The sequence below is a fragment of the Vibrio sp. QJM3NY_15 genome (genome assembly GCF_057785995.1).
Map to the genome: position 1 here is coordinate 1,383,796 of NZ_CM173518.1, position 57,671 is coordinate 1,441,466.

General features: G+C 43.8%; 36 protein-coding genes, 2 tRNA genes and 4 pseudogenes (2 of these 42 only partly in view). 29 read left to right on the top strand and 13 right to left on the bottom strand.

Annotated features, from left to right (window positions below):
• From AC3CKG_RS22440 to AC3CKG_RS22475, 8 genes are all read left to right on the top strand, one after another.
• Positions 1 to 952 carry the 3' portion of an efflux RND transporter permease subunit gene (locus AC3CKG_RS22440; RefSeq protein ID WP_102544336.1) on the top strand. The gene continues 2,090 nt to the left of window position 1, outside the view, so the window shows 952 of its 3,042 coding nt (coding positions 2,091-3,042); the start codon falls outside the window, past its left edge; its stop codon occupies positions 950 to 952.
• A 259-nt stretch (positions 953 to 1,211) separates the two neighbouring features.
• The gene (locus AC3CKG_RS22445) at positions 1,212 to 1,892 is read left to right on the top strand and encodes a DUF3313 family protein (protein ID WP_065104681.1); all 681 of its coding nucleotides are present in this window, start codon (positions 1,212 to 1,214) and stop codon (positions 1,890 to 1,892) included.
• A gap of 390 nt (positions 1,893 to 2,282) precedes the next feature.
• Positions 2,283 to 2,918 carry an SDR family NAD(P)-dependent oxidoreductase gene (locus tag AC3CKG_RS22450; protein WP_488529399.1) on the top strand — a complete coding sequence of 212 codons (636 nt, stop codon included), beginning with the start codon at positions 2,283 to 2,285 and terminating at the stop codon, positions 2,916 to 2,918.
• A gap of 260 nt (positions 2,919 to 3,178) precedes the next feature.
• Positions 3,179 to 4,291 (top strand): NADH:flavin oxidoreductase, encoded by a 1,113-nt coding sequence (locus tag AC3CKG_RS22455; protein WP_488529400.1) that lies wholly within the window; start codon positions 3,179 to 3,181, stop codon positions 4,289 to 4,291.
• Between the two features lie 409 nt (positions 4,292 to 4,700).
• Positions 4,701 to 5,336: a CatB-related O-acetyltransferase gene (locus AC3CKG_RS22460; protein ID WP_488529401.1), complete on the top strand. Its 636-nt coding sequence runs from the start codon at positions 4,701 to 4,703 to the stop codon at positions 5,334 to 5,336.
• A 277-nt stretch (positions 5,337 to 5,613) separates the two neighbouring features.
• On the top strand, positions 5,614 to 7,224 hold the full coding sequence (locus tag AC3CKG_RS22465) for an ABC transporter transmembrane domain-containing protein (protein ID WP_488529402.1): 1,611 nt from the start codon (positions 5,614 to 5,616) through the stop codon (positions 7,222 to 7,224).
• A complete protein-coding gene (locus AC3CKG_RS22470) occupies positions 7,221 to 9,266 on the top strand; it encodes an ABC transporter transmembrane domain-containing protein (RefSeq protein ID WP_488529403.1) in 2,046 nt (681 codons plus the stop codon). Before AC3CKG_RS22465 ends, AC3CKG_RS22470 begins: the two co-directional genes overlap by 4 nt.
• Positions 9,259 to 10,572, top strand: a complete 1,314-nt coding sequence (locus tag AC3CKG_RS22475; RefSeq protein ID WP_488529404.1) for an HlyD family type I secretion periplasmic adaptor subunit — start codon at positions 9,259 to 9,261, stop codon at positions 10,570 to 10,572. Before AC3CKG_RS22470 ends, AC3CKG_RS22475 begins: the two co-directional genes overlap by 8 nt.
• Positions 10,573 to 10,668: 96 nt before the next feature.
• Here the strand turns inward: AC3CKG_RS22475 and AC3CKG_RS22480 are convergent, their stop codons facing one another.
• Positions 10,669 to 23,562 carry a VCBS domain-containing protein gene (locus AC3CKG_RS22480; protein WP_488529405.1) on the bottom strand — a complete coding sequence of 4,298 codons (12,894 nt, stop codon included), beginning with the start codon at positions 23,560 to 23,562 and terminating at the stop codon, positions 10,669 to 10,671.
• A gap of 231 nt (positions 23,563 to 23,793) precedes the next feature.
• Between AC3CKG_RS22480 and AC3CKG_RS22485 the strand changes: the two genes are divergently transcribed.
• The 5 genes from AC3CKG_RS22485 (at position 23,794) to copI (ending at position 31,451) form a co-directional block, all read left to right on the top strand.
• On the top strand, positions 23,794 to 24,345 hold the full coding sequence (locus tag AC3CKG_RS22485; protein WP_488529406.1) for a hypothetical protein: 552 nt from the start codon (positions 23,794 to 23,796) through the stop codon (positions 24,343 to 24,345).
• 99 nt (positions 24,346 to 24,444) lie between these two features.
• A complete protein-coding gene (locus AC3CKG_RS22490) occupies positions 24,445 to 25,851 on the top strand; it encodes a TolC family protein (RefSeq protein WP_488529970.1) in 1,407 nt (468 codons plus the stop codon).
• 11 nt (positions 25,852 to 25,862) lie between these two features.
• Positions 25,863 to 27,602 (top strand): efflux RND transporter periplasmic adaptor subunit, encoded by a 1,740-nt coding sequence (locus tag AC3CKG_RS22495; RefSeq protein ID WP_488529407.1) that lies wholly within the window; start codon positions 25,863 to 25,865, stop codon positions 27,600 to 27,602.
• The gene (locus tag AC3CKG_RS22500) at positions 27,599 to 30,742 is read left to right on the top strand and encodes an efflux RND transporter permease subunit (protein ID WP_488529408.1); all 3,144 of its coding nucleotides are present in this window, start codon (positions 27,599 to 27,601) and stop codon (positions 30,740 to 30,742) included. The genes AC3CKG_RS22495 and AC3CKG_RS22500 overlap by 4 nt, the downstream gene beginning before the upstream one ends.
• 103 nt (positions 30,743 to 30,845) lie before the next feature.
• Complete coding sequence (gene copI / locus AC3CKG_RS22505; protein ID WP_488529409.1) at positions 30,846 to 31,451, top strand: copper-resistant cuproprotein CopI; 606 nt, start codon at positions 30,846 to 30,848, stop codon at positions 31,449 to 31,451.
• A 108-nt stretch (positions 31,452 to 31,559) separates the two neighbouring features.
• Here copI and AC3CKG_RS22510 read toward each other — a convergent pair whose 3' ends face one another.
• Entirely contained in the window at positions 31,560 to 31,817 is a 258-nt protein-coding gene (locus tag AC3CKG_RS22510) for a hypothetical protein (RefSeq protein ID WP_016788617.1), read from the bottom strand.
• A gap of 299 nt (positions 31,818 to 32,116) precedes the next feature.
• Between AC3CKG_RS22510 and AC3CKG_RS22515 the strand changes: the two genes are divergently transcribed.
• A complete protein-coding gene (locus AC3CKG_RS22515) occupies positions 32,117 to 34,402 on the top strand; it encodes a glycoside hydrolase family 9 protein (protein WP_488529971.1) in 2,286 nt (761 codons plus the stop codon).
• A 179-nt stretch (positions 34,403 to 34,581) separates the two neighbouring features.
• Here AC3CKG_RS22515 and AC3CKG_RS22520 read toward each other — a convergent pair.
• Together AC3CKG_RS22520 and AC3CKG_RS22525 are read right to left on the bottom strand one after the other, a co-directional pair.
• Positions 34,582 to 34,656, bottom strand: a tRNA-Gly gene (locus AC3CKG_RS22520).
• A 38-nt stretch (positions 34,657 to 34,694) separates the two neighbouring features.
• Positions 34,695 to 34,769 (bottom strand) — tRNA-Gly (locus AC3CKG_RS22525).
• Positions 34,770 to 35,294: 525 nt separating this feature from the next.
• On the opposite strand from AC3CKG_RS22525, the gene AC3CKG_RS22530 reads away from it, so the two are divergent.
• From AC3CKG_RS22530 to AC3CKG_RS22550, 5 genes are all read left to right on the top strand, one after another.
• Positions 35,295 to 36,458: a threonine/serine exporter family protein gene (locus AC3CKG_RS22530; protein WP_017058966.1), complete on the top strand. Its 1,164-nt coding sequence runs from the start codon at positions 35,295 to 35,297 to the stop codon at positions 36,456 to 36,458.
• Positions 36,459 to 36,638: 180 nt separating this feature from the next.
• Positions 36,639 to 36,977 carry a zinc ribbon domain-containing protein YjdM gene (locus tag AC3CKG_RS22535; protein ID WP_004731484.1) on the top strand — a complete coding sequence of 113 codons (339 nt, stop codon included), beginning with the start codon at positions 36,639 to 36,641 and terminating at the stop codon, positions 36,975 to 36,977.
• A 100-nt stretch (positions 36,978 to 37,077) separates the two neighbouring features.
• The gene (locus tag AC3CKG_RS22540; protein WP_488529410.1) at positions 37,078 to 37,500 is read left to right on the top strand and encodes an N-acetyltransferase; all 423 of its coding nucleotides are present in this window, start codon (positions 37,078 to 37,080) and stop codon (positions 37,498 to 37,500) included.
• A 47-nt stretch (positions 37,501 to 37,547) separates the two neighbouring features.
• Positions 37,548 to 38,042 (top strand): GNAT family N-acetyltransferase, encoded by a 495-nt coding sequence (locus AC3CKG_RS22545; RefSeq protein ID WP_488529411.1) that lies wholly within the window; start codon positions 37,548 to 37,550, stop codon positions 38,040 to 38,042.
• A gap of 120 nt (positions 38,043 to 38,162) precedes the next feature.
• Complete coding sequence (locus AC3CKG_RS22550) at positions 38,163 to 38,594, top strand: GNAT family N-acetyltransferase (protein WP_488529412.1); 432 nt, start codon at positions 38,163 to 38,165, stop codon at positions 38,592 to 38,594.
• 54 nt (positions 38,595 to 38,648) lie between these two features.
• Here AC3CKG_RS22550 and AC3CKG_RS22555 read toward each other — a convergent pair.
• The 6 genes and pseudogenes from AC3CKG_RS22555 to AC3CKG_RS22580 all read right to left on the bottom strand — a co-directional run bounded on the left by AC3CKG_RS22555 (position 38,649) and on the right by AC3CKG_RS22580 (position 43,968).
• Positions 38,649 to 39,600 (bottom strand): annotated as a pseudogene (locus AC3CKG_RS22555) (ADP-ribosylglycohydrolase family protein).
• Positions 39,601 to 39,792: 192 nt separating this feature from the next.
• A complete protein-coding gene (locus AC3CKG_RS22560; RefSeq protein ID WP_372145276.1) occupies positions 39,793 to 40,719 on the bottom strand; it encodes an ABC transporter permease subunit in 927 nt (308 codons plus the stop codon).
• A 164-nt stretch (positions 40,720 to 40,883) separates the two neighbouring features.
• Positions 40,884 to 41,693, bottom strand: coding sequence for a transporter substrate-binding domain-containing protein (locus AC3CKG_RS22565; protein WP_102333481.1), 810 nt, complete (start codon positions 41,691 to 41,693; stop codon positions 40,884 to 40,886).
• Positions 41,694 to 41,705: 12 nt separating this feature from the next.
• Positions 41,706 to 42,503, bottom strand: a complete 798-nt coding sequence (locus AC3CKG_RS22570; protein ID WP_471631924.1) for an amino acid ABC transporter permease — start codon at positions 42,501 to 42,503, stop codon at positions 41,706 to 41,708.
• Positions 42,503 to 43,249 (bottom strand): amino acid ABC transporter ATP-binding protein, encoded by a 747-nt coding sequence (locus AC3CKG_RS22575; protein ID WP_488529413.1) that lies wholly within the window; start codon positions 43,247 to 43,249, stop codon positions 42,503 to 42,505. Before AC3CKG_RS22575 ends, AC3CKG_RS22570 begins: the two co-directional genes overlap by 1 nt.
• 368 nt (positions 43,250 to 43,617) lie before the next feature.
• Complete coding sequence (locus AC3CKG_RS22580; RefSeq protein ID WP_065113588.1) at positions 43,618 to 43,968, bottom strand: hypothetical protein; 351 nt, start codon at positions 43,966 to 43,968, stop codon at positions 43,618 to 43,620.
• 741 nt (positions 43,969 to 44,709) lie between these two features.
• Here AC3CKG_RS22580 and AC3CKG_RS22585 point away from each other — a divergent pair.
• Positions 44,710 to 45,454 (top strand): annotated as a pseudogene (locus AC3CKG_RS22585) (transposase); the annotation flags it as partial.
• Between the two features lie 64 nt (positions 45,455 to 45,518).
• Here AC3CKG_RS22585 and AC3CKG_RS22590 read toward each other — a convergent pair.
• Positions 45,519 to 46,420 (bottom strand): annotated as a pseudogene (locus AC3CKG_RS22590) (IS5 family transposase); the annotation flags it as partial.
• A 127-nt stretch (positions 46,421 to 46,547) separates the two neighbouring features.
• Between AC3CKG_RS22590 and AC3CKG_RS22595 the strand changes: the two are divergent.
• The 3 genes from AC3CKG_RS22595 (at position 46,548) to AC3CKG_RS22605 (ending at position 51,025) form a co-directional block, all read left to right on the top strand.
• Positions 46,548 to 47,495 (top strand): OmpA family protein, encoded by a 948-nt coding sequence (locus tag AC3CKG_RS22595; protein ID WP_488529414.1) that lies wholly within the window; start codon positions 46,548 to 46,550, stop codon positions 47,493 to 47,495.
• Between the two features lie 405 nt (positions 47,496 to 47,900).
• Positions 47,901 to 48,917 carry an OmpA family protein gene (locus tag AC3CKG_RS22600; RefSeq protein WP_065113584.1) on the top strand — a complete coding sequence of 339 codons (1,017 nt, stop codon included), beginning with the start codon at positions 47,901 to 47,903 and terminating at the stop codon, positions 48,915 to 48,917.
• Positions 48,914 to 51,025 (top strand): hypothetical protein, encoded by a 2,112-nt coding sequence (locus AC3CKG_RS22605; protein WP_488529415.1) that lies wholly within the window; start codon positions 48,914 to 48,916, stop codon positions 51,023 to 51,025. The genes AC3CKG_RS22600 and AC3CKG_RS22605 overlap by 4 nt, the downstream gene beginning before the upstream one ends.
• A gap of 345 nt (positions 51,026 to 51,370) precedes the next feature.
• Here AC3CKG_RS22605 and AC3CKG_RS22610 read toward each other — a convergent pair.
• Positions 51,371 to 51,616: pseudogene (locus tag AC3CKG_RS22610) on the bottom strand (ATP-binding cassette domain-containing protein); the annotation flags it as partial.
• 255 nt (positions 51,617 to 51,871) lie between these two features.
• Positions 51,872 to 53,020, bottom strand: coding sequence for an iron-containing alcohol dehydrogenase (locus tag AC3CKG_RS22615; RefSeq protein WP_488529416.1), 1,149 nt, complete (start codon positions 53,018 to 53,020; stop codon positions 51,872 to 51,874).
• A gap of 193 nt (positions 53,021 to 53,213) precedes the next feature.
• On the opposite strand from AC3CKG_RS22615, the gene AC3CKG_RS22620 reads away from it, so the two are divergent.
• The 6 genes from AC3CKG_RS22620 to AC3CKG_RS22645 form a co-directional block, all read left to right on the top strand.
• The gene (locus AC3CKG_RS22620; RefSeq protein WP_488529417.1) at positions 53,214 to 54,098 is read left to right on the top strand and encodes an AraC family transcriptional regulator; all 885 of its coding nucleotides are present in this window, start codon (positions 53,214 to 53,216) and stop codon (positions 54,096 to 54,098) included.
• A gap of 259 nt (positions 54,099 to 54,357) precedes the next feature.
• Positions 54,358 to 54,708 (top strand): cupin domain-containing protein, encoded by a 351-nt coding sequence (locus AC3CKG_RS22625; RefSeq protein ID WP_102544467.1) that lies wholly within the window; start codon positions 54,358 to 54,360, stop codon positions 54,706 to 54,708.
• A gap of 30 nt (positions 54,709 to 54,738) precedes the next feature.
• A complete protein-coding gene (locus AC3CKG_RS22630; protein WP_488529418.1) occupies positions 54,739 to 55,089 on the top strand; it encodes a hypothetical protein in 351 nt (116 codons plus the stop codon).
• A 624-nt stretch (positions 55,090 to 55,713) separates the two neighbouring features.
• Entirely contained in the window at positions 55,714 to 56,952 is a 1,239-nt protein-coding gene (locus AC3CKG_RS22635; RefSeq protein ID WP_488529419.1) for a RidA family protein, read from the top strand.
• A 244-nt stretch (positions 56,953 to 57,196) separates the two neighbouring features.
• A complete protein-coding gene (locus AC3CKG_RS22640) occupies positions 57,197 to 57,553 on the top strand; it encodes a hypothetical protein (RefSeq protein WP_076666588.1) in 357 nt (118 codons plus the stop codon).
• Positions 57,554 to 57,646: 93 nt separating this feature from the next.
• Positions 57,647 to 57,671 carry the beginning of a hypothetical protein gene (locus tag AC3CKG_RS22645; RefSeq protein ID WP_162929982.1) on the top strand. Its footprint extends 125 nt past the window's final position, so only the first 25 of its 150 coding nucleotides appear in the window; it begins with the start codon at positions 57,647 to 57,649; its stop codon lies off the right edge, out of view.

Below are 57,671 nucleotides of genomic sequence, written 5' to 3' on the forward strand. Positions count from 1 at the left end.
CAAACCACAGGTAGAGATAGAGATAGACCGCGACAAAGCCGCGCAAATGAACGTGAGTGCGCAAGATATCGGTACGGTATTGTCTCGCTTCATCAGTGAAGGGTTCGTCAACTACTTCTCGATGGATCAGCGTAGCTATCAGGTGATCACTCAAGTTCCGAACGAGAATCGTAACTCTTGGGATGATTTGAAGAACTACCACGTACGATCGAATACTGGTGAGATGGTACCGCTGGCTTCGTTAATTGAAATTAGCGAATCTGTTCAGCCATCAAAAGTGGATCAATTTCAGCAGCTAAACAGCGCAATGATTGAAGCGAAAATGATGCCGGGTGTCAGTATTGGTGAAGCGTACAAAGTAATGGAAGAGGGAGCCGCGAAGATTCTGCCTACGTCGTACAGTACAGATACATCAGGTCAGCTTCGTCAGTTCTTACAAGAAGGTTCTTCGTTGGTAACAACGTTCTTCCTAGCTTTGGTGATCATCTACTTGGTACTGGCTGCGCAGTTCGAAAGCTTGCGTGACCCATTGGTGGTATTAACCAGTGTTCCATTATCGATTTTTGGTGCTTTGATGCCGCTCTACTTAGGCATTGATACGCTCAACATATACACCGAGGTGGGCTTGGTGACCTTAATCGGATTGATCAGTAAGCACGGTATCTTGATTGTGGAGTTCGCGAACCAGATGCAGCAGGAGCTGAAATGCAGTCGTCGCGAAGCTGCCATCCGTTCGGCAACGGTTCGCATGCGACCAGTGTTGATGACAACGGCAGCGATGGTGGTTGGTGTTGTACCACTGCTAATGGCATCGGGCGCAGGCGCACAAAGTCGATTCTCGATTGGCTTGGTGATTACGGTCGGTATGTCGGTAGGTACATTGTTCACCTTGTTCGTTGTACCAACCATCTACACCTACTTGGCTGCGGATCACCGCGGACAAGAAGCCTAATTCAATAGTTAACGCTTATGTCTAAACCGTGTTGTGAAAATCACCGTTTAGATATAAGCAGCCGCAAGGCACAACAACGGTTAAACATAAGCAACCGTTAAACGTAAACAAACAACGACTCAACAGTGAATAGCGCCATAATCGCGCTTCACTGCTGAACGAAATTTAACTAATACACATTTAATCTGTACGAATTTAATTTATGAGCCTTATCGCTTAGGGATTCGTGCACTCAAAATTCAGAAAATTAGAGGTTCACATGAAACTACATTACTTATTCCCACTACTTGCTTTGTTCACTGTTGGCTGTTCAAGCACGATGCCAAATAAGCAAGAAATTCAAAGCGTCGACTCAGAGCATTACTTCGTTGATAGCCAGTTTGATGATGATATGGCGGGGATGTCATGGATTGCAAAAGACAGCGGCACGCATTATTTCAACCAGTTTAAATTTGAAACGGTAGGCATCAAAAAAGCGGGCATAGATAACCGAGTATCGAAAGAGGTACAAACGCAATTCAAAGCTGAACTTGTCAAAAAAATGGATGAAAAGCTGGCACATAAATTACAAGGTTACTCGAACGTAATTTTGGACAATAAGGTGCTCGATATTAGCGTGATGCTGTATGGCATTGATGACATTCCAGAAGACATGCGAGTGACCGAGTTTATTCCAGTGGGCACTGTGATTGGTGCTGTTAAATACGCAGCGGGTACGCGAGATCGCTCGATTCGCATGCTAGCGAGTGTTGATCTGAAAGATCATGAGTCTGCTGAGCTGATTGGCCGCCGTATCTTTGTCGTGAATGACAACGGTGTTCTAGAGAATGAAAAATCTGAGATTACCGTAGCCATGTTGGATAAGAATATTGACCAAATTACTCAGCAAGCTGTCGACTTCGCTTTCGAGGTCGCTTACTTAAATAAAAAAGAAGACTAAGGCTATCGAGATAGCTTGATTACAGCTACAGCAGTGAACGTATTGGTGTCGGTCTTCTACTGATCAACGCTTTGTAACTGTTGCTCGTTAAGCTTGCTTCAATAAATCGTTTCTGTAGCGAATAGCATCTCAAACAGCCTGTATCGAAAACAAAACAGACCGCCGATGATTGGCGGTCTGTTTTCATATCAGCATAGATAGAGCGAAGATTTAGTTGTTATTGAAGGCGCAACTCGTTTTTTTTCATAACCACCGACACTAAGTCCTTGATGGGTTGTTATAAATATTGACTTTAATAGTGAGACTTATTCGCATTTATTGATCTTGATGAAAGAACCGATTAGATTGTCCGGCTAGAATCAGCAAGTACATGATTATTTTGAGGTGTTTATGAGTACAGTTGTTGTATGGGGAGCGGGAAGTGGTTTAGGTGCGGCAATCGTTGAGCACTTCCATCTACAAGGTCATGACGTCGTGGCGGTCGCGAGAAATCCAGACAAAAATGCTCGCTTGCAAGAGCTGGGTATTAAAACACTGCGTTGTGATGCAACAATCCAAGAACAAGTAGAGCGCACTGTGGCTGAGTTGCCGAAATCTGCACTCGTGGTCTCCAGCATGGGTAGCTTTACCGCTGAAGTACCGGTTGACTACATTGGTCATCGTTATCTTATTAATGCGTTGGAGCAAAACGGTATTGCTCGATTTTTGTTGGTGACATCATTAGGTTGCGGTGATTCGTGGCAGTACCTATCTGAACGCTCGAAGAGAGGGTTTGGTGCTGCGGTTCGTGAAAAAACACTGGCCGAATCTTGGCTAACGTCCAGTACTTTAGATTACACAATCTTGCGACCGGGTGGCTTGTTGGATGGTAAAACCACAGGTAACGGAGAATTATCACAACAAGTCGAAGTGCATGGCGTGATATACCAACAAGAAGTGGCGCGTCTTATCGAAACCTTGCTAGCCAACAGCGCGAGCATTGGTCAAGTTTACCAGTGTGTGGATCCGACGGTGACATACGGTTAGAACGCCTCCTTATTCGCTGGCTGATAAAGCAGTTAGATGATTCATAAAGCCGTTCACTGATAATGAACGGCTTTTTCTTATACTAGTGTGACCCTACCTTAATCTAGATTAAGTTTTCCTTGTCTTATTCTCTGTACTATCCGCATAAATCAACGCCCATTCAGTAATGGACAAAAGAGAGTCACTTTGTGAAAAAGAAGTGGTTCTCTTTTGTCTTTTAAAATGGGCAAACATAATAAAAGATTTAATGAGGATAAGACTTGAGCACTTTGTTTACAGAAACCCGCATCGGCACCATGACATTGAAGAACCGCTTTATGCGAAGCGCGACGTGGGAAAATATGGCAACAGAAGATGGCCATATGACAGACAAGCTTTACGCTATCTATGAAGAGTTAGCTCAAGGTGAAGTCGGCCTGATCGTGACGGGCTATGCCAACATCGTCGAAGAAGAGAAGCCTAATGCAGGCATGATGGGCATGTATAACGACTCGTTTATCGAAGAGTATCAAAAGCTCACTCAATTGGTTCATGACAACGACTCTAAAATCGTCATGCAATTGGCATACGGTGGCACAAAGACCACGCATGATCTTGGCGAACGAGTGATCTTTGCACCAAGTGAAGTTCCTGAAAAAGGGACTCAAACACTGGGTAAAGCGATGACCAAAGACGAAATTGATTACATTGTTGATGCCTTTGCTCAAGCGTCATTGAGAGCACAAAAATCAGGCTTTGATGGTGTTGAGATTCATGCTGCTCACACTTATCTGATTAACCAATTTCTAAGCCCTTATTACAACCAACGTGAAGATGAATACGGCGGTAGTCTAGAGAATCGCATGAGGTTTCTGTTAGAGATCTATACTGCGACACGTAAGTTGGTGGGCGACGACTTCCCAATTTTAGTTAAGCTCACGGCCTCTGAATTCTTTGAAGGTGGTGTTACCTTCGATGAAACACGTCTCGTGTGCAAAAAGTTAGAAGAAGTGGGTGTTGATGGCATCGTGGTGTCAGGCAACATCCATGGCAAAGCCGACACCATGATTGGCGAATCTCACGATGGATTCACCATTCAAGCTGAAGGTTATTTTCACGAATATGGTCATGCTATCAGCCAAGACGTAAATATTCCGGTGATCACTGTGGGTGGATTGACGGATTTCGATGCCATTGAAGCCATCGCAAATAACACGGGCATTCAATATTTCGCGCTTTCAAGACCGCTGCTTTCTGAACCACATTTGGTTAAGCGTTGGAAAGAAGGGGGCCGAAGCCCTGTTGAGTGCGAAAGATGTTCAAAATGCCGAACTAAACGTGGCAACTTCTGTGTCGTCAATAAAGACAGAAAAGCACAGCTTGCTCGTATGTAGTCGTTGAGCCTAGCTCCAAGAGTAAGCCTAAATTTATAAGCGAGTCTAAGTTTGAGTCGGTGTTAATCACAGACTCAAGCTTGTATTCTACAAAGCGATATTTGAAACCTTATTAATCACATTCCTCTGTCAATTTGGTGCGCATAAACAGGTATAATGCGCCCGTAAATTTTTTAACCGAGTTATCGTTAACAAACCGAGTCTACTGTGAAATTACTTCCCCTCTTAAAGCAACCTCGAATCCACTGACGTCTCTTTAGTTTCTGCGACATTACGATCATTTCAACTGTGACTACACTATTGATGTATTAGGGCACCCAGTGCTACCACGTCAGCGAAGCTGTGCACGTTGAATCTGTATTGTCGAATATATTGATATTTAACTAATAAAGATTAATCAGAGGTAAAAATGCAAAACAAGCATTGGTCTAAATTCGAATTGCTGCATGAAGTAGTCAGCAACCCCAATATTCATATCAAAGGTCAACACAGTTACTACAGCGATTGCTGGGACAACGGCTTTGAAGGTTCAGTTGTCCGTTATCTGCATGGTGATGAAGTCAGTCGTCAGTGGGAACCTCGCTGGGAAATCGATGAACTGTACATCGGTGACTATGTTTGTATCGGGGCTGAAGTGGTGATTCTGATGGGCGGTAACCATACCCACCGAGTCGACTGGTTCTCTTTGTATCCATTTATGGATGTCATCGAAGAAGCTTACATAGGTAAAGGTGATACTCATATCAAAGATGGTGTTTGGCTAGGTATGCGAGCGATGATCATGCCGGGCGTGACCATTGGCGAAGGCGCAGTAGTGGCGGCGAACAGCGTCGTTACAAAAGACGTTGAGCCTTACAGCATTGTCGGCGGTTCTCCAGCTAAAGTTGTTAAATACCGCTTTGATGAGTCTGTTATTGATGAGCTCATCTCAATGAAAATCTACGAGTGGCCAGCAGAGAAGTTTGAATCACTAAGACAATATCTGTGCGATTCAAACATAAAGAGCTTGAAGCAAGCGGTCCTAGATTACGACAACAATAACTAACCAGTATCGTTATCAAACATCTGTTGTCTAACATTTGTTGTCTAACATCCAAAATGATTGGGCTGTTCAGGTAACAAGAAGCGGTTTAAATGAACCTTGTTTTTCTTGTGTTCTAACCGAGCCCTCGTCTATTTGAGGGCTCTATGGCATGAACTTAGTTACGTGGCGTAAACCTGAGTCATGTTTATAGTGAAAAACACGGTAAATCAGCTTGTTAGCTTGCATAACCTGAAGGTGTGTACCAACCTTATCTCATAAGCATGGATAAGGATTGTGTATGCCTGTAACTTCAGTAAAAAACAAAGAGGTAGTAAGGAAAGTCTTACTACCGTCTTTACTTATTAACCTCTTGTCATTAGCCGTTCCATTAACGGTTCTCCAAATCTACGATCGTATTCTTCCCAATCAAAGTTATGGCACGGCAACACTGCTATTAGCGGGCGCTTCATTGGCGGTTGCAATGGAAGCTTTGATTCGATTTGTCCGTACTTGGCTGCTTTCAGCAGCAGCGAGCAATACCGAAAAAACAACCTATCAAACGTTAGCCTCAAAAGTGACGACGGCGTCTTCCCGTCAAATTCGTCAGGTTGGTGTGGGTGGCGTCGAAGAAGGGTTAGGTTCGGTTTCTAAAGTAAAAGATTGGTATTCCGGTGGTGTGATTGCTGGGTTCATCGATTTACCATTCGCACTTATCTTTTTGGGCTTGGTCGCGTACATCGGCGGTGAATTAGTCGCGATACCTGTCGCGGTTTGGTTGTTCACTCTTTGCATTGTTTGGGTGTCGTCACGAAAGGTCAAAGTGCTGAGTAAGCAGGCTTCGGTTTATGAACAGCAAAGAAAAGCTTTTCTTATCTTGATGAGCCAAACGATCCAAGGGATTAAACGTCAGGCGATCGAATCCCGTATCTTCAGCCAATTTAAGTCACTCAATCATTATCGTTCCCAATCGAAAGCCAAAGAAGAAGAGCAAAATGCATTCGCCCAAGAGTGTATTCAACTTGCCGCGTTAGCCACATCTGTTTTATTGGTCATTACGGGTAGCTTGTGGGTACTCGATGGGGAGCTTACAACCGGTGGTTTGGCAGCGTGTTCCATTCTTTCGGGCAGAGCCGTTGCTCCGCTGAGCGCGCTAGTTGGAGTCAGAATCAAGCTCAACTCTATACACACTGCCAATCAAGCCATTGAAAAGCTGGGGGATTTAGATAGTGCTGTTCAACAAGGCATTAAGCATGAAGCATTTAAGACGTTAGAACTGCAAAATACGTCTATCGAACGATACGGCTCAGTTTACCAAGTCAGTTTAACAACGGGAAAAGGTGAGCTTATTCTACTCGACAGTGAAGACCGTCATCTTAGCAGCCATATGTTGTCATCCATTGCTGGTGTTGATGAGCTCATCGCTGGGGATATAAAGATCAATGGTGAACCCGCGAGCGGAGAGTCACTCCGTTCATTGACTGGCTATTGCGGTGTAAAAGCGCAGCTCGTATCGGGGACGATATTAGATAACCTATGCGGTTTTAATCCGGATCAAACAGACAAAGCCAATGACTACGCTAGACGCCTTGGTTTGACTAAAGAGATCACAAGGCTGCCTGAGGGATTAGAAACTCAGATCGGCCATACAAGTGCTTCATTATTGTGTATGGGCAATATCAAAATGCTCAACATCGCCGCTCAACTCGCCAGTGATAAGCCGATTGTTATGTTGGAAAGACCAGATGCGTCGCTTGACCTTGAAGCGTTGGCGAATTTGATTTCCGTGCTTAAACATGATGTTGAACAGGGGCGCACCATTATTGTGGTGACGCACTATCCTAAGTTACGTGAACTCGCAACCCAAGTCGTCACGGTTAATAAATCATTGGAAGCGGGGGAAGCAGCATGAATCATTTAGAAACGTTGTGTTTGTCCGTTCTTAAGCAGCTAGAAGTGAATGCCAATATTCAGCTGTTTGCTCGCCAATGGGTTGAAGAGAATGGTGTCGATTCTATCGATGATATCTTTGCTTTGTTTGACCGGTTATCTTTGCCGTACCGACTTGTTCCGGATGTTAAAGACGTCGGTGACCATCAACTGATTTTAGCCGTATCTGGTGAAGACGATATCACGCTCGGCCATGTAGAATCAGGAGGTTTCGAGCCCGTTGAAGGGGAAGATGCGTTGGTATCGAGCCCTCAGTTTTGTATTGTTATCGACGGCAGTCCAGTCGAGAAAACCTCTACAGATTGGGTTGGTGAACGGCTACATGCTTTCAGACCAATCATCCCTAAGCTATTACTTGTCAGTTTCATTACCAATCTATTTGCACTCGCCGTACCTTTCATCACCATGTCTATCTATGATCATGTGATCGGTGGAGATGCAGGACATGAACTGCAAGGTATCGCAATTGGCGCGGGTTTGTTGTTTATCATGATGGGTTGGTTGCGAACGTTACGTAGCCGTGTATTTGCGACAGTTTCGAACCGTGTCAGCCGTGAAATCTCACAGTCTGTTGTTCAGAAACTATTACGTAATAGCTATTCTCAAAACCAGCAAACGGCTTCTTCAAGTCAGCAAAATCAATTGCTTTTGTCTGAGCGGATATCCGGTATTTTATCGGGCCCGCTAGGGAATGCTTTGTTTGACTTGCCGTTCATTCTTTTGTTTGTGATCGCAATAGGAGTGTTGGGCGGTTGGTTAGTCTTGGTTCCACTGTGCTCTTTGGCTCTGTATTACATTTTGGCCAAACGCTCGATTCGCTCTAGCAGCAAGCGTTCAATGCAATCGACGGTCGCGGGAACAAACCGCCAGAATATGGCAAACGAATTGTCCTCTAAATTGGCGTTTATTCGAAGCTCAGGTATTGCGAGTTACTGGTTACAGCGTTTCGAGAAAGCTAACTTCTTAGCATCAAAAGTTTCGTTTTCTCAGTCGGTTCTGCAAAGCCGTTATACCTCGATTTACTACTTCATTGGCGTGGGTTCAACGCTGGCCATTATGGGGTTGGGTATCGGGCTTATCTTTGAAGAAGTGATGACTCCGGGTGGCTTAATCGCATCGATGATGTTGATTTCTAAGGTGACAGGGCCTGCGCAAATGTTGGCAAATAGCGCGCTACGTTTTAACAGCTTTAACCAATCAAAATTGCAGGTGAATCGCTTATTGTCTCAGCCATCGGAGCGAGAGTTCAGTTATCAGCACCATCCATTACCTTCGTATGCCCCAAGCTTGAAACTAGAGCAAGTTACGCTGCGTTACCCGAAACAAACTCGACCTGCACTCAGTGGCATCAGTTTTGATATTGAAGCTGGTGAAATTGTCGCGATAACTGGGCCATCAGGGAGTGGTAAGTCAGCCATGTTGGAAGTCCTTTCAGGGCTGCAACTGATCCAGAATGGCATGGTTGAAGTCGAAGGCGTCAACTTGGTGCAATACGATCCTCAATTGTATCGTCACTGGTGTTTCATCCGAGCGGCTTATCCCGATTTACTGACATTGAGCATCCGCGAATGGCTTAATGATGGGCATAGTGTCTCGGAACAAAAAATGCTGAGTGCGATAGAAGCCGTAGGTGGCGGGAGTTGGTTTAGCTCCTTAGCCGAGGGTTTAGATACACCAATTAGTCGTATTGAACCCGATAGTCTCTTTGATATGTTGTCAGGCAGTGTGGCTCAAATATTGATAGATGCGAAAGCTCTGGTTTACGACTATCACTTGTATCTTTTAGATAACCCCGTTCCCGACTATCATCCAAGAGCCAAGCGTATATTCGGTGAATTTCTGTTGTCTAAAAGAGGGAATGCCACTGTCGTATTCTCCTCTCATGATCCTGATTTAATTAAGTTGGCAGACAAAGTGGTTGTGTTAAATGAAGGTACCGTTGTGTATGCCGGGCCATTGGAACCAAAAGAAGCTCAAAGTGAGCAGGAGGCCGTAAATGGATAATAAATCAGTTGGTCAGAACATGCGCTATGGCGAGTTAGTTGAATCAAAAAATACGGCACGTTCATTAATGATGGCAACTTGGTCGGTTGCGTTGTGTGTGGTTGCTTTTGCGACTTGGTCTGTGGTGACTCAAGTTGATGAAATAGCCAAGGCCAAAGGTGCCGTCATCCCTGAAGGAGAGAAGCAGGTTCTTCAGAGTGATATCGGTGGCAAGCTTAAACGGATCCTGGTGAAAGAAGGGCAACTGGTAGAGAAAGGCCAGCCTTTAGTTGAGTTTGATGCCACTTTCCAACAGACCGCTTTGGAAGAGTTAAAGTCTCAACAGGTCACGTTGCTGACTAGTATTGAACGTATGAACGCTTTGTTAGATAACCGTGAGCCTGACTTTGTAGAGTATGAAGTGGAGTTTCCAGAGATTGTTAGCCAACAAAAAGCGCAGTTAAACGCTCAGAAAGGGCTTTATTACCAAAAACGCATCGTGCTTGAAAAAGACAGTGAACAAATTGCAGAACAGCTTCGAAGTTTAGAGAAATCGCTGCCAAGTTATGAGAAAGAACTGTCGGCCACCAAGCAAGAACTGAACATCCTCGAGAAAGGTTACAAGTCTGGCAATATTTCACGCCTTAGAGTCTTGGAAATGCGCCAGAAACTGGCAAGCATTGAACAAAAAATCGAAGAGGCTCGTGGTAAAAAAGCGGTCCTGATTAAGCAAGCCGATGGGGTTGAACAAAAAATTGAGCAACTACTCGCGGAAGCAAAAGTGAAAGTCAGTGATGATCGCTCTAAAGCCGTGTCTGATCTATCGGCTCTGAATGCCAGAGTTCGTTCAAGCCAAGCTAAGTTAATCAACACACTACTGGTGTCTCCGCTCCAAGGGTTAGTTCAAAGCCTGCCAAGTACCAAAAATGGTGGCGTAATTCAGCCTGGTGGAACCGTGGTAGAAATTGTTCCTATCGGTGGTAAGGCCGACTTTAAGGCTCGTTTGTCTCCAAGAGATATTGGTTTTGTGAGCGTAGGGCAACCAACGCGTATCAAGATTGATGCGTTCGACTACAGTCGCTTTGGCGCATTGAAAGGCATGGTTGAGAGCATCTCTCCGACAACCAGTAAGAATGAGCGAGGCGAAATCTTCTACGAGGTCGTAGTCTCGGTCGACAAACCTTACTTTAGAGATAACCCGGAAACATTCGCAATTTTGCCTGGCATGACAGGAGAAGTCGACATTACCACTGGCGAGAAGTCCGTATTCCAATATCTTTGGAAGCCGATTTATACCAATGTCAGTGTCGCGTTTGGTGAGCGTTAACCATAATAGAGACTGGTTGAAAGTAAACGAATAACAACAGCAAAGCATAAAAAGGGAGCACATCATGTGCTCCCTTCTGTTTAGTACCGTTATCGGTTAACTATTTGGATCAATATCCGGCAGCCCGTCTATGTCGTTGTGATGATGGTGTTCATCATCTTGATTGTGGTTGACGTTCGCGTCATGGTGCTCAAGCGCATCTGACATATCCAAGTGTGCTTGGTCATGTGTTGTTGCATCTTGATGGTCAACTTGTGCAAGTACGATGTCCATGTCCGCAGGTTGATCGTGAACCGTTGTCGTTGTCGCATCGGGTTTAATGCCCAATGCATCCAGATAAGCGGCTGCACCATGATGGCTGACATCGTGATGCTGAGAATCAGTGGCACCAACATGTTGTTGCTCATTTTGAGTACTGCTGTCATCTACGATGGTGACAGAAGCCTCAAACGTTAGAGGTGAATCTGGTTCATCGTGCTGAACTGGCGGCGGTGGAGGAGGCGGTGGGTTTACATGGCTTTGAATATGCCCTTGTAAGTCTTCAGTGGTCACTGCGGTGACGCCCGTGACTGAGTTGTGCGTTGTTACTTCTGTCTCGAAGTAATGATGTCCATTGTTCATTGGACGATCTGACACTACCACAAGGTGACCATTGGCCGGTACTGTGTAACTGCCGTCATGGCTAGCATTTATGTTATGCCCATTACTTTGTAGTGTTAGCCCTTGTTGCAAGTGGGTGAGTCGAATACTGGAAACAGACTCATCACCTGAAGATAAGTGCGCTTGAATATTAACTGGTACTTCATAGTGGTCGTGAGTGACTAGAGGGAAGTTTGATGGCAAATGACCTTTTAGCACCGTACCGTCACCAAGAATGACGTTTTCGATGCTTTCCAGCTCCATCTCTTCGCGCCCATCACTGATTTTCTCACCATGGTCATGTAAGCGTGGGGCATTATTGCGATTGTAAGCACCTAAAATGAGGGTATCGCTACCATGTCCACCTTCTATTTCCTTATCAGTCAGTCTTCCTCCTAGGAATAAAATGTCATTTCCACCCTCTAGTTCAGCCTCCTCATGAAGTCGTCCACTTACGATGATGATGTCGTTATGACCATGACCTTTTATCTCATGGCTACCGCTAACTGTCGTTGCATGTGCCCTTATAGAATGTGCGTAAGCTTGTAGGGTGCTTGGGGTAATACCAGCAGTAACATGGTGAGCATTTCTTGTATCGACCGTGACACTGATTGTTGGTGGGGCGTAGGGTACAGGGTCGGTATGACCATTAATGGTCATCGTAATTTCTTGCGGTACTTTTTGGCCATGGCCATCATCCACAAGCAAGGTAAACTTGTCTTGCAACGTGTCATTATCATTGAGGGCATTAACAGTAGGGTTACTGTTATCTAAGTGATACACCCAAGTGCCGCTATGCGCATCAAAGACAACATGGCCATAGGCGGCACTATGTGTTGGATCTAGTGCAACGCTGGTTGTGTCTCCATCTACGTCGTTGATTATTAACTGGCCTGCAGGGTTTAGGTTCGAATCTTCATCGACTGAGTGTTGGCCTATAATATGACCCGCTTGCGGCTTTTCCGATACTGTCGGTAAGTCGTTGGTTCCGGTAATGGTGATCACGATATCGTGCTGCGTTCCATCTGCAGACTGAATTGTGATGGTTTCAGTATCGGTTTGCCCTTGACCGAGCTGTTGAACGATAGGATGTTTATTGTAAAGGTCGTAAGTCCAGTGGCCATTGCTATCAATGTGCGCATGGCCATAACCTTTACTTCCTACTATTCCCACACCGCCTTGAACCGCGATAAACCCAACTGTTCCATCAGGGTCACTCGCTGTCAACGTACCTGACGCTTGAAGTGTTGTGTCTTCTTGGGCCGCCCCTGTGGAGTCTCCACCGAATGTTGCAGGGTCAGCAACATCAGCAATATTAATGAATATAGAGCCTTCTTTTGAATCTATATGACCATCGTTTGCTGTAAATTGCACCGCACCCAGCCCGTTGATATTAGAACTAAAATAGTTGTGAGTTGGGGTGAAGATGAGTGATGAAATATCGGATGCACTGACGTCATCGCCAACATTCACCGTGGTGCCATTCATCGTTAACACGCCATGGGCGACATTGGTAATCGTGATATGGTTTAACGCATCCCCATCAATATCGGAATATTTAAAGTCTGCATTGGTGAACGCATGAGGTTTATCTTCTAAAGAGCTAATGAAACTCGAGCCAACGATAGGTGTATCATTCACTGCATTGACGTTCAATATCATCGTTGCACTTGCCGAGTTTTGATGACCGTCATTCGCAGTAAACGTAAATTGCGCATAGTTGGCCCCATTTTCATTGTTGATTGGCGTGAAGGTTAAATGGCCAGCGTCTAATTCAGCCTTGCTGATTTGTTGGTTGGCGATTACGGCTTTCCCGTTTAAAAGTAATAATCCATGACTTGGTATGCTGCTAATAGTCACGAACTGCAATGCGTCGCCATCCTGATCACTGTAACCAAATTCACTTGTCGTAAATGTTTTGGTGGTGTCTTCATTTGTAGATAGGGTTTGCCCTGTCACCGCAGGTGGATGGTTGTCATCAGTGCCTTGAATGGATATGGCAAGGTGAGCGGTTGCAAGGTTTCCGTGGCTATCGCTTGCTGTATAAGTGATGCTGTCCACTAGAGGCGTTGATGTAGAATTAAGTTGCTGAATCGTACTCAGTTGGTTATCCAGCGTGTAGGTATAGCTGCCGTCTTTGTTTAAATGGAATAGTCCGTAAGTGCCTTGAATGTCGCCAGTTGTCGTGACAGTAGCGGCATCGGCGTCGTTACTCAGTAGGTTACCGGATACTGGAATTGTAGAATCTTCGATTGCCGTGTTGCTGTCGTCACTCGCACTAGCAGTTGTGTCTAATACATAGTTCGAACTAGCTGATGATTGAGCTGTGACGGTATTACCTGCAGTATCTGTACCTGCTACGCGAATACTCAAGTTTCCATCGGGTAGCGAAGATAAGTCGATACCAACAAACTCTTGATACTGATGGTCAGGGTGGCTAACGCTTGTACCCGTCCCTTGTCTCTGCACCGTTTTCAGGTCAACAAGAAGAGGCGCGCCACCGCCGTCACTGGTAATTTCGAGAAGCGTTACTTCTGAATCTTTAGGCAAGTACACTTGTACCATCATCCCTTGACCATGCTGATCAACTTGAGCTGAATTGACTCGAATATCAATTTGAGTATCTAACGTATAGCTCAATGAAGTTGAAGGAGAGACGTTGCCCGCGACATCTGTCTGTCTCACTTGAACATTGTTTTGTCCTTCAGCCGGAGTAAATTGAGTGCTCCAATGCACACCGTTGTCGATAGAATATTCGACCGTAGCACCTTGTTCTATTCCTCCGACACTCAGGTCTCCAACATTCGTAATTTTATCTGAAGAAGAGCCACCTGAATCTGAGGTTAGAGAGACGCTTGGCGCAGTAGCAGTGTTATCTAAAGTAAAAGTTAAAGAACTGCTTGTGGATATGTTACCCGCGGTATCGGTTTGTCTAACCTCAACGGTGTTACTTCCTGTTTGTGGTGTAAACGTATTGCTCCATGTATGCCCACCGTCAACGGAGTATTCAATAGTTGCACCTGTCTCTTGCCCAGCAACCGTTAAGGCTCCGTCACTAGTTATATGGTCTTGTGCATTTCCGGTATCGTGAGTGAGAGAGATTTGTGGAGCATCAACACGAATGTCATAGGTGAATGGTCTTACACCTGAAGATGCACTGCCTGTATTTCCTACAGCATCATGAGTCGAGATAGTCGCTTCGATACTGTGCACTTGTGCGGAGTTTGAATGAATATTATGAGAGAGTAACACCTTACTTGGAACCGTTACTAAGTAATTACCGTTGGCTTGTACTTGAGCGGTATAACCGGGGATAGCCTGTCCATTAATGGTAAGCGACACCGTATCGCCAGTGTTGAAATCACCACTGACATGACCGGTGATATCTATATCGCCACCCGCTTCAATCTTGTTGATGATATCATCTGAAGTTACTGAGTTGACTGTAATGCTAGGTAATGGTGCATCGGTATCAATTAACAAATGGGTGAAGATACGAGGGGTTGAATTGCCTGCTGTGTCAACGGCACCTACTTGTATTGGGTAGTCGCGATCGGTCGCCATTATGTTTTGGTGTTCAGATGCACTTAGGGTCAGTGACCATGTGCCATCTGATTTTACGGTTGCATCATAAAAATGATTATTACCGACGATGACATAAACGACATCTCCAGGCGCAATGTTAGATGTCGTGCCGGTGATCACCAATGGTTGGTTGTTTTCAGCTGCATTTAACGCATTGTCTTGTGATATTGGATTCACTGTGACTGTGCCGGGAGTTGTATCTAAGGTGAAACTAAAGTGCGTCGCTGGAGAGACGTTACCCGCGATGTCAGTTTGTCTTACCTGTAAGTCATTGACACCTTCTATTGGATTAAATGCAGTCGTCCAAGTGTGTCCGCCGTCATTTGAGTACTCTACTTTTGCGCCGGCCTCTGTTTGAATTGAAAGCTGAGAGTCTTTAGTAATTAAGTCTGGAGTATTGATGAGGTGTCGCCCAGTGTCATTGTGCAATGAGACAGTTGGAGCGCTAGCTGTGTTGTCGAGGGTGAAAGTCACTAAAGTATCGGCCGACACATTCCCCGCAGGGTCGGTCTGTCTCACACTGACGGTGTTAGAACCTTGTTGTGGCGTAAAACTCGATGTCCACGTGTGTCCGTTGTCCGTCGAATATTCAACGGTTGCTCCTGCCTCTTGTCCGCTAATTGTCAGCGCACCATCGCTAGTGACTAAATCTGACGTATTGCTTCCCGTGTCATGAGTTAATGAAACTTGTAGTGGTGCTACGTTTTTGTCAGCGCTTGGTGCGATAGAGTTTGTCACTATTGATGTATTGCCGTTTTTATCGGTAATACTGGCTGCAATTGATGCTCCAGGGGCTACTTCTACATTGACAGATTTCGCCAAAAATTCAGCGTCGGTAATAAGGTGGGATTGCCCGTTAATCGTCAATGTATCTTTTGGCTGTGCGTCAGGCGGCAAATGAATGGTACTTGTTATGGTATTGGCGGCGCCGGAAGCGACTTCCGCTGCGTTGTAAATGTTATCTGCGCCAGTACTCTCAAAGCTGATAGTCGGTGCGGATGCGTGGGTATCAACGGAGAAGCGATCAAAGGTGCCTGCATAACCCGAAGCGGTGGTGTTGCCTGCTTTGTCAGTGGCTTGAATATAAGCGACGTAATGGTTGTCTGGCAGATTAGTTGCATCAACACTATATCCACCGTTGCCGTCGAGTGTCGCATGTAAGGTTTCAACGATGGTACTTCCGCTTTTGATTACGATATCAACGCTTGTGGTATCCAGAGAAACGGTACCACTGAAAGTAGGCTGATGGGTTGCAACTGAGGATAGGTTAACGTTCGAAATTGTCGGTGCTGTGTAGTCTACTTCAATCGGCAATGAAGCGCTGTTTTGGTTACCCGCTACATCGGTCGATGTGACCGTGAAAGTATGGCTACCCTCGGCAATATTCGACGTGGTGAGTTGATAAACACCACTGCTATTTGCTGTTCCTGTTGCCACCATTTTACCGGTTTCATCAGTGATCGAAATAGATGAGTTTGCTTCAGCGCTGCCAGTGATTATCGGAGTGTGAACATTCGTGAGATCGTCTGTGGCAGAAATACCTGAGTCAGTAGACGAGTTCAAATCAATAGCAGGCGCAGCGATTTGGTCATCATATGTGAATGTCAGCGATGTCGGAGAAGACACATTCCCCGCAGGGTCGGTCTGTCTCACGCTGACCGTGTTTGCACCTTGTTGTGGCGTAAAACTCGATGTCCACGTGTGTCCGTTGTCAGTGGAATACTCAACGGTTGCACCTGCTTCTTGCCCAGTGATAGTCAATGAACCATCGTTAGTGATCAAATCAGACGAGTTGGTTCCTGTGTCATGAGTTAATGAAACTTGCAGTGGCGAGACAGCAGTGTCAGAACTTGGTGCAGTTGCGTTTGTCACTGTTGACGTATTGCCGTTTGTGTCGGTAATACTGGCTGTAATTGAGGCGCCAGGTGCCACTTCTATATTGACGGATTTCGCCAAAAATTCAGCATCGGTAATAAGGTGGGATTGCCCGTTAATCGTCAATGTATCTTTTGGTTGCGCGTCAGGCGGCAAATGAATGGTACTTGTTATGGTATTGGCGGCGCCGGAAGCGACTTCTGCTGCGTTGTAAATGTTATCTGCGCCAGTATTCTCAAAGCTGATAGTCGGTGCGGATGCATGGGTATCAACGGAGAAGCGATCAAAGGTGCCTGCATAACTCGAAGCGGTGGTGTTGCCAGCTTTGTCTGTGGCTTGAATAAAAGCGACGTAATGGTTGTCTGGCAGATTAGTTGCGTCAACAGTATATCCGCCGTGGCCGTCGAGTGTCGCATGTAAGGTTTCAACGACGGTACCTCCACTTTTGATTACGATATCAACGCTTGTTGTATCTAAAGAAACGGTACCATTGAAAGTAGGCTGATGGTTTGTAACTGAGGTTAGGTTAACGTTTGAAACTGTCGGCGCTGTGTAGTCTACTTCAATCGGTAATGAAGCGCTGCTTTGGTTACCTGCTACATCGGTCGATGTGACCGTGAAAGTATGACTACCCTCGGCAATATTCGACGTGGTGAGTTGATAAACACCACTGCTATTTGCTGTTCCTGTTGCCACCATTTTACCGGTTTCATCAGTGATCGAAATAGATGAGTTTGCTTCAGCGCTGCCAGTGATTATCGGAGTGTGAACATTCGTGAGATCGTCTGTTGTAGAAATACCTGAGTCAGTAGACGATTTCAAATCAATAGCAGGCGCAGCGATTTGATTGTCATAATTGAATGTCAACGATGTTGGAGAGGAAACATTCCCCGCAGGGTCGGTCTGTCTCACGCTGACCGTGTTTGCACCTTGTTGTGGCGTAAAACTCGATGTCCACGTGTGTCCGTTGTCAGTGGAATACTCAACGGTTGCACCTGCTTCTTGCCCAGTGATAGTCAATGAACCATCGTTAGTGATCAAATCAGACGAGTTGGTTCCTGTGTCATGAGTTAATGAAACTTGCAGTGGCGAGACAGCAGTGTCAGAACTTGGTGCAGTTGCGTTTGTCACTGTTGACGTATTGCCGTTTGTGTCGGTAATACTGGCTGTAATTGAGGCGCCAGGTGCCACTTCTATATTGACGGATTTCGCCAAAAATTCAGCATCGGTAATAAGGTGGGATTGCCCGTTAATCGTCAATGTATCTTTTGGTTGCGCGTCAGGCGGCAAATGAATGGTACTTGTTATGGTATTGGCGGCGCCGGAAGCGACTTCTGCTGCGTTGTAAATGTTATCTGCGCCAGTATTCTCAAAGCTGATAGTCGGTGCGGATGCATGGGTATCAACGGAGAAGCGATCAAAGGTGCCTGCATAACTCGAAGCGGTGGTGTTGCCAGCTTTGTCTGTGGCTTGAATAAAAGCGACGTAATGGTTGTCTGGCAGATTAGTTGCGTCAACAGTATATCCGCCGTGGCCGTCGAGTGTCGCATGTAAGGTTTCAACGACGGTACCTCCACTTTTGATTACGATATCAACGCTTGTTGTATCTAAAGAAACGGTACCATTGAAAGTAGGCTGATGGTTTGTAACTGAGGTTAGGTTAACGTTTGAAACTGTCGGCGCTGTGTAGTCTACTTCAATCGGTAATGAAGCGCTGCTTTGGTTACCTGCTACATCGGTCGATGTGACCGTGAAAGTATGACTACCCTCGGCAATATTCGACGTGGTGAGTTGATAAACACCACTGCTATTTGCTGTTCCTGTTGCCACCATTTTACCGGTTTCATCAGTGATCGAAATAGATGAGTTTGCTTCAGCGCTGCCAGTGATTATCGGAGTGTGAACATTCGTGAGATCGTCTGTGGCAGAAATACCTGAGTCAGTAGACGAGTTCAAATCAATAGCAGGCGCAGCGATTTGGTCATCATATGTGAATGTCAGCGATGTCGGAGAAGACACATTCCCCGCAGGGTCGGTCTGTCTCACGCTGACCGTGTTTGCACCTTGTTGTGGCGTAAAACTCGATGTCCACGTGTGTCCGTTGTCAGTGGAATACTCAACGGTTGCACCTGCTTCTTGCCCAGTGATAGTCAATGAACCATCGTTAGTGATCAAATCAGACGAGTTGCTTCCTGTGTCATGAGTTAATGAAACTTGCAGTGGGGCGATGTCAGTATCAACATTTACTGAAAGGGCTGGCGATGTTGCCGGTAGTGTTGAAGAAGGCGCTAATGCTTTGGCGGATAGATTATGATCGCCATTCGCTAGATTGCTTACTGCAACACTATAATGACCCGAGCCATCAGATACTGCTTGTCCAATGGGTGTGGAACCATCATAGATAGTCACTTGTGAATAAGGGATATCCGTGTGTCCGGTGATTGTTGGTGTACTGTCTTTGGTTAGATTGTCAGTTTGCGATACTCCACTATCACTCGAGGCTGCCAGATCTAAGGTCACCGCATTCGTTGGCGCTGTGTTGGTACCGGAAGGAAGAGTCGGTTGCCCTGTTGTAATCGTTGGTGTTTTTGGGACGGTCGCCGAGATCGTTGGCTGCTGTCCGGGAATTACAGACACCTGACCGTTGGCATCGAAAGTGATGAACTTTGAATCTTCTCCACCGTGATTATCGGCCACTTTGACCTCGAATACATCGAGTCCATGGTAGGTATGGGTCGCAGTGTTATACGTCATTCCTGCAACAGAAGAGTGGGGAGTATAAACATAGGATCCCGATGTAGGATCAACCGATAGGTCACCAAATTGACCAGTCGAAGTGACTACCGAAAATGAATGGGTATCTTTTGTGTCGATATCGGTTTCGGTCAGAGTGCCCGTTGTTGGGGTCGATTGTGTGACCGCAAGCACTGGCGCATCGTTGGTGCCGTGAATCGTGATCTGAATTTCATGAGTTGTGCCATCAACACTGTGTATGGTTACGGTATCTAACGCTGTTTCACCAGCAGCAAGTTTTTGAACTTCCGGAGAAAAGTTATCAAGTTGGTACTCCCAGGTCCCATCTCGTGAAAGTAAGACGTGACCACCGAGTTTTGTGTCGTAACCGATTCCAGAATAATTTTGAGCATGAACCACAGGGTCGAATATGTCTTCACCCGCATCACTATCCGTTATGGTTAGTTGCCCCTTGGTGATTAACCACTGCATTCCATTGAAGCTATCTTCCGTGACATCTCCTGTATCGGTACCGGCAATGACAGCGGCATCATTGACTGCTGAAAGAGTCGTACTCGCTCCGGTATGAGTTGTTCCACCATGCGCATCTGTCACGTCATAGCTGAAGTGTACCTGACCGTTATAGTTATTGGTTGGTGTAAAAGTGTATGTCCCATCTTTGTTATCAACAACAGAACCATGATCGACTAACAGATTCGCAATGGAAAGCTTACCGGCGTCATTGGTATCCACGTCGATAGTATTGGCAAGCAAATCGGCTTTTGTGAAAGTAAGCGCCGTATCTTCTTTACCTGTGGCAAGTGTCACTTCAGAGCTGATGTACGGTCTATCGTTATCGCCATGAATTGTCACGACAATATCGTGTGATGTACCGTCTTTAGAATAAACGGTAATTGTGTCAGTTAATGACTGCCCATCACCTAGTTGGTCAATGGTTGTGCCAACAGATGTCGTTGAAGTACCGTTAGTAAAACCGTTGTGGCCAATATCAACCATGTAATGCCAAGTACCATCTTGGTGTAAGTTTACTCGTCCGTATTGGCCTTGGTAATCATAACCGCCACCTTTAGGGTCAAATTCATTATCTCCAGTATCAGGGTCAGCAATCGTCAGTTTTCCATCTGCATAAAGCGCTTCGGATGTTAACTGGGTTTTACCGTAGTCAGGTGACATATCAGAGTAATGTCCGTGACCTTCATCGACCGAACCCGTATCTTGGCCACCGATTACAGCGGTATCGTCGGTGCCGTTCACCGTAATTGTTATTTGATGAGGCGTGCCATCAGCAGAATGTACAGTAATGGTGTCAGTCGCCGTCGCGCCTTTACCTAGCGCTTGAACTTTCGGATTGGTGTTATCGAGATCGTACGTCCATTTACCTGAGTCAGTCAGATGAAGGGTACCAAGAGCACCTACAATATCCGAATTCGAGAAGTGCGCTTCGCCAGTATCGACATCAGTGACAGTCAATGTGCCACTGGCGTGCAATTGTGATTCTTCCGTTACCGCGCCAACATTCGTACCACCGATCACCGCTTTATCATTAGTACCATTAATCGTGATAGTCACTTGATGTGGTGTGCCATCAGCCGACTGAACGGTAATGGTATCGGTAGCTGTTGCCCCTTTACTTAACGCTTGAACGGTTGAATTAGTGTTATCAAGGTCATACGTCCATTTGCCTGAGTCAGTCAGATGAAGCGTACCAAACGAGCCTACGATATCGGTATTGGAGAAGTGTGCTTCGCCGGTATCAACATCGGTTACGGTGAGTGTTCCAGAGGTTTGTAACTGCGATTCTTCTGTGACAGCTCCTGAGCTTGTTCCACCAATCACTGCTTTGTCGTTAGTGCCGTTTACTGTAATCGTCATTTGATGAGGCGTTCCATCAGCCGACTGAACGGTAATCGTATCGGTAGCGGTTGCCCCTTTACTTAACGCTTGAACGGTTGAATTAGAGTTATCAAGGTCGTACGTCCATTTGCCTGAGTCAGTCAGATGAAGCGTACCAAACGAGCCTACGATATCGGTATTAGAGAAGTGCGCCTCACCTGTATCAACATCAGTAACGGTGAGTGTTCCAGAGGTTTGTAACTGCGACTCTTCGGTGACAGCTCCTGAGCTTGTTCCTCCAATCACTGCTTTGTCGTTAGTGCCATTAATCGTGATAGTTACCTGATGAGACGTGCCATCAGCCGACTGAACGGTAATCGTATCGGTCGCTGTTGCCCCTTTACCTAACGCTTGAACGGTTGGATTGGCATTATCTAGGTCGTAAGTCCAGCCACCAGCATCTGTCAAATGCAGCGTACCAAGAGCACCAGTAATATCCGCGTTTGAGAAGTGCGCTTCGCCGGTATCGATATCCGTTACGGTGAGTGTTCCAGAGGTTTGTAACTGTGACTCTTCGGTGACAGCTCCTGAGCTTGTTCCACCAATCACTGCTTTGTCATTAGTGCCGTTCACCGTAATTGTTATTTGATGAGGAGTGCCGTCCGCTGAGTGAATAGTAATGGTATCGGTCGCTGAATTTCCTTTACCTAGAGCCTGAACGTTTGGATTTTTATTGTCGAGATCGTATCGCCATCCACCGTCATCTTTGAGGTGCAAAGTTCCTAGCACGCCTTTGATGTCAGAGTTAGAGAAGTGCGCTTCATTTGAGTCAACATCAGTGATGTTTAACTGACCAACAACAGTAGTGTTTAAATCTTCGGTAACGTGGTTAGAGCCTAGATTTGTTGGAATCGCAGCAAATGAGTTTGGTGAACCGGCAGTACTACTAGTAATAACGGCTTGGTCGTTGGTGCCATTAATCGTTACCGTAACTTGATGTGCTGTTCCGTCGGCTGAATGAACGGTGATGATGTCTGTTGCAGTAGAACCGTGGGCCAGTTTTTGAACGGCTGGGTTCCCGTTGTCTAAATTGTATGTCCACGTACCGTCTTTTGATAGAACTAACGTGCCAAATTGACCTGTCAGTAGTGATGCTTGAAAATGGTCTTGCCCAAGATCTGAGTCAGTGACCGTTAGTTGACCGTGAACCTGTGTCGTTTGATCTTCTGTTACTGAGCCAGTATCGACGCCAGACACAATCGCATTGTCATCGTTACCGCCAATCGTCATTTCAATGGTTTGGGGAGTCCCATCTTTTGTATGAATCGTGAATGATTCATGCAGGCTCGTTAATGACGTTAAAGCTTGAACATTTGATAGGGAGTTATCGACTTGGTAATGCCATTTCCCGTTGGCATCGATGGAAAGCGAACCGTATTGTCCGGTAATCGTTTCAGCAGTCACAGAGCTTTGGTCATGGTCTGGGTCCACCACATCGATTTTACCGCTAGCACTTAACAGACCATGAGAGTCTACATTGTGATCTTCAATGACTACACCGCGTAAATCTCCAGAGATCGTTGGGATATCTTGCTTTCCGGCTACTGGTATTTGAACGACCAATTGCGAGCCATTCGATAGATGCAACATAAACTGGTCGGTGCCAGGTTGGTTTTGGTGCAACAGAACATATTGAGGTGAAAGTGGATTCAATACGAATGTGTAATGACCATTTGCATCGACATGTAGTTCCCCATATTTCCCTGCGATAACCTCAGGTAAAAAGGTGACGGGTAGATCAGGAGTCACCGGAGTATGTGTTGTTGGTTGTGGAACTTGACCGGATGAAATCGTAGGGATGGAGACCGCAGGGACGTAGTGCACTTGAGGGTGAGACAAGCTTGATAAGTGGTGAGAGGGTGTCAACGTACTGTTTTGTGAGTGCTCGCTATTAGCGTTTTCAGCTTTAGCTTTGTCTGACGGAGCAATGTTTTCTATGATGTCACTCTTTGGGTGTTCCTCAGCCAAAAAGTTCATGTCTTCCTGAGAACGCTGTTCTTCTGAATCTATGACGTCGTTTGGCGTGTCTTGAACATCGTGTTCTTGAGGGCTTGCGGAAACGTGCTTGGCTAACGAGGGCAAGATCAACATCAAAGACTGTGAGAGTGGAACATTGACCTTAAGTTTCGAGTGCAGTCTTAACTTGTTTTTAGTCTTACGTTTGGTTCTCTGATCTGCAGTACTGTCAGAATGTAGAGGTGTTTTGGTTTTGGTACTTTCTTTGACGTTGTTTTTTTTAGTCATCTTCTCATCCGTGAATCTCGATTACTCTGATTTAAGTAAAATACACAGATGACGGTTTAGCGAACTAATTAACTTATTTTTAAAGAAAAAAATGGGAAATCAAAGATTTCTCTCACTTTAATGAAAGGTGCTGAATATTCTTTGACCGAACAAACTGAAATGATAGATAACAGGGTTGACCTTACCCTTAGGGTAACCTTTATAGTTGCCGTATAAATTTAAAGGTTAGCTATGACAAACACACTCCGAACAACTTGGATTACTGTTTTCAGCATCATCGCGATGTTGATGTCTAGCTATGCCTCAAGCTCTTCAGCCATGATGGCCAATATCATGGCAACGCAGATGATGTCGAATAAATCTATCTGCCAGCACGTCGATTCGCCGAGCGAACCTGATGCCGCTTATGAATTTGCTGCTGGTTGTCATGTGACCGTTAGCGATTCCGATATGAACGATCATGTTCATGCAAGCACTCCTAATAGCGATCCGTCTGTTCATGATGAACACGTCATTTATGTTGAGCTATCTGCTGATGAAAAGATGGCTTCGCATCAAGAATCAATGGATGCTCACGGTGAACATGTGATGGGCAACAACTGTTGTGGCGGTTCGGATTCTGCTCATATCTGTTGCTATTCTGTTTGTTCTACAGCATCACACACAATTCAGGCGATCCAAGCCAACTACCAAATTTCTTCTTCATTAGCTCGTTTTCAGCCGGTCACTATTGGCCAGAAAGTCGCACGCGCTCAATCTTTGCTACGCCCACCCACCGCATAAATCTATATCTAAAAACATAGCGATATCAGAGTCATAAATCTGATGCGCCAATCTTTTATACGCGTTATTTAACGCTAGATATGGACATTCATTGTGAATATAAAACCAACAACCTCTGTGTTTGTAATGAACACGAGCTTAGTGGTCGCTGCTGTCTTGTTTTCAAGCACTACATTAGCGACGACTGAGTTAGCTTCTACCGTTCAGCAAAGCTCGTCACAGCAACTCAATACACTGATCGAGATAGCCTTAAGCCAAGACGGTAACCGCAAGCAATACTTTGCTCAGTCACAAGCGATGCGAGAAACCGGTATTGCCAGCGCAACCTTGATGGATCCGAAACTAAAAGTCGGATTTGGTGGTCTGCCAGTCGATAGCTTCCAGTTTGATGAAGACCCAATGACCAATATTTCGGTTGGTCTGATGCAGCAATTTGAACGTGGCGATACGCTGGATCTACAGCAGAAAAAAGCGGGGCAGCAAGCGGATGGTTTGGCTCTTCAAGTGCAGGCTCGCGAACTGACCGTCGCAAATAGTATGACGCAGCTTTGGCTTGAATTGGGTTACCAACAAGTTGCAGGAAGCATCATGAATGAGAACCAACGCTTATTGGTTGAGCTAGAAAACTATGTGCAGACCAATTACTCGATTGGTAAAAGTGAGGCTCAAGACTTACTCAATGCTCAACTTCAAGTCAGTAAACTTGATGAGAAACTGCAAGCCAACCAACAAGTTCAACGCCGTTTAATCTCTCAACTGTCTGAGTGGCTTGGTTCTGACTGGTTAGGATCTCAAGCGATTAACTCTCAGACTCTAGAACCTCAGGGGAGGCTTCATGCGACTAACCAAATTGATTGGTCGTTATTGGAGAGCAAGCTGGCGACTAACCGCGATTCAACCAAGCATTATCAACTGTTGATGGAGCATCCGCTCGTTAAGATCACAGATGCGACTATCTCATCCAATCAAACTCAAGTTGAGCTAGCCGAGCAGGCGTATACGCCTCAGTTTGGTGTCGAAGTAATGTATGCCCATCGACAAGCGAACAACATGGCTGGAGAACCGGCTTCTGATCTTGTCAGCGCTTATCTAACAGTCGATATCCCTCTGTTTACGGGGAACCGACAAGACAAGAACTTGTCTGCGGCTCAGTACCAAGTCGGGGCAGCTAAATCTCAAAAAGATACCTTACTTTCCCAAATGAACGCGCAAGTGAATGCGTTATTGGTGGATAAGGCGAATCTCACCCAGCGACTAGATCGCTATCAAACGTCCTTGCTTCCTCAAACCGCGGCACGAATCAGCGCGGTGGAAAGAGGTTATCAAAACAACACCGCACAGTTTAACGATGTTATTGCAGCGACAGCGGATGAACTGGCACTCCAGCTTGAACAACAACGCTTAATCACCGATCTCAACATCGTAAATAGCAAACTGGCATCACTGGTCAGTGGCTTTGACTATCAAGTTAATGAACTGCAACTCAAAACAACAGCCAATCAATAAAGGAATAGACAATGAATACAGTAAAAGTAGCGACTATCGCTTTGTTGGTCGGTGGTGCATTGGGTTTTAGTGTGAATCACTTTGTCATTGGTTCAGCACATAACATGTCAGCGATGGCAGGCATGAAAGAAGCGGAATCCAAAGCTGACGAAAGCAATGAACCTCTGTATTGGGTTGCGCCTATGGACCCAAATTATCAGCGAGACAAGCCGGGTCAGTCACCTATGGGGATGGATTTAATCCCTGTTTACGCGGATGACTCAAGTGGCGTTAAAGATGAGCCCGGTACCGTGTTCATTGATTCGTCGGTGGAAAATAATCTGGGTGTTAAAACAGCCAAAGTTAACTTCGAAGCGCTGTCTCCTCGTATTGAAACCGTGGGTTATGTGGCGTTCGATGAAAGTACATTGTGGCAAACCAACGTAAGAGCAGCTGGCTGGGTTGAGAAGCTTTATATCAACGCTGTCGGCGAGAAAGTGAATAAAGGTGATGTACTGTTCACGCTTTACTCGCCAGAACTTGTAAAGGCACAAGAAGAGTTATTGAGTGCTTATAAAACAGGTCGTAAAGGATTGGTCAAGGGCTCTACTGAACGCTTGGTCACCTTAGGTGTAGATAAAGCGCAGATACGATCCATTGCTCGTAAAGGGAAAGCCTCACAAACCATCGAAATCAAAGCGCCTGCGGATGGTGTCATCGCTAGCCTGAATATTCGAGAGGGTGGTTACCTTTCGCCTGCTCAAGCGGTAATCAGCGCAGGGCCTCTAAATGAAGTGTGGGTTGATGCTGAAGTTTTTGAACGCCAAGCGCACTGGATCTCATCAGGCAGCAATGCCGAAATGACACTGGATGCGATTCCCGGTAAGGAGTGGCAGGGCAACGTAGATTATGTCTACCCAATTCTGGACCCGAAAACTCGAACCTTGCGCGTTCGTTTGAAGTTCTCTAACCCGCATGGTGAGCTTAAGCCGAACATGTTCGCCAATATTGCACTGAAACCGATCAGTGATGAATCTGTTCTTACTATCCCAAGATCGTCGGTGATTCATTCTGGTGGCATGACACGAGTAGTGCTGTCTGAGGGGGATGGCAAATACCGTTCAGCGCGTATTGAGGTTGGTCGTGAAGCCGGCGAAAAAATAGAGGTGATCCAAGGGTTGCAGCAAGGTGAGGACATTGTCACTTCTGCACACTTCATGTTGGATTCTGAATCGAGTCAATCGGCTGATCTTTCACGCATTAATGGTGTTGAAGAAGAAGCCGAAACGGTGTGGGCGAACGGTGAAATTTCCGATGTGATGCAAGGCAGCCGCATGGTGACGATTAACCATCAGCCCGTTCCAGAATGGGATTGGCCGGGCATGGTGATGAACTTCATCTTCGCTGAAGGCTTAGATATGAGAGACGTTAAGCGTGGTCAAGTTATTGATTTTGAGATGATAAAAACGGAATCAGGTCAGTATGAAGTCGTTGACTACAAGATAAGCGATCATCAAATGGCGGGCGAAGTGTGGGTAAAGGGAGACATCACCATGCTGATGGCAGACTTCGGAATGGTCACGGTAAATCACAAGCCAGTGTCTGACTGGGATTGGAAGGCGGGTGAGATGAACTTCCAAGTAAGTGATGACCTTGATTTATCCGAGTTTACCGAGGGTCAAAGCATTCGGTTTCTAGTAGCGAAGCAAGGTTCTGATTATGTGCTCAAATCTCTCGAACCGACGAATAGCACGGGTGAGGGCACATTATGATCAATGCAATCATTCGTTGGTCCATCAGTAACCGATTCTTGGTTCTGGTTGCCACAGTCGCCATCGTATTTGGTGGCTTATACAGTGTTAAAAATACACCTGTCGATGCCATTCCTGATTTATCAGACGTTCAGGTGATCATCAAAACCAGTTATCCGGGTCAAGCGCCACAAGTGGTCGAGGATCAGGTGACTTATCCATTGACTACCGCCATGTTAGCGGTGCCGGGTGCTGAAACGGTTCGTGGCTACTCGTTCTTTGGCGATTCCTACGTTTATATCATCTTCAATGACGATACTGATATGTATTGGGCGCGTTCTCGCGTGTTGGAATATTTAAGCCAAGTGGCGCCTAATTTGCCATCAAGTGCTAAGCCAACATTAGGGCCAGATGCAACCGGTGTGGGTTGGGTTTACAGCTATGTATTGCAAGACAAAACTGGTCAGCACGACTTAGCGGAACTCCGTAGCCTGCAAGATTGGTTCTTGAAGTACGAGCTACAAACCGTAGATGGTGTATCTGAAGTCGCGACCGTTGGCGGTATGGTGAAGCAGTATCAAGTGCAGATTGATCCGGCCAAATTACGTGCTTATGACCTAACACTTCAGCAAGTCAACAAAGCAATCCAAGATGGTAATCAAGAAACCGGTGCTTCTGTTGTTGAGATTGCCGAAGCCGAACATATGGTTCGCACCACTGGTTACCTCACAAGCATCGAAGACATTCAATCTCTGCCGTTAAAAGTGACCGACAAAGGTACTCCGCTGCTATTGGGTGACATTGCCGACATTAACCTTGGACCACAAATGCGTCGTGGTATCTCTGAGCTGAATGGTGAAGGTGAAGCCGTTGGTGGCGTTATCGTGATGCGCTTTGGTGAAAATGCCAGTGAAGTGATCGACTCGGTTAAATCCAAACTCGCTGAACTGCAAGCGGGCTTACCTGATGGTGTCGAAATTGTTGCGACTTACGACCGTTCGACTTTGATTGATTCAGCCGTTGAAAACCTTTGGAAGAAGCTGGCTGAAGAGTTCATAGTGGTTGCGATCGTGTGTGCGCTGTTCCTGTTCCATATCCGTTCGTCGTTGGTTATCGCTCTAAGTCTGCCTGTCGGCATCTTGGGTGCATTCATTGTGATGCATTGGCAGGGTATTAACGCCAACATCATGTCTCTTGGTGGAATAGCGATTGCGATTGGCGCCATGGTTGATGGTGCCATAGTGATGATCGAGAACGTTCATAAGCACATAGAACGAACGCCTCTGACCGATAAGAACCGTTGGCAGGTGATTGGTAAAGCGGCAGAAGAAGTTGGCGCACCGCTGTTCTTCTCGCTCATCATTATTACCTTGAGCTTTGTGCCTGTGTTCGCACTAGAAGGGCAAGAGGGCAAGATGTTCTCGCCACTTGCGTTTACCAAGACGTATGCGATGGCCGCAGCAGCCGGTTTGGCTATCACGCTTGTGCCTGTGTTAATGGGTTATTTCATTCGCGGCAACGTGCTACCTGAACATAAAAACCCAGTCAACCGTAGCCTAGTGGCGATGTACAAACCGCTTCTAAACCTCAGCCTAAAGTATCCTAAGGTGATGATTGTTATCGCACTTGGCTTAATGGCGTCTGCTTATTACCCAACCAGTAAGCTTGGTAGTGAATTCATCCCTCCTTTGGACGAAGGGGATTTGATGTACATGCCAACCACCTATCCGGGCATCTCGATAGGTAAAGCGCGTGAGTTGTTGCAACAGACCAACAAGCTCATCAAAACCATTCCAGAAGTCGAAACCACGTGGGGCAAAATCGGTCGAGCAGAGACGGCAACCGATCCTGCACCGTTAACTATGATTGAAACGGTGATTCAGCTTAAACCACGAGATGAGTGGCGTGACGGTGTCACTACTGAGTCTCTGCGCAAAGAGTTTGATGATCTGATTCAATTCCCCGGTTTGACCAACGCTTGGGTCATGCCAATCAAAACGCGTATCGACATGTTAGCGACCGGTATTAAAACGCCAATTGGTATCAAAATCGCAGGCCCAGATCTGAGCGTGATTGAGGATATTGGCTCTCAACTTGAACCTATCTTGAATGGTGTCAGTGGCACGGCCTCTGTCTATGCCGAGCGTGTCGCGGGTGGTCGTTATGTCACGATAGACATCAAACGTCGCTCTGCTGCGCGATATGGCTTAAGCATTAAAGAAGTGCAACAGGTTATCTCGACTGCGGTTGGTGGCATGAATGTGGGCGAAACCGTTGAGGGACTAGAGCGTTACCCAATCAATGTCCGTTATCCACAAAGCTATCGTGACTCTGTCGTCAAGCTGCAGAACTTACCGTTAGTAACACCAAATGGAGCTCGCATCGCTCTATCGGACGTAGCAGATATTCGTTACGAAGATGGCCCTCCGATGATTAAAACGGAGAACGCGCGTCCTAATGGTTGGGTGTTCGTTGATATCGAAGGGCGCGACCTTGGTTCTTACGTGGCAGAGGCGCAAAAAGTCGTTACAGATCAAATCGTCTTGCCTGCTGGTTATTCACTGGCATGGTCTGGTCAATACGAATACATGGAGCGCGCCAAAGAACGTTTAAGTGTCGTTGTGCCAATCACCATCGCCATCATCATGTTGTTGCTCTACCTCAGCTTCCGCCGTGTCGGTGAGGTGATGATGATCATGCTGACATTGCCACTCGCAATGGTTGGCGGCCTATGGCTGATGCATATCCTCAATTACAACTTCTCCATTGCAGTGGGGGTGGGCTTCATTGCCCTCGCCGGGGTTGCTGTTGAGATAGGTGTGATCATGTTGGTCTACCTAAACCAAGCTTGGCACTACAAAAAGTTGGATGCAGAAGAGAACCAGCAAGCACTTCAGAGTAAAGACTTAACGGATGCGATCCGTGAAGGGGCAGGACTGCGTGTCCGCCCTGTGATGATGACGGTACTCACGGTGATTATCGGCCTCATTCCAATCATGTATGGCGAGGGTACGGGCTCAGAAGTGATGCAACGAATTGCTGCACCAATGATAGGCGGTATGGCTTCTGCGCTGTTGCTCACCCTACTGGTGTTGCCTGCAATCTTTAAGCTCTGGAAACAGCGAGAGATCACTCAGAGCCAAAACGAGACAAGTAAATAACGCACTGACTATAAAGCCCTTACTTGCGAGACAGGAGTAGGTAAGGGCGCACCACATGAATATGTGAAACTAACATAAAACAGAATTAATCTAAGGAACGACCATGAAAAAGACACTAATTGCTATCGCTCTAACACTGACCACTGCAACGGCTTTTGCTGAAATGGATCACTCAGCTGTTGACCATTCAAGTAAAGATCATTCAGGCATGGATCACTCAATGATGAAAAGTGGAGAAATGGACCACTCGAAGATGGATCACAGCATGATGAAGGATGGAAAGATGGACCATTCGAAGATGATGAATATGGATGGAATGATGGACATGGAAGGTATGTCAGAAGTTGGGATGCCAGCTCAAGGCGCAAAACCGGATAAAGTGGTTCATGTCCTACTGAGTGATGACATGAAAATCACTTTTAAGAACAAGGTCGATATTGAGCCGAACGACGTGGTGCAGTTCGTTGTGATGAACACAGGCAAGATTGATCATGAATTCTCGATTGGTTCTGCTTCAGAGCAATTAGAGCACCGTGAAATGATGAAAAATATGGGTAATCACGCTCATGACTCGGGTAGTACAGTTACAGTTAAGCCGGGCAAAGCGAAGCAGATGCTTTGGCATTTCCACGGTGATAATCAAGTCGAATTTGCCTGCAATATTCCAGGACACGCGGAAGCGGGCATGGCGAAGTCGATAACGCTTTAGGCATTATCTAATAGAGCGAGAAATAGCTGCTAGAAAAGTACTAAAAACAGAAAGCTAAAAGATAAGTCTTAGCTCATCACGCTAGTTGAGACTTATCTTTCTTGGCCACTACTGTAATAGGATCGATGTTTCCAGTAGGTGGTGAGCTTCGCCACTGAGGTGTGGTAGCTCTGACATGATCTTCTTAAGTTTGTCGTCGATCGATTCCACTTCATTCAAAGAACGAAACGCAAGCACGGCCTGTTCTGGTTCGCTGCTCACATAACCTTTCAACGTATTAAGCTGAATTTTGTTCGCATTTTCGACTTTTGACAGTGCGACATTGATTGCTTCGATGTTTATTGTTAACTCATTGCTTTTAAACATTTTTAATTATTTTTGGTTGTTGCTAATGCGCGCACATTAACACAACTGTTTTTTCGGATATTGACCAAGATTATTAAACCAGCACTTTTATGAAATCTGAGTTTAATTGAGAAGCATTAGCACAATATCATTTTGTCTATCCATGCAATTGATTCATGAGCTTGTTCCTTAGTGTTAAACATCACAAGAAATCATAATATTTATTTTTACGAGTCCATTTTTTGCGAATGTTAACGCTCTATTATTGAATCTATTTCGCTAGTTTTCTTGGAGATATGAAACATCTTTAAGGAATAATGATGCAAAAAGGAACGTTATCTCTCGCGGTTGTCATGATTTTATCTTCTGGAGCAACTTATGCTGAAGAGCAGATTAGGAATAGTCACTTTAAAGGCAATATGGATGGTTGGTGGAATGCTGGCGCCAACATAGCAACAGAAAGTAATGAAGCGTGTATTGATATAAAAAACCCAGGAAAGAATTCTTGGGATGTCATTTTAGGCCACAGTGGTATTGGTTTAGAGCAAGGTCAAAAATATCAGGTATCGTTCGATGCATATGCGAATATTGATACTGAGATGAAAGCCTTGATCCAACATGAAGGGCCTCCTTATACGCACTATTTTCTAACCGAAGTAGGAGTGTCCGAAGACAAGCAAAACTATACGTTTGATTTTTTACAAGAGCTTGATAGTGATGCCGATACAGAGTTCCAGTTTCAGCTAGGCGCTCAGAAGGAAGGTATCATCTGTGTAGACAATGTTTCTGTCGTAGGCAAACCATTTGTAAAAGTGGCGACTAAGATGCCTATTCGAGCCAATCAAGTTGGCTTCCTACCGAAATCCGATAAATATATCTTTGTTGAAAACATCTCGACGACACCTTTGAAATGGACATTAGTCTCTCAATCAGGGATCAGCCTTGATCTCGGTAAAACAGAAGTATTCGGCTTGAATAAAGCGTCGGGTGAGCACATTCACCGAGTAAACCTTTCAAAATATACAGACACGATGAAAGGTTTAACGGTCAAGGTCGACGACGATGTGAGCTATCCATTCGATATTCGAAACGATGTTTTTAGTAAGCTGAAGCTCGATGCGTTGTCTTACTTCTATCAAAATCGCAGCGGCATTGAAATAAAGCCAGAGTTCGTTCAACGTAAGGATCTTGCGAGGCCCGGTGGCCACATGTCCGATACGGCAACATGTTTTGATAAAGTTGATAGTTGGGGAAATAAATGGCCTGGCTGCGATCTGACTATTGATGCGACCAGTGGTTGGTACGATGCAGGCGATCATGGTAAATATACGGTGAACAGTGGCATCTCAACATGGACGCTTCTGAACTTATACGAGCGAGGGAAGTTCTTAGAGAACAAATCACTTCCTTTTTCAGAGAGTAAAGTAAAAATCCCTGAAGCAACCAATGGCGTTAACCCGCTGTTGTCTGAAGCTCGCTGGAACATAGAGTTCATGTTAGCGATGCAAGTTGATTCTGACACGCCTATCGCTGTTCCTGTTGGTAATCAGTCTGCCAGTAAACAGCTAAAACTTACCGAGATTAACGCGAGAGGGCTGGCATTCCACAAGATCGCGGATGAGTCTTGGACTGGTATGCCATTACCGCCACACAAAGATACTCAGAAACGTTATGTTGGTTATCCTACTACTGCGGCTTCATTGAATCTGGCGGCAATCGGTGCTCAGTGCGCGCGTATTTGGAAAGATATCGACAGTGATTTCTCGCAGTTATGTTTGGATTCAGCGACCAAAGCGTGGAACGCAGCAAATCAACATCAAGATATCTATGCTTACGACAACTTCACCGGTTCTGGGCCGTATGATGATATCGAATTGAGTGATGAGCGATACTGGGCTGCGGCCGAGCTCTTTATCACAACCAATGATGAGGCTTACAAAAAAGTATTGATTGATTCCCCACACTATCTTGAAGTGCCGAAGGGGAACATCAATGCGGATGGTGACATGTATTGGCAGTATATAGCGCCTGCGGGCACCGTGAGTTTAGCCGTGGTACCTAATTCATTAGACAGCCAGGTTATTGAACAAGCACGTAAGAACATCATTAAAACGGCAGAATCTTACACCAAGCAAGTTGCCAATGAAGGCTATAACATTCCTTATACCGTAGAAGAGTATTCGTGGGGCTCAAACTCCAACCTTGTAAACCGAAGTATCTTTTTGATTTACGCTCACGATTTTTCTAATGATGTTCGATACATCAAAGCGGCGGCTAGTGCTATGGATTATATCCTCGGAGGTAACCCGATGAATATCTCTTATGTTACTGGTTATGGAACGAAACCTGCTGAGAATCCTCATCATCGATTCTGGGCTTACGCTGCTGATGAAAGTTCACCAAAACCAGCACCGGGTGCGTTAATTGGAGGCCCAAATTCGGTAAGTTTTAGTGATCCTATTGCCGCTGTGATGAAAGGCAAGTGTGTTGGACAAACGTGTTACAGCGATAATATTGGAGCTTGGACGTTGAACGAGATAACCATTAACTGGAATGCACCGCTAGTATGGGTTACTTCTGCTTTAGATGAAGGACAGCTTGATTGAGGTAATCAATTAAATTAAGAATATTCAAAGAGTAATATCATTTGGTATTGCTCTTTTTTAATGCAAAAAATCACACAATGAAGTGCGCAGTTTTAATTGTTTTAGGTTTTGAAGCTAAGAGGAGATGGTGAATCTAAAGGGATATTGGAACTAAAGAGAGTTTGAAACTAAACAGAAGTTGGAGCGTGCAGCGGGAATCGAACCCGCATCATCAGCTTGGAAGGCTGAGGTAATAGCCATTATACGATGCACGCACACTGTCTTAAGAGTAAGACTGAGGCATCAAGAAGACTGGAGCGTACAGCGGGAATCGAACCCGCATCATCAGCTTGGAAGGCTGAGGTAATAGCCATTATACGATGTACGCACATCGTCTTAACGAGTTTGATAATGCCACATCTAACTGAAAACGAAACCTTTTTCTTTCATTTTTATTCTAAGTGCTCGCATAACCACCACTCCGCTAGTTTTTCAATCATATCTGGCGTCATGAGAGTGAATAAAATGTGACTAAAATCTCGTTAAAACGAGGGCGAGAAATAATAGTAAATGTCATGCCGTTTTTTTCGATAAATCCACCTTAATTTATAAACCTGCTTTAGTGGTGCTCAGTTGTCATAAATCTAATAAAAATTAAGGTATTTGGAGTGTTAACATAAACTGATTTTTATTCGTGTTTCGGCGTTCGTTAATAACAATCTGAAGGCATAAATTTAACTTATTAGCCGGTCAAAACATTCAGTAAACTAATCCAAAATGAGTAGAGTTATAGAGACTTCTAAGCCTTTGCAGAAAAAAGTAACGAGTTCAGTTGATAATTCACGCAAAAGCCTCGTCATTCCGTCTGTCGTTTGGTACATTTGCCGCACATTTTGTCTCCCCTAAAATACCCATGCCTTCTCAGTTCCGAATTAACAAAATTGTTGAAATTGGTGATACTCTTCACCGCAGTGGTTGCGCTCCGTATAAGCTTGAAAAATATACACAATATTATGCTAAAAAGCATGGTGTGGATGTGATGATCCAAGCAACGCCAACCGCGATTAATTATCAGTTTCCAGACGATAACAACGCTGTGATTCTAAAGCGTCTAAAGCCTGCTTCAATTAACCTGAGTTTGTTGGCCAATACGATCATCCGTATTAACCAACCGAGCAGTGAGCCTGTACCAGAGCCTGTTGGTTACTCTAAATTTGTGACAGCACTAGCCAATATGGGTATTCCGCCTGCGTATTTGATGCTCGTGGGCAGTACGTTGGAAGCGGTTGGGTTTTCTGCGTTATTGGGTTTGATGGTGTGGGTCTGTCAGCAAGTTCTTCATTCACGTCGCGCTATCGCAGTTGAGTTCATATCTGCATTGTTGACGGGTATCTTCGTGGCGTTTTTGGCGAGTACAGGCTTGCCGATTCCGGTGTGGGCGTTGTGTATTGCGTCAATCGTTTTGTTCGTCCCCGGATTATCCATAGCCAACGCATTAGAATGTTTGGCGTTTAACGATCTCGTCTCTGGTACCAGTTTATTAGGGCAGAGTGCCTTAACGCTGATCAAGCTGTTTGTTGGGATTATCATGGGTCTCAATATTGGTGAAGCAATATGGGGACAAGCGGTCTCCATCGACTATACCAATGCGGTACCAATGTGGATGCATATATCCGGCTTGGTGTTGATCTCAGTATCTATCGGTGTGATGTTCAATGCGCGCCCTAAAGACATCTTGCTTGGCTTGCCAGTTGCGGTTCTTGGCATGTGGGGGCCGTTCTACCTCGGTTTTGATAGTGGTTGGGTTGTGGGTACTTGGGTAACCACGGTTCTTATTACTTTGTACGGGACTTGGATTGCCAAGAAGATGGAGCTCACAGGCTCTATTTATATCGTGCAAGGCATTATCATTTTGGTTCCGGGTAGCCGAGTATTAGTGAGTGCCAGCCAGTCGGTGTTTGAACAATCTATTTTGCCTATTCCAAGTATTGGTTTGTCGGCGTTATTCATGTTCTCTGCAATCGTTGCAGGGCAAATCACCGCTTACTCGATTTACTCGCCAAAAGTCGAACGTTAAGCCGTTCTGGCTTCTCAAATCTTTAAACAAACACAGCTTAGCGGCTGTGTTTGTTCGTTTTAGGTGCTGTTCTTTTCAACGTTAAGTTACGCTACCGAAAATTGGTTCGATTTGTGCTCGCTAAGCCTGACAAGAGTTATTAAAATGGGGACAAATTCTATTTAAATGAAGTATTAACGTATGTCTTTACCTCCTTGTCCGCAATGCCAATCTGAATATGTCTACCCAGACCAAAACAACCTAATTTGCCCTGAGTGTGCCTATGAGTGGAACCCAGAAGAAGAGCGTTTAGAAAGAGAAGCCGCGCGTGTTAAGGACGTAAATGGCGTTGTATTGGAAAGTGGCGATAAAGTTACCTTCATTAAAGATCTAAAAATCAAAGGCAGTTCTTCTGTACTGAAAATCGGCACTAAAGCGGTAATCAGACGAATCAATGAAGGCAAAGATCACCAGTTAGATTGCAAGCTTGATGGTGGCGGTGAAATGCTCGTTACGGCGAAGTACGTTAAGAAGCAATAGCCATTGTTTCAAATAATTGTCGTAAATCTTCAATAAGTTTAAGTGGCTTCTCGGCCATACTGATTCGTATATTAAATCGCTATAATTTCAGAGAATTAAGATGATCAGAGAATACCGCCCAGCCGATATTGAATCCGTTTTAGACATTTGGTTAACCGCCTCGATAAAGGCCCATGACTTTGTGGCTCCTGAGTTTTGGGAGTCGAAAGTGGCTAATATGCGCGACCTATATATTCCGGCATCAACAACTTACGTGTATCAAGTAGACGGTGAGGTTCGTGGCTTTTATTCGCTTTATGAAGGGATCTTAGCGGCGATCTTTGTCAGTACAGAACATCAAGGCAGTGGTATTGGTAAGCAACTTATCCAACACGCGAAGCTTGAATGTCCGAACTTGTCTTTAAATGTATATAAAGAAAACCAAGCGACGATTCAGTTCTACTTGTCCCAAGGTTTTTCTATTGTGAGCGAACAATCTGATGAGCATACCGGACACCAAGAATACACCATGCACTTAGCTTAAGCTTGATAGCTAACCCCGGAAGAAAAGTAATTAGGAATCGAAACTATATGGACATGGTTAAAGCTGATATTTCACACTCAAGTGCCTTTCGTCATTATGTGAATGCTTGCTCTGAGGATGGGTTAGATATTTATACAGGTATTTCTGACAGTAGTGATGCGTATTTAAAAAGGCGAGTCGCTTATTCAAAAGGTGAGGAACTGCCAGAAGGTTGGACGCCTGCTTCTACGTATTTTTGTATCGACTCTGGTCAAATCCTTGGTGTCATAAGAGTTCGTCATGGCACCAGTGAATACATTCATGACGTTATCGGCCATATAGGCTACGAGACTTTGCCACAAGCGAGAGGGCAAGGTATCGCAAGTCATATGTTGTCTTGGGTTCAACGTCACGTACTGACCGAAAACGCTATTATTACCTGTGAGTACGGCAATATTGCTTCGCAAAAAGTGATTGAGAAGTGTGGTGGGCAGTTCTTAAATACCTTTTACTCAGAGCAAGATAAACACGAAGTTCTACGCTATCAACTAAACCCTAAATGAACACTGAAGCATGGCACCTTCCAATTCTCACTTGCTTGTCGTGAGCGAGTTTTTTGGAAATGAAGCCGCTGGTGATTCTGATTCATTAATTATAGTTCATTGATTATTGTTGGAGATATTTTGAAGTATTCGACAAGACCCGCTCAGTCATCAGATTATGAATTTCTGTTTGAGCTAAAAAAGGCGGCTGAATTTGAGCCAATTAAGGCTGTTTTTGGCTGGGATGAGCAGATTCAACGAGATATACACGCCGAAGAGTGGGCAGAAGAACGGCCTGAAATCATTGAATATCAGGGTAAAGCGATTGGCAGTGTGTTGTTGCAAGACAAAGACGACCACTTCTATTTTTGCCGGTTCTTCTTACTGCCTGAATATCATGGCAAAGGTATTGGCAGCCAAGTTTTAACGGATTGCTTAGCTCAAGCAGCCAAACTCAATAAGCCTGTGGCGTTGTGTTATTTACAAGGTAATCGAGTTGGGGAGTTGTATTTAAGGTTTGGCTTCGAAATCACCTCGCAAAACGATCAGTTTGTCTATATGTGGCGTCAGTAATTTCAAGCGTTAGTTATAACCTCAACGGCACAAGGTACCGTTGTGTTGTAATCGTCATTCAATAGGCAAAGACAGCACACCACCATTGAGTTCTACTTGGCTCAGCCATTCTGTTGGAATCGCTCCGTCTTCTTCGCAGAAACACGCCGCTAATACCGCGCCAATCACAATCGCACGCCCGCAGCTGTTACCGCCACATAAGATGTTGTTGCGAATGCCTTGTTTATAATTTTGAGCACCCGCAATGATGCGAATCAGCAGTGGAAACGCAGCACTCAGTTCACAATGCAATCCAAACTTCTTCGCGGCATCTGTTATTGAAAGCTCAGGTTCAGCCAATGCTTCATCGATTTGATCGTGTATAAATCTGCTGCAAGTTTGTCGCACCATTTCTACCGACTGTAATGGTGAGTTGCCTTGAATCGCTGCTTGAATCAACAGGGTGATGGCTTGCGCCCATTCCACGGCTTTGTCGTTGTTGTTGGTCACTCGTACCGCGCTCTCGACCATAGCTGGTAAAGTATGAGAGGTGTAAGTACACGCCACTAATGGAATGATCTTTGAGATTGCGGGGAGCTGTGTATCGTCTGCGCCACACGCTGTAATCGGGGCGTTTGCCAATTCTAGTTGATGGATGTTCAACAAGCTCATACGAGTGGCTTTATCAATGTAGCCTCGCCAACTGCCACCAAAATCAAACCAGAAACGGAAGTGCTTAATATAACTCGCTTCATCGTATTTTTGGTTGTCGACTAAGCTATCGACCATCGACCATCGCCAATAACTGAGCACCATATTGAGATTGTTCGCCTGCGGTTTTTCCTTGGTGCGCAAAGTAGCCCTTGTCTTGATAATCGAATTGATTCGGTGAGCGAAACTCTGGCTCAAAACCCGCTACGTGTAAGATCCTCTCTTGGTCGTAAAGCCAATGCAGCCCCATGGAAGCGGCGTCGCCAACTAAGGCGCCAACAACCGCGTAAAAAGCTCTTTCTTTATGATTGTCCATGTTGAGTGATGTCCTTGAGAAGAATCAACGTAGTTCGATACTTTAAGTATAGTGATTAGGCGAGTATTTTGCTGTGTTTCTAAGAAGAAATATGAAGAGATAAATCCTGATTGGTCAATAACTTAAACCAATCAGGTGAAATTAATAAGGGCAATGAATGGTCGGGCGAGCCGATACTTTTGTTTAATGGTGTTACTGATGGTTAAGGTAGGCGCTAGAACGTTGCTCAATCACTTTGAACAGACGCGAAAGTGCAAAGCACAAAGTAAAATATACGAAGCCTACAATCAGCCATATCTCGAAGATCAACCCCGAGGAGTTTGCCATCTCAGTACCAACAAACGTCATCTCTTGGATGGAAATCAGAGACACAATCGACGTGTCTTTAACCAAGGAGATTGCTTGACCTGCCAATGGTGGGGTGATGGCAGTCAATACTTGTGGGCCAACCACAAATCGATACTTAGACAATGCAGATAAGCCAAGCGAATCGGCCGCTTCCCATTGGCCTTTAGGAATACCTTCTAAACCCGCTCGAATCACTTCCGCAATATAAGCCGAAGAGAGCAAACCAATACAAATAACACCAGACGCTAAGTTTTCCCAAAGGTTAGCTGGGCCGAACAGGAAACCTTGAACAGCGTTAATCTCGCCATTGTGTTCACGTAAGATACTTTCTAAACCAAGTAATGGAATCAGTTGGTTAGAAACGAAGAAATAGAAGATGAAGACAAACACCAGTGGCGGAATATTTCGAACCAACTGGATAAAAATCAGTGCAGGCGTTCTGAAGAAAGCGATTTTGGAGTGCCTTGCGACTCCAAGTAATGTCCCAAAAGAGAGTGCTAACACCATGCTCCAGACACTCAAGCGCAGTGTAGCGATTAAGCCTTGGAAAAAATAGGGAATACTGCCTTGAGAAGGTGGAATGAAAATTAGGGTAAACGCATCTTCCCAGCGCCACTGGTAGTTAATACCAACCGCGGAACGATAATAAAGCCAGCCTGCAAACACACAAATGACAGCGAGTAACACACCATCTAAAAGAGTAAGGCGTTGATACCAAGGCTTCATATGAACGTTGGGCTTAGGTGTTGTTAATGCGCTAGTACTACTCACGTCATTCCTGTTTAAACATTAATTATTATTGGGTTGTTGCTTGGATCTAAAACAAATCAAATAAGGCTACTTAAATCGTCGATGAGAAGGCAGTGCAAACAGTGCACTGCCTTGGTTTAGATTCGACAGATTAGCTCATATTAAAAAGTGAGCTCAACTTCAGATTACTGACCTTGAGCAATCTGGTCTTGCCAATCTAGAGTAGAGAACCAGTACTCGTAACGCTCTTTCAACCAACCGTCTTCAGTACGTGCTTTGATCCATTCGTTGAAGAATTCTGCCTTGTCAGTTTCACCTAGGCGAACTGCAAATGCTTCGTTACCTTTAGATAGACGCTCTTCAAATGGAATAAATAGCGTGTCTGCGTTTTTAATCGCTTCGTGTTCTGGTTTCGGGCTAGACGCGATAACTGCGTGCGCGTTGCCGTTTAACACTTCTTGGAATGCTTGAGCATCGTCATCGAACTGTAGAACTTTCGCTTTAGGGAAGGTTTCACGAGCCACTTGAACTGTGAATGCACCACGACGAGCTGCAATTTTCACGCGACGAGAATCAAAATCAGATATCTGAGTAAAACCTTCCGCTAGTTCTTTGTTAGCAGCCAGTTGAACACCAGAATGAGAGTATGGTTCAGTGAACAGCACGCTTTTAGCACGCGCTTCAGTAATAGACATACCGCCGATGATCACATCAAACTTCTTCGATAATAGAGAAGGGATAATGCCGTCCCATGCCGTAGGTACAAATTCGACTTTCCAACCTGAATCTTCGGCAAGGCGTTTCGCCACGTCAATTTCAAAGCCAACGAGATCGCCTTGTTTGTTACGCATCGCCCAAGGTACAAAAGTCGACATACCAACACGAATAGAGCCGCGCTCGTTGATTTTGTCTAGGTTAGGCGTTTCAGAAGCAAGTGCAGGCAAACTTACGGCAAGCGCAAGTAGAGCTGTAATTGCGGTTTTAAATAGCTTCATGCTGATAAATCCTTATTGTGTTCGCCAGTTAGCTCCGAGCTTATGCTCAAGCCAAGCTGCAACGGCAGAAAGTGAAAGTGTAAGTGCGAGATAAATGATCGCCACAGAGAACCAGATCTCAAATGGCATCGCGGTTTCAGAAACAATGTTTCTGGCTTCGGTTGTCAGGTCGAAAATTGCCATGACACTCACAATCGAAGAATTTTTGATAAGGGAGATAACCTCATTCGTCAAAGGCGGCAACGTGCGTTGAATCACCTGAGGAAGAATCACATCCCAATAAGTGTAGGTCTTTGATAAGCCCAAAGATTGAGCGGCTTCAAATTGTCCTTTAGCAATGCCATTTAAACCGGCTCGGAATATCTCGGCAGTGTATGCCCCTTGGAAAAGTGCCAAGGCTAAAACAGCCGTGCTAAAGCGATCCAACCCTAACACGGGGCCAAACACAAAATAGAGCAAATAGATTTGTACTAATAACGGCGTATTACGAATCAATTCTACATAGCTGGTGGCTAAGGTCCGCCCAACCACAGAATTAGAGTTGCGTAATAGGGCTGTGGTTAAACCAATAGCTAGTGTAGCGACCAAAGAAATCAGAGAGATATTGATGGTGACGAGTAGCCCTTCCATCAATTCTGCAGGCCACCATTCGCCATCTTCATAAAAGGCGATGTAGTCGGGCACGCGTTCCCACTGCCAGCTGTATCCCATGGCTTGTGCGCCAGAATCGAGGATCCAGATAACAGCTGCCGCGAGCACAACAATTTGTACCAATGCAGACAGGGCGGGTTTCACAATTTTAAGCAGCATCAGTAAGTCAGAATCTGATTTAGGAACGCTTGAGTACGCTCGAGTTGAGGATTCTCGAACAGGCATTGTGGTGTATTGGATTCCACGATTTGTCCTTCGTCCATAAATATGACACGGTCAGCAACACGTTTCGCAAAGCCCATTTCGTGTGTCACACACACCATGGTAATCCCTTCACTTGCAAGCTCAACCATCACATCAAGCACCTCATTGATCATTTCCGGATCAAGAGCAGATGTTGGTTCATCAAACAATAGAAGTTCTGGCTTCATACAAAGAGATCGAGCAATCGCAACACGTTGTTGTTGGCCACCAGAAAGTTGAGCTGGGTACTTATTCGCTTGCTCTGCAATGTGCACACATTCGAGATAATGCATCGCCGTTTTCTCTGCTTCTTCTTTGCTTTTCTTGAGCGTACGAATCGGAGACAGAGTCAGGTTTTCAAGCACGGTAAGATGGGGAAACAAATGGAAGTGCTGAAACACCATTCCGACTTGGCCGGGCGTGTTGAATTTGCACGGAAGCGTTTGTTCTAGCACGGAAAGCTCGCCACTTTCGAAGGGTTCTAGCTGATTGATACAGCGGATCAAGGTTGATTTACCTGAACCAGACGGTCCGCAAATCACCACTATCTCTCCCTGTTCAATATTTAAATCGATATCCTTTAGGGCATGAAAATCACCATACCACTTGTTAAGTGACTTAAACTTAACCATTTCCTTGAGATTGTTCAAATCGTTGTTCATACCTAGTAAAGAGACAGGTTTACCTTAACAATATAGAAATATGATTGCACATAAAATTAGGGACTTATGAGAATTTAATAGCATCTTGTAGGGCAAATTAAAAAGCAGCGCCTGATTTGGACGCTGCTTGAGGATATACGCAAGGGCAAAGAATTTGGTTCAGCTTGATGCCTCAAATGTTCTTTAAGGCAATTCACTTGTTCAATTCACCTTTGTGTTTCGATCTGTCTTTTGCTTTCTTTAAGTGTTAGCGATTTTATGAGCTCGCACGCTAATTTGTATCTAGAGGGTAGGTCTGTAGCGTTTTTGAAGTGGCATAGCTCCCCAACTACCTCCAAATTTTACTTGATGGTTTGGATTGAAAACTCCTAAAGATCAAAAGAAACATCACATACCCGTATTGCTGTTTTTTCACAAAATATAGGTGATAGTAATACAATCATTTCCGGTGCATAGGTACAAACCGTTTTAAGTGAGCCCAATTGAGCACTTTTTTTATGCTGATGCCACTCTTTAATCTTTTGATAAATCTCATGTTCAGAACTTATATCCTTTATTGAATGCTCTAATATATTGAAAGCATTTATTAACTTACCTTCCAGAACTTCATCCTGATATTTTTTAGTTTCTTTGAATATGTAAATAGAGGTTACCCACCCCGATAAGCTAAGAGCAAGCATTAAGCACATAGACACAGCGTTACTAAGTTTCGTTTTCATAAGGAGCCACCTTTTTGATCCTAGGTTGTTGATGTCCGGCAAATTAAAATAAATTCATCTTATGATGTGAATGTCAATTCGCAAACGATCGCGTACTAGTATTTAATAACACTACACACTTTTAGAATGAAAAATTCTGTAAAAGAAGGGGATATCTCCATTAAAATTATAGGGTTTCTATTGCATATTGTGGTTAAAGACCCAACTTCAGCACTGCTGCCCTTTAGGACCCAATCGGTTACCATAGAATACATGTGATCTTCTGAAATTGAGTGCCGAAAAGCAGAATCCAAGATATTGTAAGCATTAATTGTTTTCCCTTCAGAAACTCGCAGTTGATACATTAAAAAATTATCGTATAAGTACATAGAAGTAACCCACCCGGAAAGGCTAATGGTAGCCATTATTAATGAAAGTGAATTGCCTTTAGTCTTTATGAAAAACATAACCCTGAATTACCTCTTTGTTTGACCAACTTTTATTTTCACCATTGACCTGAATTAACAATATTTTCACTTAGACTGCAATTAAAGTAAACAATCAAACTTGAAACATAACATTCCATGCAATGGGCACGATTTTCTCACAATTGAGAAACCATCAGTGTCACATGTGTTTAATGTAAGGTTTTAAACCTAAAAATAATGCTATACCTGTGATCATTGAGTGGACTGATTTTCGGTGAAATCAGGATCATGCTAAGTAATATAAAAAATCACACTGACTTCTCAGCAAAAACACATGCGTGATTCTACCCGTGATAATCGAATATGCGATCGCATTGATGAGGTTTTGCTTGCTTCTGAAGGTTGCAGTTGCACCGTGATTCCTTAAGTTCTTCGCATTCAGGAATCGTGGCTACTATATTCTTTTAGAAAGCTTCAGCCTGAAAATGGTGGTAGCCAAAATAAACTTTTTGTCGCTTAAACAATGCAACGTATCACACATTTGCTGAGAAGACTTACTCTCATACTCTTCAAATTATTGCCTATCCTAAAGAGGCGTTTGGCCTTAGCTAAAAGAAACCGAAAAATGTTCCACTCAAGTTTGATGAGTCGAAACGGAAAGCGTTCATTGATGCTTTTGACCTAACGCTGTCGACGAAAATCGCGATGGTTGATACGTACAGGTTAAGATAAAGTGCTGGAAACGACAGGTGAGCACAGCCGGCTGCATATTGTTGGTGCGCTGAACCTGTCGAATATTGGTTCGATCATTGTTAGCGATTTCGAAAGTATTAGCAATGAGAGCATTGTTCGCTTTGTCTGCAAGCTCAGAGATATCTATCTATTTAACTACAACATTTATATCATTTTAGATGGAGCAGGATATCAGCGCAGTGATTTAGTCAGAGATCCGGTATTTGTTATTTATATTGAGTTGCATCATCTCCTACTTTACAGCGCAAATCTCAATTTAACCGAGAGGCTCTGGAAGGTAATGAACGAGAAGTAATATTTACTTCAAAAATAAAAGAGACTTAAAGGAGGGCATGGGGCTTTGTTGCGTAATTAAATTTAGAGATAGAGCCACCCCGTTTCGCGTATTTCTTAGTCAATACGACAAGTTTCAGGCATACCTAACCCAGTAAGCTTGTTCAACGCTTTTATCATCGCGTAAGTTTCACCCACCTGGGCATTGTAATTTCTTAAGCTCAGTTTCCCTCCTTGCAACTGTTTAACTCGATACATCGCTGTTTCTGAGAGTGAACGTTTGTGGTATCCATACCACTCTTTCCAATACTTATTTGAGCCGTATAATTTTTGGCAACCCACAGCGAGATTTCGAGGGTGACCAGGCTGCCAGAAGGCTACCCCTTCTCTTGGGGGAATAAGCGCAATGGCTCCCTTAATCTTAATAGCAGCGTGACACGCTCTCGTGTCGTAAGCGCCATCACCAGACACCTCAAGGATACTTCGGCGTGTTTGTTTCAGTAAGTTCGGGAGTACTTCTCCATCTGTAACCGTCGATAAACTTAGCTCGGCGGCAATGATCTCATGAGTGTTTGTATCGAAGGCAATATGAAGCTTTCGCCAGACTCTACGTTTACCATCCGTCCCGTGTTTTTTGACTTTCCATTCACCTTTGCCATAAACCTTAAGGCCAGTAGCATCAATGGCTAGATGTTGTATCGCTCCTCTCGTTTTAGTCTTAAATGAAACCTTAATTTACTTGGCTTTACGACTGATGCAGGTGTAATGCGGACAACTTAACGGTACATGGGCTAGCCTAAATATCGAGTCGATAAATCCTTGAAGCGCTCTTAATGGCATAGAAAAAACTCGTTTGACCATGAGTGTTGTCGTGATAGCTAAATCACTGAACCGACGCGGCCTCCCGCGCTTATTCTGTTTGCTTTGCGCCCACTCGCTTATTGTTCTTCATCACTCCAAAAGGTCAGAGAACCACAGTTAAAGAGTGATTGGTTATATTGCTTCCAGTTGGTTGTTTTACACCAATTTAACTAAAAATAAACACTTCTTTGACGGGGCCACGCCAATGTTGACCTAATATTTTCACGAATCATGGAAATGTTTCATGATGTTTCATGATGTTTCATGATGTTTTAGGAGATTATAATGAAGTTACAAGCAGTGGCTATAGGCCTTATGTTATCGAGTGGTACATCTGCCGCTCAAAACATAAACGAAGACACAAAACATTTAGACGATAAATCTGGGATCTGGGTAGGTGCTAATCTTGGAGTTGGCTTTGTAGATAGTTCGGATATAGAAGATGGAGAAAACACTGCTCCAAGCACAAAGATCGAACTTGGCTATGATATTAATCGTAATTTCGGAGTATATGGAAGTTACGATTATTTGAGTAATTTAGATAATTCTGACTTGCATTTAGGCACGATTGGGATTAAAGGTAATTACTATTTTACCGATTATTTTTCAATGTTTGGGAAAATTGGCGCTACATATGTATCTGGTGAGAATAACATAAAAGATGATAACTTTAGTGGTACTGCTGGTTTAGGTTTTGAATACCAGTTAACTAACTCGGTAACGACAAAAATTGGATATGATTATTATGACCAAATAGAAAAGAAAAGTGGTCAAGACTTCCACTTAAATCAAGTGTATTGGGGGATGACATATAAATTCGGCCAACCAAGCACACCTCTTGTTATTGAAAAAGAAAAAATAGTAGAAAAAGAGATAGTCGAAACAAAAGAGATAATCAAAACTCGAATATCGCGCACAGAATATATTTTGCCATATCAAGTCGGTGAGGTTGAGATAAATGACTATGGGCGCTATAACTTAAATGAAGTGGCTAGAGTTATGCTTGATAATCCTAGCTTGAAAGCTAATGTTATCGGGCGTACAGATTCGCTTGGTTCCGATAAAGTTAATAAAAAGATTTCTGAGAAGAGAGCTGACAGTGTAGCTTTATTATTGATTAATCAAGGAGTTGATAGTTCACGTATAAATACATCAAGTGTTTCCAATGAACAACCTTTGAGCTCACAAGAAAATGGTCCGCTTGAGCGTTCAGTACAGGTCATTCTCAAGTAATATCTATTAACCTTTTAATTTCTTAGGCCACTACTATTATATTAATCAGTGTGGCCTTTTTACTATTTTTATATAAACGAGGATTTTAATGCTGGTTAATTATTGCCATAAAAGGTGGGGTAATATGTAGAGCATTGAAGAACATCATAAGGATACAAAGGGTGAGAGGTGGTTTTGTAGGTTTTTAGTTGTGAATTATAAGCTCTACTTCAGTACAACCTGAAGAGTAGCTTGGTTCTTACCTAAGGTGAAACTATGCTCATAACGAGCAGCATTTCAAGTGGTTTGATTCTCTCTGAATTTTTTGTTTTACGCTGGTAGCCCACGAAACCGATTTAAAAGTCTTCTCATCGAATGCATTTTTGTGGTATCTTGTAAAGAGTTTTTTTTTGAAAATAAGTGATTATGAATAAGATATTGTGTTTTATTGTGGGCTTAGGTGTTGTGTTTACGGCTCATGCTGAGGGTGAAACCGTTTATGTTGGTGGTAAAGTTGGTTGGACGCACTTTTCTAATGGTTGTGAATCACACAATTTAGATTGTGATAGAGAAGCTATCGGGGCTGGTGTTTTTCTCGGTTATAAACTAAATGACTGGCTTTCAATTGAAGGTGGATATGATTATTTAGGTAAAGCGAAAGCTATTTACCCAAGTCTTGATGCTCCTTCAGTTGATGCTCCTTATAGTGCAAAATTTCAAGGTGTCGAGTTAGGGGTCAAGGCCGATTATTATTTAAATGATAGCTGGAATATATTCGGCAAAGTTGGGGGGCTTGCATGGAGGGCCGATAAGAAAGGAGAAGAATTGAATTATGATGTTCAAGAGCGAGATGAAGATTTTTCTTTGATGCTTGGCGCTGGCCTTGAGTATCGCTTAACTAAGGAGTTAAAAACACGGATAGAATATCAATGGTTTGATAACGTTGGTGGCGAGAATACAGGTGGTTCAAATATTAATTTCCTTACGGTTGGTTTGACTTATTCTTTTGGCTCAAAAGAGGAAGCTCCTGCTATTGTAGACCCTGAACCATCAGTGCATATCGTTCAAGCTGAAATAGTAACTCTTAATGAGTTGAATGGACAGGCTCTGTTTGCTTTTGATAGCGCTCAACTATCTTCTGAAATAGAAGTTAATTTCGCATCAATTTTGGAAAGACTTAAAAGTAACCCTATATCGAAATTAATCATTGTTGGGCATACCGACTCCCAAGGCTCAGAGAAATACAATGAAAGGCTATCTTTGAGACGAGCGCAAAGTGTTGCTAATTATTTTGAAAGTAATGGTATCGAAATGAGTCGAATTCAAGTCGAAGGCCGAGGTGAGACGGATCCAATTGCGGATAATAACACCTTAGAAGGCCGTTCAATAAACCGTCGCGTTGAATTAATTTCTCCCGCTTTTTCATCTGAGGTTAAACCATGAAATTAAGAGCTTTTTTTATTGTGTTATTATCAAGTTTTCTTTTTGCTTGTGGTGGAGAGAACAGCGGAGCACCGTCTCAAGGTGGTTCTAATCATCCGGCAGAACATTGGAATATACCTTTAGCGCAGTCAGTGGAAGTTCAAGGTGACGTATTTTCTGGGAAAACAATAAATGGTAATTACACATACTTTGACCCAAATTCAAAAGCTCGCCCAGAAAATTCAAGCGAATTTAGGTGGGTAATTGATAATGTTACTCAAAATATAACGTCGAAATCATTTGATCTTCTTAACGAACATGTAGGAAAAGATGTTGTTTTTTGTGTCACACCAATAGCCCTTGGAAACATTAATTTTATCGGTGAGGAAGTTTGTAGTTTACCCGTAGCGGTTAGTGCTCCAAGCACAAATGTAGTTCCCGAAGCTCTGAATGTAATGATTGATCCAGAGGTTAACCTTGTTACTGGTGATCAAGTGTCATCTGCTTATGTTTATTATGATCGAGATAACGATACAGAACTAAACAGCAGGTTGTTGTGGTTTCTTAATGATGTATTAGCGCAAACTGGCGGCGTTGATTTTGATTTGCCTGCGAATTCAGAAGATAAAATATTAAAATTTTGTGTAACGCCAATATCGAATACATCTCCGACAACAGGATTTCAAGTTTGTGCAAAATCAGAAAAAATAAAGCCTAAAGTGGGCTCTGTACCTGTTGCAAATAATGTATCAATTACTGGTGCTATCACATCTGGTTCTAATCTTGTCGGGTCATATTTATATACAGATATAGATGGTGATTTAGAAGGTATATCATTATTTAAGTGGAAACTAGACGGAGTTGACATTGGTGGTGTTTCTATAAATAGTTATACTCCATCCGTTACTGATGAGGGAAAAACTATTAGTTTTTGTGTTACACCTGTAGCGAGTACTGGTGAACCAAAAATAGGGCTTGAAGCTTGTTATAACGCGGGTATTATCTTGCCTCCTTTGGGGTTCCCTCCCTCAGCAACGGTTTCAATTAATAATAACTCAAATTCTCCAGTCGCTGGTTTTAGATTACCTGCTACATATACTTATATTCCAGGTATAGATGGACTTGCTCAAGGTAGCTCTATTGTTACATGGAGCGTTGATGGTGTTGATTCTGGTGTTACTTGTTACCCATTTGCAATTCCTTGTAATTATACAATCAAAGATAATGATGCGGGGAAAGTAATACAATATTGTGTTACACCAGTGAATGTTAATGGTGCGAGTGGTAGCAAAGTATGTGAAGATATCGTTGGAACATCTATTAAATATAGTGGTAACTTTAATCTATTTGAGAATATTAATGTTAGTTTGCAAGGGTACTCTAATAATATCAAAACGAGTTGGGGAGTCACATCAAGTTTTGGTATTCAGGACCTACAAAGTACAGGGTTAACATATAAAATAGAATATTTAGATAAGCTTGGGTTCACACTTTTAGCTAATGATCTTGTTAGTCAGGATATTGAATTTTGTGTTGAAGATCTTGATAAAAGCTACAATAAGTATTGTCGTCGAGTGTCTGATGATTCATCAAGTCAATATCTAACTGTTAGCGACGGTACTTTTGTTGGGGGTGGGATTGTGAACCGCTATAACACACCGAAAGGCATTGCCCCTGCGACAGTTTATCAAGATATGACAACAGGTCTTAAATTCATGAGACCATTAACACCGGAAGAATCTGAATTTGTCGGTGTAATTGCTGATAGTACAGTTGGGGAGCAAAACGTTACCATTGCTCATTACTCTTTAGCTAACGCAAGACAATTATGTTCTTTACTACCAGTTGATGGCGGGGGGTGGCGTTTACCAACATTTGATGAATTACGTAACTTTAATACTAACTTATCAACGTATAATAACCTAGTTGTTGGTAGTTTAAATCCCGCTGGTTTATCTTCACCTAACTATGAATTAGGTTGGAGGGGGCTACGTTCACCATGGAGTGGTATTGGGTATGCATTACGAGCATCTGATGGGAGATTGTATAATACTCAACCTTCCACTGAGGGAGAGGTGTCCATTGTAGGTCAAGATACTAAATTTTTTGCAGTCACTTGTGTTAAATAGTACATAGCAGTCGAATATAAAAGGTGACCGCGCAATTGGTCACCTTTTGTTTATTTATCAGGTAGAAAGTAAATGAAATTATCGTTGTTCTAAAGGATACGAACGGTAGATCCGCGTACCATAAACACGTAATGCATCACGATAAATACTTAATAGCTCACCGTCTGTGTGTTGTGATTTCTTAAGCTTATTACTCCCTCTAATAACCGTGAAACTTTATACATTGCCGTTAAGCGTTTGTTGTAACTATAACGCTTTATCTCAAATACTTATTTTAGCTATATAGTTTCAGGTAACTACCATGAGATCTTGGGATCACCAAGCTCCCAGAAGGCTGTGCTCTTTTGGTTGGATGAACGTGACGTGCTGAACTTGTTCTAGCACAGAAAGCTCGCCACTTTCGAAGGGTTCTAGCTGATTGATACAGCGGATTAAGGTTGATTTACCCGAACCAGATGGTCCGCAAATCACCACTATTTCTCCCTGTTCAATCTTTAAATCGATATCCTTTAGGGCATGAAAATCACCATACCACTTGTTAAGTGACTTAAACTTAACCATTTCCTTGAGATTGTTCAAATCGTTGTTCATACCTAGTAAAGAGACAGGTTTACCTTAACAATATAGAAATATGATTGCACATAAAATTAAGGACTTATGAGAATTTAATAGCATCTTGTAGGGCAAATAAAAAGCAGCGCCCAAAATGAACGCTGCTTTTGATGTACGAAAGACCAAAGAATTTGGTTCAGTGTGATGCCATAAATATTATATAAGGCATTTCACTCGTTCAATTCACCTTGGTATTTCGATCTGTCTTTTGCTTTCTTTAAGTTTTAGCGAATCTTAGTGAATCGCAGACTCTAGAATCTCACGCGTTTTCTCTGGCGTGATAGCTTGGTTCTCACCAAGTTGCAGGTAACCGTGTGATTCAAGCTGAGCAACAACGTTGTCGATTGCTGCCGCTTTAGTCGCTTCGTAGCCGTCGAACATAGTTGCAACGTCTAGGCTGTGGTAGAATGCCTCGATTGCAGTGATAGTACGTTCTGCTAAGTCAGCACCCGCTTCTAGGCCAAATACGTTACGACCCATTTGCTCTAGCTTGCCACGCTTCGCTTCGATTTGGTTACGAAGTAGTGAAGGTTGAACAATCGCAAGTGAGCGTGCGTGGTCTACGTGCCATAGTGCTGTGAACTCGTGGCCAATCATGTGTGTTGCCCAATCTTGAGGAACACCAGTACCAATCAGGCCGTTAAGCGCTTGGTTTGCTGTCCACATTAGGTTTGCACGCCATGCGTCGTTGTCACGCTCGTCGTATTGCTTACCCAGTACAAGTAGGTTTTTCAGCAGTGTTTCTGCGTAACCGTCTTGAACCATCGCGTCTGTTGGCATTGTGATGTATTGCTCACACACGTGTACCCAAGCATCAACTAAACCGTTGATCAATTGGCGTTCAGGCAGAGACTTCATTACGTCTGGGTCCATTACCGCAAACTTAGGCTGTACTGCAGGGTTCATGAATGCCAGTTTCTCTTGAGTCGCTTTACGCGTGATTACTGCACCCATGTTAGATTCAGAACCCGTAGCAGGAAGCGTCAGTATTGCACCGATTGGTGTTGCTTCTGTTACTTGGTGTTTGCCCGCTAGGATGTCCCAACCGTCACCGTCGTATTTAGCCGCTGCAGCCACATACTTAGAACCATCAATTACCGAACCACCGCCAACAGCGATAATGAATTCTACGTTTTCTTCTTTAACAAGAGCGACGGCTTTGTCTAGCGTCTCTTTCGTAGGGTTTGCTTCAACACCTGCGAACTCAATCCAAGCATGATCTTTAAGAGATGCGACTACTTGGTCGTAAACACCATTGCTTTTGATTGAACCGCCACCGTAGATGACAAGTACTTTCTTCGAAGTATCAACCGCTTGGCTGATAGCGTTGATTTGACCTTGGCCAAAGTGAATCACAGTAGGGTTAACATAAGTAAATTGCATTGTAGGTTCCTTGTGTAAAGCTAGATTTTTTATTCTGATGTGTTGCTCAATTTCTATATTTGCATATTAGTACAGGAAACTAGGGTGGTGAAGACCAGTTTCTCCAAATTAATTGCCTATTTCTACAAAGTTGTTATTCTTTTTGGGCTTTTGTGCAAATACACTCCGCACCTTGAATGGAATATCACCCGTTATGAATACACTCGCTCAGTTAATGCAGTCTTACGCCGAATACAAAGGTTGGAATGATCTTGAAGGGATCAGAGAAACTGAGATCGAGGGCGTTTGGTTTTACCGAAGCAGCGGTGGTAATCAACGTCAACCTTTTACCTATCAGTCTGGCATCATCATGCTTGGGCAGGGCAAAAAGAACATCTATATCGGCGAAAGGCCTGTTACTTACGCCGCGGGTGATTACCTTGTCGTCGGTGTGCCAATGCCATTAGAGTGCGAAGCCTTACCCGTCGATGGAGAACCATTGTTTGGTTTGTCTATTAACATTGATTCTCAGCGTTTACATAGCTTGGTGAAAAAGCTGGAAGACCAAGGTTTTCTCGAAAGCTACTGCAACAAGCATAAGCAGAACTCGAGTGGCTTAGAGTCGACACCCATGGAAGAGCAGATGCTAGACAGCTTTACTCGACTGATCAAAACGCTTCACTGCGACATCGAAGCCAACATACTGGGCGATGCGCTTGTCAGTGAAATTGTTTATCGCGCACTCACAGGCTCAGAAGGGCGTGTGTTGTTCGATCTTGCCCATCACGACGGCCACTACGCACGTGTTGCCAAAGCACTGTCTAAAGTACATGAAGAGTATGACCAAACCATTACCGTTCAATCGTTAGCCGATGAAGCGAACATGAGTGTGTCTGCTTTCCACAATGCTTTTCGTAACGTCACCTTTGAATCACCACTTCAATACCTGAAGAAGGTAAGGCTCAACAAAGCTAAAGAGCTGATTCAGTCAGAAGGCCTGCGAATCAATGACGCTGCACGCCGAGTCGGCTACTCCAGCCCATCCCAATTCAGCCGTGAATTTAAGCGCCACTTCAACACAACCCCAAGAGCAGTGTAGTTCTTCTTTCTAGCGAATCTATGTTCCGAAACGTGCGGTATTTCATGTTATGCAATATCACACGTACCTTTTGGTTGATCGAGAAGCATTTATTTTATAAATGTCTATCATTGAAAACCAAATCAAAAAATTTTAGCCAATTAAAATAAGTAATTAGACGGGAACAGTTTCGTATTGAAGTGCGAAATTTATGCTGTCTTATGGCTTTGATGAGCCGCTTGAGATTTGCCGACGACACTGATGAAAGGACTAACAATAGATGATACGTAATTTTTATACGTGCGATAAAGAAGTCGACCACAACAGTCATGGAGGAGATGGAGAGATTGATATTTATCGAGCCTTTCGCCGGAAGGACTTTGATGGTGCTTGGGATTTTGCTATTCGTGTCGTAATGCCACCTGGTAGTTCAATGGGAGAGCATACTCATGGAGATGATGAAGAAATGTATATCATCTTGAAGGGCGAGGGAACGATGATTATCGAGGGTAAAGAAGAGCACGTTACTTCAGGTGATATGGTAGTCAACAAGCGATTCGGAACACATAGTTTAATTAACACGTCTGCTAATCAAATAGAGTTGCTAATCATTCAAGCTAGTCAAAAATAAGCTTATATAATCAATTTCTTAGGGGGGCTTTTGTTCGATTTATTGAAAAAAGTAGCACTGATTAATTTAACAGCAGCATTGGTTGTTTTAGCGCTATCTCAGTTTATCCCTTTCTTTGCCACGACAAGACTTGTCGACTTTTTGTTCTTTGTGGTCATTATCATTTGGGTTCTAGCAAAGTTAATGTGGGAAGGTGGCGTTCAGAGTAAGACGACATGCCTTGATGACCCACTTACAGATAAAGTTTACAAAATGGTCGAAGGGCATGACTTTGATAAAGACCAACAAGAACACTACCGAATGAATTACCAAACAGGCTTGGTATTGTTTATCGCTGGTTTACCCGCTTTCGTTGCTTGCTTTGTTCTGCAATTTCTTTGAGTTAGGAGTTCACCAGACACAATGGCGTCGATCATTCATTTTTGACGCCATCTTCATTCCAGACAGCACGGGTTTCTAGTATCCAAACCATCTTTCTCACGCAGTTACCCTGAACCTCACACTTGTTTAATTATATGAGTAAATGTATCTAATCATGGGCTTTGGCAGATTGTTGGCATTTGATTATCGAACATATTATTAACTTACTTGTATAAAATAGCCTCTTTAAAATAATTAGTTAAATAGCTTAAGAGTTTATGCAGGATATTTTAGTGGTAGTTCAATGGTTCTTATAATCAGGCTGTTTTATTGTGAACAACCTATCAAACAACATCTAAACTTCGAGAATTGCTCATCACATTATCTGAGATAGTATTCATTATTATTGGATATACCCAAAAACAAAGATACTTGAGCTGTTGGGTAGTCCTAATTTCGTTGGATAATTAGTCTATCATTGACTAATTATCCCATAAGCTACTGATTCTTAGTTGAATGAGACTCTGATGGATATCACGTTTACCCTAAAATAATTCACTTAACATGGCGCTACTTTAATCATTCTTTCTAATACGATTGTTAAATTTAAATACGTATTCCTATATTATTAAAAGGATAATTCCGATGAGTAGCGATATCATTAAAATTTCAAGAAATACTGAAAACGCACCAATAAATTCTGTATCTACACAAACGGTCGCTTTTTCTCATTATAATAACTTTTCAGCTCAATTACCTGTCGACCCTAAAACAGGTGAAGTTGTGATTGGTGATATTAAAGACCAAGCAGCGCAATGCTTAAATAATATTAAGACCATTGTTGAAAGCATCGACCATGTTATGGATGATGTTGTGAAGATTAATGTTTTCGTTAAGAATATTTCTGATATCGATGCTATCGATGAAGTTTACAAAAGCTTCTTCCAAAACAGCCTTCCTACACGTACAGTCGTGGGCGTCGCTGCGCTTCCAAACAGTGACGCTTTAGTTCAAATGGATGCGCTTATTTCAAACGGCGAAGGCACCAAACCACAAGCACCTTGCGCGCTAGTGAAGGTATCAAGAAATACAGATAACGCTCCGCAGAGTGCTGTATCGACGCAGACTGCGGCTTTTTCTCACTACAACAACCTTTCGGCTCAATTGCCAATCGATGTAAATACAGGTGAGTTGGTTTCAGGCGGTATCACAGAACAAACGACACAATGTTTAGCAAATATTAAAACGATTCTAGAGAGCATCGGCCATGTTATGAATGATGTGGTTAAAACCACTATTTACCTTAAGAATATTGAAGATGCAGAAAAGGTAAATGAAGTTTGCACTAAGTTCTTCCCAAGTTATGTACCAGCGCGAACGGTTGTTAATGCCGCTGAACTACCAATGGGCGCTTTAATTCAAATCGATACATCCGTTTCACATGGCGACGGTACACCGCCACAATTACCAGAAGACACTCGTTTACTGGTTATTGAAGCGAATAATACTGTTGATGCGCCATTTATGTCTTATTCACACACCGTTGCTTTCTCTCACTACAATCATATTTCTGGTCAACTACCTGTAGATCCGAAAACCAATGAAGTGGTTGCTGGTGGTATAAAAGAACAAGCTGAACAGTGCCTACAAAATATTAAGGCGATAATCGAAAGTGTTGACCACAGCATGGACGATACGGTGAAAATTAATATTCAGCTTAAGGATATTTCAGATATTGATGCGGTGAACGAGATCTACACTACGTTCTTTAATGCTGACTTACCGGCAAGAACGGTGGTAGGGGTTTCAGAGATTCCTATGAATGCTCTAATTCAAATTGATGCCGTCGTTTCTAACTGCGAAGGCACGCCACCACAAGACTAAACGTCATTTGACCTTTCTCGATAACAGCGATCAGATCTCGGTTTAAACTCCTAAATATGGAGTGGCACATCAACCGTAGATCTGATCAGTTAATGTCATCCTAGACGTTAATCAATCATCAAGCCTCGCTACACAACTCGTTCAAAGCGATATAATTAAGCTTATTCTCGACATATGGTGCTTATTAAGTCGAAGTGTTTTAATATGAAAAACAGACGCTTAACGTAAGAAAGAAAACCAGTTTATGCAATTTCGAATTATTTTACTGCTGTGCCTTGCCCTAATAGGGTGTTCGTCCAATCAAGAATTGATACCCGACCCAAAAAACATCACGCTATTTTATGGCGATACATCGATCTCGGCAGGTGTTTTAGAGGATAAAACATTTAGTTCAGTGCTCGCGGATAGGGTTGAAAGCGTGACGTTTTCGGGTTCAATACGAAAGCAAGACTCTGGCTACTTCGTCGATATGTTAGTGATTCGAGAAAAGAAAGAGCCACGTTCAACTCGACAATTAAATACTTCGCTTCTTATGAAGCCCGGAGAGTTGGTGGATGTTGGCGGTGTGAATAACGATGTCTTCAGAGTCATTATTGAGTAGCAAGACAAACATGCCGATTAATTTGAATTTTCACTTTACCTCAACCTAACTTCAAGTCTTAAGCTTCTTTTACTCATTGAAAAGGAGCTTATTATGCAAAATAACTATGTAAAAGAAC

Coding starts and splice junctions, on each gene's coding strand:
- AC3CKG_RS22565 (WP_102333481.1), bottom strand. CDS start 41,693: ATGAAGCTATTTAAAACCGCAATTACAGCTCTACTTGCGCTTGCCGTA.
- AC3CKG_RS22570 (WP_471631924.1), bottom strand. CDS start 42,503: ATGCTGCTTAAAATTGTGAAACCCGCCCTGTCTGCATTGGTACAAATT.
- AC3CKG_RS22545 (WP_488529411.1), top strand. CDS start 37,548: ATGGACATGGTTAAAGCTGATATTTCACACTCAAGTGCCTTTCGTCAT.
- AC3CKG_RS22575 (WP_488529413.1), bottom strand. CDS start 43,249: ATGAACAACGATTTGAACAATCTCAAGGAAATGGTTAAGTTTAAGTCA.
- AC3CKG_RS22445 (WP_065104681.1), top strand. CDS start 1,212: ATGAAACTACATTACTTATTCCCACTACTTGCTTTGTTCACTGTTGGC.
- AC3CKG_RS22600 (WP_065113584.1), top strand. CDS start 47,901: ATGAATAAGATATTGTGTTTTATTGTGGGCTTAGGTGTTGTGTTTACG.
- AC3CKG_RS22470 (WP_488529403.1), top strand. CDS start 7,221: ATGAATCATTTAGAAACGTTGTGTTTGTCCGTTCTTAAGCAGCTAGAA.
- AC3CKG_RS22635 (WP_488529419.1), top strand. CDS start 55,714: ATGAGTAGCGATATCATTAAAATTTCAAGAAATACTGAAAACGCACCA.
- AC3CKG_RS22460 (WP_488529401.1), top strand. CDS start 4,701: ATGCAAAACAAGCATTGGTCTAAATTCGAATTGCTGCATGAAGTAGTC.
- AC3CKG_RS22480 (WP_488529405.1), bottom strand. CDS start 23,562: ATGACTAAAAAAAACAACGTCAAAGAAAGTACCAAAACCAAAACACCT.
- AC3CKG_RS22540 (WP_488529410.1), top strand. CDS start 37,078: ATGATCAGAGAATACCGCCCAGCCGATATTGAATCCGTTTTAGACATT.
- AC3CKG_RS22625 (WP_102544467.1), top strand. CDS start 54,358: ATGATACGTAATTTTTATACGTGCGATAAAGAAGTCGACCACAACAGT.
- copI (WP_488529409.1), top strand. CDS start 30,846: ATGAAAAAGACACTAATTGCTATCGCTCTAACACTGACCACTGCAACG.
- AC3CKG_RS22465 (WP_488529402.1), top strand. CDS start 5,614: ATGCCTGTAACTTCAGTAAAAAACAAAGAGGTAGTAAGGAAAGTCTTA.
- AC3CKG_RS22620 (WP_488529417.1), top strand. CDS start 53,214: ATGAATACACTCGCTCAGTTAATGCAGTCTTACGCCGAATACAAAGGT.
- AC3CKG_RS22595 (WP_488529414.1), top strand. CDS start 46,548: ATGAAGTTACAAGCAGTGGCTATAGGCCTTATGTTATCGAGTGGTACA.
- AC3CKG_RS22530 (WP_017058966.1), top strand. CDS start 35,295: ATGCCTTCTCAGTTCCGAATTAACAAAATTGTTGAAATTGGTGATACT.
- AC3CKG_RS22615 (WP_488529416.1), bottom strand. CDS start 53,020: ATGCAATTTACTTATGTTAACCCTACTGTGATTCACTTTGGCCAAGGT.
- AC3CKG_RS22495 (WP_488529407.1), top strand. CDS start 25,863: ATGAATACAGTAAAAGTAGCGACTATCGCTTTGTTGGTCGGTGGTGCA.
- AC3CKG_RS22605 (WP_488529415.1), top strand. CDS start 48,914: ATGAAATTAAGAGCTTTTTTTATTGTGTTATTATCAAGTTTTCTTTTT.
- AC3CKG_RS22510 (WP_016788617.1), bottom strand. CDS start 31,817: ATGTTTAAAAGCAATGAGTTAACAATAAACATCGAAGCAATCAATGTC.
- AC3CKG_RS22500 (WP_488529408.1), top strand. CDS start 27,599: ATGATCAATGCAATCATTCGTTGGTCCATCAGTAACCGATTCTTGGTT.
- AC3CKG_RS22485 (WP_488529406.1), top strand. CDS start 23,794: ATGACAAACACACTCCGAACAACTTGGATTACTGTTTTCAGCATCATC.
- AC3CKG_RS22580 (WP_065113588.1), bottom strand. CDS start 43,968: ATGAAAACGAAACTTAGTAACGCTGTGTCTATGTGCTTAATGCTTGCT.
- AC3CKG_RS22515 (WP_488529971.1), top strand. CDS start 32,117: ATGCAAAAAGGAACGTTATCTCTCGCGGTTGTCATGATTTTATCTTCT.
- AC3CKG_RS22450 (WP_488529399.1), top strand. CDS start 2,283: ATGAGTACAGTTGTTGTATGGGGAGCGGGAAGTGGTTTAGGTGCGGCA.
- AC3CKG_RS22535 (WP_004731484.1), top strand. CDS start 36,639: ATGTCTTTACCTCCTTGTCCGCAATGCCAATCTGAATATGTCTACCCA.
- AC3CKG_RS22475 (WP_488529404.1), top strand. CDS start 9,259: ATGGATAATAAATCAGTTGGTCAGAACATGCGCTATGGCGAGTTAGTT.
- AC3CKG_RS22640 (WP_076666588.1), top strand. CDS start 57,197: ATGCAATTTCGAATTATTTTACTGCTGTGCCTTGCCCTAATAGGGTGT.